This is a genomic window from Pantoea sp. 1B4 (assembly GCF_016925765.1).
Lineage (GTDB): Bacteria > Pseudomonadota > Gammaproteobacteria > Enterobacterales > Enterobacteriaceae > Pantoea > Pantoea agglomerans.
Genome location: NZ_JAEUWZ010000005.1, coordinates 459,651 through 517,321 on the forward strand (window position 1 = coordinate 459,651; position 57,671 = coordinate 517,321).

45 protein-coding genes, 11 pseudogenes and 1 riboswitch (2 of these 57 cut by a window edge) are annotated in these 57,671 nt (G+C 54.9%); of the genes and pseudogenes, 23 read left to right on the forward strand and 33 right to left on the reverse strand.

Annotated features, from left to right (window positions below; translation table 11 throughout):
• On the forward strand, positions 1-1,394 hold the 3' end of the coding sequence (gene fdhF / locus JNO11_RS23765) for a formate dehydrogenase subunit alpha (protein WP_325178035.1). Its footprint begins 1,579 nt before the window's first position; only the last 1,394 of its 2,973 coding nucleotides appear in the window; its start codon lies off the left edge, out of view; it ends in the stop codon at positions 1,392-1,394.
• Positions 1,394-1,879 carry a DUF1641 domain-containing protein gene (locus JNO11_RS23770; protein ID WP_050679362.1) on the forward strand — a complete coding sequence of 162 codons (486 nt, stop codon included), beginning with the start codon at positions 1,394-1,396 and terminating at the stop codon, positions 1,877-1,879. The genes fdhF and JNO11_RS23770 overlap by 1 nt, the downstream gene beginning before the upstream one ends.
• 35 nt (positions 1,880-1,914) lie before the next feature.
• On the opposite strand, the pseudogene JNO11_RS23775 reads toward JNO11_RS23770, so the two are convergent.
• A pseudogene (locus JNO11_RS23775) lies at positions 1,915-2,308 on the reverse strand (GFA family protein); the annotation flags it as partial.
• A gap of 156 nt (positions 2,309-2,464) precedes the next feature.
• Positions 2,465-3,236 (reverse strand): annotated as a pseudogene (locus JNO11_RS23780) (DeoR/GlpR family DNA-binding transcription regulator).
• Positions 3,237-3,356: 120 nt separating this feature from the next.
• On the opposite strand from JNO11_RS23780, the pseudogene JNO11_RS23785 reads away from it, so the two are divergent.
• Positions 3,357-4,509 (forward strand): annotated as a pseudogene (locus tag JNO11_RS23785) (MFS transporter).
• An 82-nt stretch (positions 4,510-4,591) separates the two neighbouring features.
• On the opposite strand, the gene JNO11_RS23790 reads toward JNO11_RS23785, so the two are convergent.
• From JNO11_RS23790 to JNO11_RS23805, 4 genes are all read right to left on the reverse strand, one after another.
• On the reverse strand, positions 4,592-5,233 hold the full coding sequence (locus JNO11_RS23790; RefSeq protein WP_010247152.1) for an NrsF family protein: 642 nt from the start codon (positions 5,231-5,233) through the stop codon (positions 4,592-4,594).
• On the reverse strand, positions 5,220-5,774 hold the full coding sequence (locus tag JNO11_RS23795) for a sigma-70 family RNA polymerase sigma factor (RefSeq protein ID WP_022624309.1): 555 nt from the start codon (positions 5,772-5,774) through the stop codon (positions 5,220-5,222). The genes JNO11_RS23790 and JNO11_RS23795 overlap by 14 nt, the downstream gene beginning before the upstream one ends.
• Before the next feature lie 71 nt (positions 5,775-5,845).
• Positions 5,846-7,087, reverse strand: coding sequence for a thioredoxin family protein (locus tag JNO11_RS23800; RefSeq protein ID WP_010247150.1), 1,242 nt, complete (start codon positions 7,085-7,087; stop codon positions 5,846-5,848).
• Positions 7,088-7,111: 24 nt separating this feature from the next.
• Positions 7,112-7,669, reverse strand: a complete 558-nt coding sequence (locus JNO11_RS23805) for a peroxiredoxin (protein ID WP_010670341.1) — start codon at positions 7,667-7,669, stop codon at positions 7,112-7,114.
• Between the two features lie 367 nt (positions 7,670-8,036).
• Between JNO11_RS23805 and JNO11_RS23810 the strand changes: the two genes are divergently transcribed.
• Both JNO11_RS23810 and JNO11_RS23815 read left to right on the forward strand, forming a co-directional pair.
• Complete coding sequence (locus JNO11_RS23810; protein ID WP_325178036.1) at positions 8,037-9,245, forward strand: aldose 1-epimerase family protein; 1,209 nt, start codon at positions 8,037-8,039, stop codon at positions 9,243-9,245.
• Between the two features lie 205 nt (positions 9,246-9,450).
• A complete protein-coding gene (locus JNO11_RS23815; RefSeq protein WP_325178037.1) occupies positions 9,451-10,383 on the forward strand; it encodes an alpha/beta fold hydrolase in 933 nt (310 codons plus the stop codon).
• Positions 10,384-10,493: 110 nt separating this feature from the next.
• Here JNO11_RS23815 and JNO11_RS23820 read toward each other — a convergent pair whose 3' ends face one another.
• The 4 genes and pseudogenes from JNO11_RS23820 to JNO11_RS23835 form a co-directional block, all read right to left on the reverse strand.
• A complete protein-coding gene (locus JNO11_RS23820; RefSeq protein ID WP_325178038.1) occupies positions 10,494-10,838 on the reverse strand; it encodes an AraC family transcriptional regulator in 345 nt (114 codons plus the stop codon).
• A gap of 34 nt (positions 10,839-10,872) precedes the next feature.
• Positions 10,873-11,481, reverse strand: a complete 609-nt coding sequence (locus JNO11_RS23825; RefSeq protein WP_325178039.1) for a hypothetical protein — start codon at positions 11,479-11,481, stop codon at positions 10,873-10,875.
• 538 nt (positions 11,482-12,019) lie between these two features.
• A complete protein-coding gene (locus JNO11_RS23830; protein ID WP_052271565.1) occupies positions 12,020-12,412 on the reverse strand; it encodes a cytoplasmic protein in 393 nt (130 codons plus the stop codon).
• A pseudogene (locus JNO11_RS23835) lies at positions 12,409-13,790 on the reverse strand (MFS transporter). The gene JNO11_RS23830 and the pseudogene JNO11_RS23835 overlap by 4 nt, the downstream one beginning before the upstream one ends.
• 126 nt (positions 13,791-13,916) lie before the next feature.
• On the opposite strand from JNO11_RS23835, the gene JNO11_RS23840 reads away from it, so the two are divergent.
• The 3 genes from JNO11_RS23840 to JNO11_RS23850 all read left to right on the forward strand — a co-directional run bounded on the left by JNO11_RS23840 (position 13,917) and on the right by JNO11_RS23850 (position 17,162).
• Positions 13,917-14,828, forward strand: coding sequence for a LysR family transcriptional regulator (locus JNO11_RS23840; RefSeq protein ID WP_311975264.1), 912 nt, complete (start codon positions 13,917-13,919; stop codon positions 14,826-14,828).
• 452 nt (positions 14,829-15,280) lie between these two features.
• Positions 15,281-16,051: an ABC transporter substrate-binding protein gene (locus JNO11_RS23845; protein WP_129063363.1), complete on the forward strand. Its 771-nt coding sequence runs from the start codon at positions 15,281-15,283 to the stop codon at positions 16,049-16,051.
• Positions 16,052-16,088: 37 nt separating this feature from the next.
• Complete coding sequence (locus JNO11_RS23850) at positions 16,089-17,162, forward strand: DUF2817 domain-containing protein (RefSeq protein ID WP_325178040.1); 1,074 nt, start codon at positions 16,089-16,091, stop codon at positions 17,160-17,162.
• Between the two features lie 2 nt (positions 17,163-17,164).
• Here the strand turns inward: JNO11_RS23850 and JNO11_RS23855 are convergent, their stop codons facing one another.
• Positions 17,165-17,938, reverse strand: coding sequence for a 2OG-Fe(II) oxygenase family protein (locus tag JNO11_RS23855; protein WP_154210098.1), 774 nt, complete (start codon positions 17,936-17,938; stop codon positions 17,165-17,167).
• Positions 17,939-18,037: 99 nt separating this feature from the next.
• Between JNO11_RS23855 and JNO11_RS23860 the strand changes: the two genes are divergently transcribed.
• Positions 18,038-18,946, forward strand: a complete 909-nt coding sequence (locus JNO11_RS23860; RefSeq protein ID WP_010670351.1) for a LysR substrate-binding domain-containing protein — start codon at positions 18,038-18,040, stop codon at positions 18,944-18,946.
• Positions 18,947-19,044: 98 nt separating this feature from the next.
• Here JNO11_RS23860 and uca read toward each other — a convergent pair whose 3' ends face one another.
• The 6 genes and pseudogenes from uca to JNO11_RS23890 all read right to left on the reverse strand — a co-directional run bounded on the left by uca (position 19,045) and on the right by JNO11_RS23890 (position 26,870).
• Positions 19,045-22,656, reverse strand: a complete 3,612-nt coding sequence (uca, locus tag JNO11_RS23865; protein ID WP_325178041.1) for an urea carboxylase — start codon at positions 22,654-22,656, stop codon at positions 19,045-19,047.
• Between the two features lie 164 nt (positions 22,657-22,820).
• Complete coding sequence (locus JNO11_RS23870) at positions 22,821-23,456, reverse strand: urea amidolyase associated protein UAAP2 (RefSeq protein WP_010670353.1); 636 nt, start codon at positions 23,454-23,456, stop codon at positions 22,821-22,823.
• 10 nt (positions 23,457-23,466) lie between these two features.
• Complete coding sequence (locus JNO11_RS23875; RefSeq protein ID WP_010670354.1) at positions 23,467-24,195, reverse strand: urea amidolyase associated protein UAAP1; 729 nt, start codon at positions 24,193-24,195, stop codon at positions 23,467-23,469.
• The gene (locus JNO11_RS23880) at positions 24,192-24,977 is read right to left on the reverse strand and encodes an ABC transporter ATP-binding protein (protein ID WP_129063356.1); all 786 of its coding nucleotides are present in this window, start codon (positions 24,975-24,977) and stop codon (positions 24,192-24,194) included. The genes JNO11_RS23875 and JNO11_RS23880 overlap by 4 nt, the downstream gene beginning before the upstream one ends.
• Complete coding sequence (locus JNO11_RS23885; RefSeq protein ID WP_223564399.1) at positions 24,974-25,789, reverse strand: ABC transporter permease; 816 nt, start codon at positions 25,787-25,789, stop codon at positions 24,974-24,976. The genes JNO11_RS23880 and JNO11_RS23885 overlap by 4 nt, the downstream gene beginning before the upstream one ends.
• A gap of 24 nt (positions 25,790-25,813) precedes the next feature.
• A pseudogene (locus JNO11_RS23890) lies at positions 25,814-26,870 on the reverse strand (putative urea ABC transporter substrate-binding protein).
• A gap of 60 nt (positions 26,871-26,930) precedes the next feature.
• A riboswitch (guanidine-I (ykkC/yxkD leader) is annotated at positions 26,931-27,029 on the reverse strand.
• Positions 27,030-27,317: 288 nt separating this feature from the next.
• On the opposite strand from JNO11_RS23890, the pseudogene JNO11_RS23895 reads away from it, so the two are divergent.
• Positions 27,318-28,368: pseudogene (locus JNO11_RS23895) on the forward strand (ABC transporter substrate-binding protein).
• Positions 28,368-29,129, forward strand: a complete 762-nt coding sequence (locus JNO11_RS23900; RefSeq protein WP_325178042.1) for a molybdate ABC transporter substrate-binding protein — start codon at positions 28,368-28,370, stop codon at positions 29,127-29,129. The pseudogene JNO11_RS23895 and the gene JNO11_RS23900 overlap by 1 nt, the downstream one beginning before the upstream one ends.
• Here JNO11_RS23900 and JNO11_RS23905 read toward each other — a convergent pair.
• Positions 29,126-29,708: pseudogene (locus tag JNO11_RS23905) on the reverse strand (DJ-1/PfpI family protein). The gene JNO11_RS23900 and the pseudogene JNO11_RS23905 sit on opposite strands and share 4 nt — an antisense overlap.
• A gap of 151 nt (positions 29,709-29,859) precedes the next feature.
• The gene (locus tag JNO11_RS23910; RefSeq protein WP_010670360.1) at positions 29,860-30,243 is read right to left on the reverse strand and encodes a cupin domain-containing protein; all 384 of its coding nucleotides are present in this window, start codon (positions 30,241-30,243) and stop codon (positions 29,860-29,862) included.
• A 284-nt stretch (positions 30,244-30,527) separates the two neighbouring features.
• On the opposite strand from JNO11_RS23910, the gene JNO11_RS23915 reads away from it, so the two are divergent.
• On the forward strand, positions 30,528-31,325 hold the full coding sequence (locus JNO11_RS23915; RefSeq protein WP_325178043.1) for a MetQ/NlpA family lipoprotein: 798 nt from the start codon (positions 30,528-30,530) through the stop codon (positions 31,323-31,325).
• 147 nt (positions 31,326-31,472) lie between these two features.
• Here JNO11_RS23915 and JNO11_RS23920 read toward each other — a convergent pair whose 3' ends face one another.
• Positions 31,473-32,180 (reverse strand): phage antirepressor KilAC domain-containing protein, encoded by a 708-nt coding sequence (locus JNO11_RS23920; RefSeq protein WP_010247108.1) that lies wholly within the window; start codon positions 32,178-32,180, stop codon positions 31,473-31,475.
• Positions 32,181-32,569: 389 nt separating this feature from the next.
• Between JNO11_RS23920 and JNO11_RS23925 the strand changes: the two genes are divergently transcribed.
• Together JNO11_RS23925 and JNO11_RS23930 are read left to right on the forward strand one after the other, a co-directional pair.
• The gene (locus tag JNO11_RS23925; protein ID WP_325178044.1) at positions 32,570-33,004 is read left to right on the forward strand and encodes a 6,7-dimethyl-8-ribityllumazine synthase; all 435 of its coding nucleotides are present in this window, start codon (positions 32,570-32,572) and stop codon (positions 33,002-33,004) included.
• Between the two features lie 55 nt (positions 33,005-33,059).
• On the forward strand, positions 33,060-33,533 hold the full coding sequence (locus JNO11_RS23930) for a nuclear transport factor 2 family protein (RefSeq protein ID WP_022624329.1): 474 nt from the start codon (positions 33,060-33,062) through the stop codon (positions 33,531-33,533).
• Positions 33,534-33,578: 45 nt separating this feature from the next.
• Here the strand turns inward: JNO11_RS23930 and JNO11_RS23935 are convergent.
• Positions 33,579-33,975 (reverse strand): annotated as a pseudogene (locus tag JNO11_RS23935) (hypothetical protein).
• Positions 33,976-34,338: 363 nt separating this feature from the next.
• Here JNO11_RS23935 and JNO11_RS23940 point away from each other — a divergent pair.
• The 3 genes and pseudogenes from JNO11_RS23940 to JNO11_RS23950 all read left to right on the forward strand — a co-directional run bounded on the left by JNO11_RS23940 (position 34,339) and on the right by JNO11_RS23950 (position 37,362).
• Positions 34,339-35,109, forward strand: coding sequence for a MerR family transcriptional regulator (locus JNO11_RS23940; RefSeq protein ID WP_022624330.1), 771 nt, complete (start codon positions 34,339-34,341; stop codon positions 35,107-35,109).
• Positions 35,110-35,231: 122 nt separating this feature from the next.
• Positions 35,232-35,621, forward strand: coding sequence for a DUF1090 domain-containing protein (locus JNO11_RS23945; RefSeq protein WP_010247098.1), 390 nt, complete (start codon positions 35,232-35,234; stop codon positions 35,619-35,621).
• A 465-nt stretch (positions 35,622-36,086) separates the two neighbouring features.
• A pseudogene (locus JNO11_RS23950) lies at positions 36,087-37,362 on the forward strand (Glu/Leu/Phe/Val dehydrogenase).
• Positions 37,363-37,404: 42 nt separating this feature from the next.
• Here JNO11_RS23950 and JNO11_RS23955 read toward each other — a convergent pair.
• Positions 37,405-38,574, reverse strand: coding sequence for an ROK family transcriptional regulator (locus JNO11_RS23955; RefSeq protein WP_010247093.1), 1,170 nt, complete (start codon positions 38,572-38,574; stop codon positions 37,405-37,407).
• Between the two features lie 297 nt (positions 38,575-38,871).
• On the opposite strand from JNO11_RS23955, the gene JNO11_RS23960 reads away from it, so the two are divergent.
• The 5 genes from JNO11_RS23960 to ugpC are packed head-to-tail and all read left to right on the forward strand — an operon-like array spanning position 38,872 to position 43,901.
• Positions 38,872-40,119, forward strand: a complete 1,248-nt coding sequence (locus JNO11_RS23960; protein ID WP_033780246.1) for an extracellular solute-binding protein — start codon at positions 38,872-38,874, stop codon at positions 40,117-40,119.
• Between the two features lie 9 nt (positions 40,120-40,128).
• The gene (locus JNO11_RS23965) at positions 40,129-41,037 is read left to right on the forward strand and encodes a sugar ABC transporter permease (protein WP_022624334.1); all 909 of its coding nucleotides are present in this window, start codon (positions 40,129-40,131) and stop codon (positions 41,035-41,037) included.
• Positions 41,027-41,866, forward strand: a complete 840-nt coding sequence (locus tag JNO11_RS23970; protein WP_033760458.1) for a carbohydrate ABC transporter permease — start codon at positions 41,027-41,029, stop codon at positions 41,864-41,866. The genes JNO11_RS23965 and JNO11_RS23970 overlap by 11 nt, the downstream gene beginning before the upstream one ends.
• Positions 41,867-41,868: 2 nt before the next feature.
• Positions 41,869-42,816 carry a carbohydrate kinase family protein gene (locus tag JNO11_RS23975; protein ID WP_064690787.1) on the forward strand — a complete coding sequence of 316 codons (948 nt, stop codon included), beginning with the start codon at positions 41,869-41,871 and terminating at the stop codon, positions 42,814-42,816.
• A gap of 2 nt (positions 42,817-42,818) precedes the next feature.
• Positions 42,819-43,901: a sn-glycerol-3-phosphate ABC transporter ATP-binding protein UgpC gene (gene ugpC, locus JNO11_RS23980; protein ID WP_031590703.1), complete on the forward strand. Its 1,083-nt coding sequence runs from the start codon at positions 42,819-42,821 to the stop codon at positions 43,899-43,901.
• Positions 43,902-44,382: 481 nt separating this feature from the next.
• On the opposite strand, the pseudogene JNO11_RS23985 reads toward ugpC, so the two are convergent.
• Positions 44,383-46,322 (reverse strand): annotated as a pseudogene (locus JNO11_RS23985) (methyl-accepting chemotaxis protein).
• Positions 46,323-46,845: 523 nt separating this feature from the next.
• On the opposite strand from JNO11_RS23985, the gene JNO11_RS23990 reads away from it, so the two are divergent.
• Positions 46,846-47,973: a Fic family protein gene (locus tag JNO11_RS23990; RefSeq protein ID WP_182500646.1), complete on the forward strand. Its 1,128-nt coding sequence runs from the start codon at positions 46,846-46,848 to the stop codon at positions 47,971-47,973.
• 68 nt (positions 47,974-48,041) lie between these two features.
• On the opposite strand, the gene ascB is transcribed toward JNO11_RS23990, so the two are convergent.
• The 10 genes and pseudogenes from ascB to JNO11_RS24040 form a co-directional block, all read right to left on the reverse strand.
• On the reverse strand, positions 48,042-49,436 hold the full coding sequence (ascB, locus tag JNO11_RS23995; RefSeq protein WP_325178045.1) for a 6-phospho-beta-glucosidase: 1,395 nt from the start codon (positions 49,434-49,436) through the stop codon (positions 48,042-48,044).
• 12 nt (positions 49,437-49,448) lie between these two features.
• Positions 49,449-51,311: a PTS beta-glucoside transporter subunit IIABC gene (bglF, locus tag JNO11_RS24000; RefSeq protein ID WP_325178046.1), complete on the reverse strand. Its 1,863-nt coding sequence runs from the start codon at positions 51,309-51,311 to the stop codon at positions 49,449-49,451.
• 137 nt (positions 51,312-51,448) lie between these two features.
• Positions 51,449-52,282 carry a transcriptional antiterminator BglG gene (gene bglG, locus JNO11_RS24005; protein WP_325178047.1) on the reverse strand — a complete coding sequence of 278 codons (834 nt, stop codon included), beginning with the start codon at positions 52,280-52,282 and terminating at the stop codon, positions 51,449-51,451.
• 617 nt (positions 52,283-52,899) lie between these two features.
• Entirely contained in the window at positions 52,900-53,244 is a 345-nt protein-coding gene (locus tag JNO11_RS24010; protein WP_033768961.1) for a YebG family protein, read from the reverse strand.
• Between the two features lie 158 nt (positions 53,245-53,402).
• Positions 53,403-54,198: pseudogene (locus tag JNO11_RS24015) on the reverse strand (SIR2 family protein).
• Entirely contained in the window at positions 54,195-54,755 is a 561-nt protein-coding gene (locus JNO11_RS24020) for a non-canonical purine NTP pyrophosphatase (protein ID WP_010247077.1), read from the reverse strand. The pseudogene JNO11_RS24015 and the gene JNO11_RS24020 overlap by 4 nt, the downstream one beginning before the upstream one ends.
• 156 nt (positions 54,756-54,911) lie before the next feature.
• Positions 54,912-55,811, reverse strand: a complete 900-nt coding sequence (locus JNO11_RS24025; RefSeq protein ID WP_325178048.1) for an ABC transporter substrate-binding protein — start codon at positions 55,809-55,811, stop codon at positions 54,912-54,914.
• Positions 55,808-56,602: an amino acid ABC transporter ATP-binding protein gene (locus JNO11_RS24030; protein ID WP_010247075.1), complete on the reverse strand. Its 795-nt coding sequence runs from the start codon at positions 56,600-56,602 to the stop codon at positions 55,808-55,810. Before JNO11_RS24030 ends, JNO11_RS24025 begins: the two co-directional genes overlap by 4 nt.
• Positions 56,586-57,512 (reverse strand): amino acid ABC transporter permease, encoded by a 927-nt coding sequence (locus JNO11_RS24035; RefSeq protein WP_010247074.1) that lies wholly within the window; start codon positions 57,510-57,512, stop codon positions 56,586-56,588. The genes JNO11_RS24030 and JNO11_RS24035 overlap by 17 nt, the downstream gene beginning before the upstream one ends.
• A gap of 9 nt (positions 57,513-57,521) precedes the next feature.
• Positions 57,522-57,671, reverse strand: the final stretch of a protein-coding gene (locus tag JNO11_RS24040; protein WP_010247073.1) for a GNAT family N-acetyltransferase. 369 nt of this gene lie beyond the right edge of the window; only the last 150 of its 519 coding nucleotides appear in the window; its start codon lies beyond the right edge, outside the window; its stop codon occupies positions 57,522-57,524.

Sequence of the window (57,671 nt, forward strand, 5' to 3'; positions counted from 1 at the left end):
GACTGAGTGAATCAGAACTGATTGAAGCAGCGGAAATGATCGGCCAGGCGGGCAGTGCCTGTGTGTTGTGGGCGATGGGAATTACCCAGCACAGCCACGGGGCAGACACCAGTACGGCACTGTCGAACCTGCTGCTGGTCACCGGCAACTATGGCCGGCCTGGCACCGGCGGTTATCCGATGCGCGGACACAACAACGTACAGGGCGCCAGCGACTTTGGCTGCCTCAGTAATCTCTATCCCGGCTATGAAAAAGTCACTGACCCAGCGGTGCGCGAAAAATGGGCGCGCGCCTGGGGCGTCTCGCCTGAAGCGCTTTCCGATCAGCCTGGTGCTGATAATTTCAAAATGGTGCAGCAGGCCGGTGAAGGCAAAATTCGTGCGATGTATATCACCGGTGAAGAGACGGCGTTTGCGGATGCCGATGCCACTTCGGTGCATGCCGCCTTCAGCAAGCTGGAATTTATGGTCGTACAGGACATTTTCATGTCACGCACTGCCGAATTTGCCGATGTGGTGCTGCCCGGTGCGCCCAGCGTGGAGAAAGAGGGCACCTTTGTGAACACCGAGCGGCGGATCCAGCACTTTTCACCCGCCATGAAACCGCTGGGTGATAGTCGTCCCGACTGGGAGATCTTTACCGATCTCGCCGCCCGTCTCGGTCATCCGTGGCATTACCCGAACCCAGGCGCGATTATGGCGGAAGCCGCAGGCATCGCAGAGATTTTCGCGGGTGTCAGCTATGAGCAGCTGGTCGGCTGGCAGTCCCAGCTCTGGCCCGTCAGCGCCGCAGGCGAAAGCACGCCGCGACTCTACACGGAACGGTTTAATTTCCCGGATGGCAAAGCGCGACTCTATCCGCTGAGCTGGCAGCCGCCCGCCGAGCAGGAGGATTCACAGTATAATCTGCTGCTGAATAATGGCCGGATGCTGGAGCATTTCCAGTCGATGAATCAGACCGGGCAGGGTGGCCGCATGATGTCGCTGTCGCCTAATGCCTTTGTTGAGATCTCACCGGAGCTGGCCGCCGAGCGCGCGCTGAACGAAGGAGAGTGGGTACGCATTACCTCGCGGCGCGGATCGCTGGATGTGCCTGTTGTGATCACTGAGCGTGTGGCAGGCAACGTTCTGTTTATGCCGATTCATCATGGCAAAGATGGCGTCAACGCACTGACCGGCGAACATCACGATCCCGACGTCAACACACCGGCTTATAAAGAGATTGCCGTAAACATGAAGCGCGTTGATCGCCGGTCGCAGCCCAATCCGGTGCCACTACACAACTTCCGTCACGGCAGTCGTACGCCGCTGGATCACCTGCCGATAGAGCAAAAATGGCAGCAGGCTGGCTATCGGGAACCGCCTGAACATGTCGAAAAACCGGAGAAATTCTAATGGCAGAACGGATGAAATATCAGGTCCCGCCGACACCTACCGAGCCGACCGCCCGGGAGGCGATGGATGAGCTAATCGAAAATCTTCACCAGCACGGTTTTCTGCGGCTGGCGAACGATCTGGTTAAATCAAACAGCGAGGTGGGGAAAATTCTGGTCTCAGGCCTTAATCAGCCGGGTACGCAGAACGCACTGCAGAATCTCTCGCTACTGATGATGACGCTGGGCAGCGTGCCGCCAGAACGGTTTAATCATCTGCTGTTGGCGGTTCGCGATGCCGCGATGGCCGTTAAACCGGCGCGCGATGAGGCCCGTCAGGAAAAAGCCGCGCCGGGCATCCGCGGCATTATCCGGTTACTCAATGATGAGGATCTGTGGCGCGGACTGCGCCCCATCTTCGCGGCGCTTGAAGTCTTCTCACAGCAGATCGACCGTGAAGAGCAGAAGCCGATTACCCGCTTCAGTGGCAAGCCCACACGGGAGTAGTTCAGCCTGCGATCGTTCAGGATTGCGTGGGGGGTGTAGATCAGATGACCGGCTACACCGCCCGCGCCGCCATCTTTTGGATGATTGATCCCATCGGAGACCGGGACATCGGTGAAATCAAACGGCGAAACCCCCCTCAAGGCAGGCCACATTCACTCCGAACTGATCGGGCTGTGAGCGGCTCTGATGAAAGGTGTAAATGCCGCAAACGGAACAGAAGTAGTGGCCCACCTCTTTGCTGTTGAATCGATATTCGGTGAGCTGCGCTTCGCCCCGGGTCAGCTCCACTTTTGTCGCAAATACCACCACCGCGCCGCGCATCCGGCAAAACGAGCAGTTGCAGCGACGCACCGTATTAAATCCATCCTTCAGCGTCACCCGGTACGCCACCGCGCCACAGTGGCATTGTGCTGTCATTTCATTTTGCATCGTGATCTCCTGTGTAGTGAAACCAACCAGCTTTCAGCCTACGCCAAAGCCTGAGATTTGGCAGCATCGGGTGCGGATTTGTCGACTCTTAGTACAGCCAGGGCAGGGTGCGTTGATCGGGTTCGTCTGCGACATGATTTATTTAATCACCCCGTATCAGACAGTAATAAGCGTCATCTCTTCCGCTTCAAACGCCTCAAGCAGTTCTTTATCAAGCTTCTCTTCCACGACGAGCGTTGAGATTTCACGGCATTTCGCCACGCTGAATCGCGCTACGGCAGGGATTTTATCCGCTGTCAGCCCGACAATGACCTGATTGCTTTGCGCCATGGCAACTTTCTTGAATTCGCAATCCGCATAGTTAAAACCGGTCAGACCGGCCTCCGGACTCATGGCACAGCCGCCAATAAACGCCTGATCAAACAGAATCCCCTGGATCTGGTTGATCGCGGTTTGCCCGACCGCGCCGCCGGTGCTCTTCTGTATCTGCCCGCCCAGCATAATCACCTCCGCAGCAGGATGGTTGATCAGTAGCGCAGCAATATCGGGTGCATTGGTGACGACGGTGATATTCAAATCTGGTGATAGCGCCTGTGCCAGCGCCAGATTGGTTGTACCGGCATCAATAAAGATGCAGCTATTGGCTTTCACCAGGCTGGCACAGCGCTGCGCGATCAGGGCTTTTGCTGCGTGATCGTGAGCTTTCCGGCTGACAAAGCTGCCCGCCTCCTGAAGCTGTAACACCGCACCGCCATAGACCTTTTTTACATAAACCCTCTTTACTGAGTTCATGGAGATCGCGGCGGATAGTGTGCTCTGACACGGCCAATTGCCTTGCAAGGTCAGCGCAGACCACCCGTCCTTTGTCCTGCAATATCTCACGAATCAGCGCTTGTCGCTGCTGCGGGAAAGCTGCATAATCGAGCATCTAAACCTCAAAATATTCACAATCGAGCTATAGTGAGCATAATCGTTCACTGCCGGGCAGGGAGTCAATAGCGATCTCTCGGTCCTGTCAGCTCTCCCCGACATCCCTGAAAGGAATGCAATGGCTAATAACGTCTCTTCCACGCTGGCAACACGCACCATCTTTTTTATAGCCGGATTTATAACCGCGACCTGGGCGGTGATTGTGCCCTTCGCCCGCGGCAATACCGGCGTTAATGAGGCGCAACTCGGCACCTTGCTGCTTTGTCTTGGCGTCGGCGCGCTGATTGCGATGCCGGTGACGGGCTGGCTGACCAGCCGCTTTGGCTGCCGCCGGGTGATTCTGGTCGCTGTCGCGCTGGTCATCATCAGTACGCCATGGCTGTCGGTGCTCAGCGACCCGCTGTTGCTGGCGCTGGCGTTGCTGGTTTTTGGCGTCGGCATCGGAGTAACCGACTGCGCCATGAACATCCAGGCGATTCTGGTGGAGAAGCAGGCGGAAAAGCCAGTCATGTCAGGCTTTCACGGCATGTACAGCGTGGGCGGCATTGCCGGGGCGGGCTTTATGACGCTGCTACTGGCGATGGGTTTTAGCGTGCTGACCGGCTGTTTGCTGGCAGTTGTGGCGGTGATTATCATGACGCTGGTCAGCGCACCGGGCTTACTGACCTACGCGAACCCCGCTGAAGGCCCGGTATTTGCTGTTCCGCGCGGCAGCGTACTGATTATCGGCATCATCTGCTTTGCCGTCTTCCTGACCGAAGGCACCGTGCTGGACTGGAGTGCTGTCTATCTGACCGATGTCCGGGCCATTCCGGCGTCACTGGGCGGACTGGGCTATACCTGCTTTGCCATTGCGATGACCGTGGCGCGTCTGACCGGGGATCGGATTATCTCATCGCTGGGACGTTTACCGGTTGTGCTGGGCGGCGCACTGATTGCCGCCGCTGGCATGGCGATGGTGACCTTTATCGCCTCCTGGCCGATGGCGTTGCTGGGCTACACCCTGGTCGGCGCAGGCTGCGCCAATATCGTGCCGGTAATGTTCTCCGCCGCCGGACGTCAGACGGTGATGCCGCAGGCGGTCGCCGTGCCTGCCATTACTACTCTGGGCTATCTGGGGGGTCCTGAGCGGGCCAGCCGTGATTGGCTACGTGGCGCATTACACACATCTCGCTTTCTCGTTTTCACTGATTATGGCGCTGATGCTGGTTGTCGGTGCGGTCTCTCTGACCCTGGATCTGGGCCGTAGCCGCGCGGGGGAGAATGCATAAAATTACCCAATCCGCGCTCCTGACAGAATTTCATTGAACGGGGCGCGGAGTCATCTTCAGGAGGAACGGAAGCGGCGTGCCATTACTCTCCCAGCCTGACCCAGCGGCGGCCTGCCAGCACCGTCAGCGCCACGATGGTGATGCCCGCAGCCAGATGCATAGAAAAATCGATGGCGTGCAGATGGGTATCGTGGCACAACGACAGCAGCATCGATGAGGTAAACGCACTGCCGCAGCCGCTCAGCGCCAGACTGCGCGCCGGATAGAGGGATCGGGTGCGCTGCAGGGCGAACACGGACATCAGCATCATCGGGACACTGGCCGACAGCATAAACAGATAGCAGTGCATCCCTTCACCCAACCGGTTCGCGCCCGATGGCGGTGCTGAAGATGACATATTGATCAGATTCAGCACCAGCCACATCATCGCCATCAGCAGCGGCCAGCGCAGACTGATGGGTTTTCTGCCTGCAATACTCAGCGTAAAGGCTGCCGCCAGCGTGCTGCCCGCGATGATGAGTGACAGCAGCAGGGCAACAAGCGCAAAAAACGCGCCAGGCTGCGACCAGTCAGTGAAACGGCTGTGAAATGCCCAGCTGGTCAGCGCGCCACAGGGCAGGGCAAGCGCAATCCAGCCCGCGACGCGCCAGGCGGTGGGCCAGACGCGCTGCACCGGCTGGGCAGACGCGCTGAGCTGATTAATTAACTGGTCATGATTTCTCATGATGACCCCGTCCATATTTACGAAGGTTGACCATTGCGCGATGCAACAGAGATTTAACCGCAGAGAGCGACTGATTAGTTTCAGCTGCTGCCTGCGCCAGGCTCTGCTCACGCAGATGCACGGATTCGACGATCTCCCGCTGGCGCTGCGGAAGGTTATCCAGATAACCGGAGAGGATATCCGTATCGGCTGAGGACTCTGCACTTGCAGCGGGTTGTCGTTGCAGCTCTTCCTCATCCTGTACTTCCTGGCGACGGCCGCGATGGCGCAGCGCATCAATGGCGCGGGCAGAGGCGATGGCAGCAACCCAGGGGAGTATCGGACGCTGCGGATCGTAGGTATGCCGCACCCGATGGATCGCCAGCAATGTCTCCTGAATGACATCCTCAACCAGTCCCTCATCACGGATTTTTTTGCATACCAATGCCCGGATGGCCGGAACCATCGCTTTCAGTAACTGGTTATAGGCAGCTCTGTCACCCGCCTGCGCCCGGGCCATTAATGCTGGCCACTGCTGTGCGCGTTGATCAGTTTCTGGCATCGATCATCAGCAGTTCAGCACGCTGTCGCCGCGCCTTGGCCACGCGCCAGGCAATCGTTTCATCAGTAATCTCAGGATTTATTTCCTTTTTCTGTTGCCTGATTTAGCGCTGAAATCACAATGCCAGGCGTCAGCACCTGTGGCAGCACCTCAGGTTTACCGCCGTCAGCCGGATAAACCACGTAGAGCGGTAATCCACCGCGCCCGAAATCGCTCAGCGCCTGTTCAACATCGGGATTGTATTTGGTGGAATCCGCGACCATATAAATGGTGTTGGTTCGCGCCATCGCCGCTTTTACCGCCTGCGTTGAAAGTGAAGTACGATCGTTAACCTGGCAGGTAATACACCATGATGCGGTAAAGTTCACCAGTATTGGCTTGCCCTGACCTTTGATGGCATCAACGTTCTGAGGCGACCACGCCACAGCGGCGGCAGCCTGTGAGGCGGTTGCCGTTTCAGCCGGAGCTTCGGCAAACCTGTTCAGGTTCAGTAACGGCACCACGACCAGCGCCAGGAAGAATGCGGTCGCCACATGCAGCACCCAATGACGCTGTCCCATCATACGGCGTTTCTGCGCCATGCCATACAGCCAGGCGGCGAAACTAAACAGTAAACAGCAGGCCAGAATGGCAGCCAGCGCCGCCGATCCCGCCTGGCGTTCAAGTACCCAGATCAGCCAGCCCACCGCGCCCAGCATGGGAAACGCCAGCCCCTGCTTTAACGTAATCATCCAGGCACCCGGCTTTGGCAAAATCCGCGCCAGCACCGGGAAGAATGAGATGAGAGTGAAGGGCGCAGCAAAGCCCAGCGCCAGTGAAATAAAGATCACCAGACTGATTAGCGGAGGCTGGGTAAGCGCATAGCCTACCGCGCTGGCCATAAAGGGCGCGCTGCAGGGAGTCGCGACAATGATGGCCAGCGCACCAGTCAGAGCTGAACCGACTAAACCACCGCGATCGCCTCCCACTTCGCCAACCCGCTGTACCGATAATCCTACTTCAAACAGACCGAGCAGGTTCAGTGCCGACCCAAGCATCACCAGAATCAGCGCGGCGATGACCAGCGGCGATTGCAGCTGGAATCCCCAGCCCACCGATGCACCGCCCGCCCTGGCCAGCAACAGAACCGCGGTCAGAGCGACCATCGTCACGACTACGCCCAGCAGAAAGGCCAGCCCTTCGGCTCTGGCGTGGGAAGGTGATTCGTGATGGCGGATCAGGCTCAGTGCTTTCAGCGAGATCACCGGAAACACGCAGGGCATGAGGTTCAGAATAATGCCGCCCAGGAAGGCGGCTGCAATCGCAGTCAGCATGATGTACCTGCTCTGAAGATGAAGTTATGCCGGATTGGCCTGACGGTATTTTTTAACGGCATCCATCGCTTTCTGGATGTGCGTATCAGGATTTTTATCGGTGAAGCTCAGCAGGATTTTGCCATCGGGCGCAATCACGTATGAGGTACGGTCTGAAAGCTTCTGACCTTTCATCTCCATGGTGCTCTTATACTCTGCAGCCACTTTGGCACCGGGATCGGCTGCGACGGTGAATTTGTCACGGCATTCAAGCTGCGAGAATTTCGCAATCTGATCGGTATTGCCCGCCGTCACGCCAATGACTGTCGCACCCTGCTTTTTAAATTCATCGGTCGCTTCAGCAAAATCGTGTGCTTCCAGCGTACAGCCTGCACTGAAAGCAGCAGGGAAGAAGTAGAGGACAACCGGGCCTTTCTGCAGCGCCTGTTGCAATGAGAAGGTGGTCGATTTACCGGCCAGCGCGGCTTCCAGTTTAAAGTCCGGCGCTTTTTCACCGACCTGTAACGCTGCAAAAGCAGATGTTGCCGGAACGCTCAGTGCCAGCAGCGTAGCGACGGCCAGGGTTTTCAGGGTGTTTTTCATTGGCTTTACTCTCTCCATTGACGAACAGACGGAGTTGTCTGACGTCCCTGATAACAGGTTCGTTTAAAAATGGAAAAAGTTGCGCAGTTGAGGAATTTTTTTTATGTTTTTTTTTATGGTGCTTCACCAGCCATCCTTTATCAGATCCTTCATTTTGAGCTGAATCGTATAAAGCTAATGTCAGCAAATTTCACCCGATTCGATGTAGTTATTCCTCTCTGGCCGTAATCACTGTGATTTGGCCCACAATAATAGGTCTAACTCACTGCCTTTTCCCAACAGGTGAGCATCATCACGTTTATCTTCAGTCCCATTAAGTAAATTTCCCTTACGGAATGAAAAAACGATTCAGCCAATGGGATGACTTATGAAGATTAAACTGGCGTTAACGGTACTGGCAGTGCTGGTTTCAGGCTCTGCAGCGGCGAAAACCTGGGTGCTGACGAGTGCTGAACAGGGCACTGAGCAAGGAAACTGGAAGATTTCCAGCAGTGAGCTGAAGTTTCAGGGCAAACCGTTCAGCATCGAGCAGAAAGTCCTGCATGGCGGCAAGCAGGAAGGCAGTAAAATTCTGACGATCCGCAGTGAGGATGGCCTGACGATTACGCTAAGCCCGACACGTGGCATGAACTTACTGCGTGTTGAAGGCTTTGGCACCCGCATGGGCTGGGATTCACCAGTTAAAGAGGTCGTCAATCCTGCCTACATCAATCTTGAGAGCCGCAACGGTCTGGGCTGGCTGGATGGTTTCAACGAGATGATGGTGCGTTGCGGCTACGAATGGACCGGCCATCCGATCACCGATGAAGGCCGAATCTATACGCTGCACGGTAAAGCAGGGAATACGCCGGTTTCTCAGCTGGAAGTTGAAGTGGCTGATGCGGCACCACACGAAATTCGTATTCGCGGCCTGATTAAAGAGAGCACCTTTAAGAAAGCTGATTTGCAGACCATGACCGAGCTGCGTTACGTGCCAGGCAGCAACAGTTTCAGCCTGCATGATGTGTTAACCAACCATGCCGACTATCCGCACGATTACCAGATCATCTATCACAGCAACTTCGGCAAACCTATTCTGGAAGAGGGCGCACGCTTCCTGGCGCCGATGTCCGGCATCAGCCCGTTCAATGACTACGCGAAAGCCGGGTTAAAAGAGTGGCAGAACTATAAAGGTCCGACCAAAGACTTCGATGAGATGGTGTTCAACATCAAGCCGCTTTCAGACAGCAATCATCAGACCGTCGCTGCGGTGATAAATAAAGCGGGCAACAGCGGCGCATCCATTCAGTTCGATACGCGTCAACTCCCGATGCTGACCTTATGGAAAAATACCGACACCCTGAAACAGGGCTACGTGACCGGTATCGAACCTGGTACCAGTTACGCCTATCCGGTCACCATTGAACGTGAACAAAAACGCGTGAAGCAGCTGCAACCGGGTGCCAGTACGGCATTTGATCTGACTTACACCTTGCTGCACAGCAGCGAGCAGGTTAATGACGTTGAGAAACGCATTAAGGGCATTCAGGGTGAAACGAAGATTGATGTAAGCGAGACGCCAATAGCGAAAGAGTAACTGGAATGAATGAAATCCCGATGACGTGAAGTCGCGTGTCGGGATTTTTTTTAGATTTGAGAACGGATTTTATGACTTACAGGCTGCCGCGCCATGGATATTGCTGGTCGTGAGCGGCACCATAAAACTGAAGCAGACGGATAAATAATCACTGATTTTGCAAATTTGAAGACCTGGATCGTGTAAGAGGACGCATTCGTACGTTGTGGCAGATTACAAATATGTCTTCATTTATCACAGCAAGGCATCAATGATGTTCAGAACAGTGTTAATAGCAGCATCGGTATTACTTTACTGCTGGCAGGTCCAGGCATCCCCGGGTTTTCGCCAGATGACAGTGTCAGACACCAAGGGAGATCCTCTGAAAGTAGCGGTGTGGTACCCGGCGATTCAGAATGGAGTAAGTGAAACTGTTGGAGAAAATGTCGCTTTTGTCGGCGTTGAGATTATCCGTAACGCCACACCCGTTTCGGGAACGCATCCACTTGTAGTGATTTCACATGGATTTAATGGAAGCTGGAAAAATCTTTCCTGGCTTGCTGCAGCGTTGGCCGCTCAGGGATACATTGTGGCTGCGCCTGATCACCCCGGTACGACAATCTTTAATCAGAATCCTGAAGACGCCAGAAAACTATGGCGTCGTCCTGGTGAAATATCCCGGGTAATTGATTTCGTCGGTCGATCTTCTGACTTATCTGGCACAGTAGATGATAAGCGCATTGCGGCTATTGGGCATTCTCTTGGAGGCTGGACAGTCATGTCGCTGGCTGGAGCGCGTTTTGATCCTTCGTTGTTCCTGAATGACTGTCAGCAGCATGTCCTTCGCGGTGACTGTAAGCTGACGACCAAACTTGGAATAGATGACGTTACTGCGCATAAACTTTTGTCATCTGACAATCTTGATACAAGAATCAAAGCCGTCGTGTCACTTGATGCTGGATTAGCGCCAGGTTTTACCCCTGCTAGCCTGAGCAAAATTAACATACCCGTACTTATTCTCGCGGCCAGTAATGACAAGCTGGGTCAGTTGCCTGCTTCTGAGGAATCTGAGTATCTTGCTGATAAAATGCGCGGATCATTGCGACAATTCAGTATCATCAAGGGGGGCGACTCATTTCAGTTTTATGCAGTTATGTAAACCAGGTGCAGAGAAACTTATTGACGATGAAACGCCGGGCGATGGCATTGTTTGTCAGGACGACAAGGGTGCTAGCCGATCAGAACTACATCAACTGATAACGACTAAAATCACACTTTTTCTGGATTCTGCATTGAGTTATCACGCGCCTGCTGACGAAATAGACTAGGGGAGAGGCCTGAAAGGCGCTGGAATTCACGATTGAAATTAGACTTAGTCATGAATCCGCACTCCAGCATGATATGAGTAACGGGCAAAGAAGTGTTAAGCAGTAGCTCTTTTGCCCGTTCAACCCTGAAACCATTGATCCACTGCGATACATTACACTGTTTAACCGAGTTAACGGCTGCAGAGAAATTACGGGCGGGTATGCCGGTTTTCCTTGCCAGTAGAGCAAGCGTCAAATCGGGATTCAGGTAGAGCTCTGTTTCATGGACCTGTTTTTCGAGCATCATATATAACTCAGTCATATCTGCCGCTGGAGCTTGATCATCGATCTTGTCTGTTTTTTTGCCCGATAACAGGTTCAAAGCGCTGGGATGAGTTTAAAAAGCCGAAAATAATCGTGCCGACAATGGGCAAGAGCGCAAGTTGAGTGATGAGGATGATCGAAGTGGCATGTTTTCCACCGCTGATACCAAAGTCAGTTGCAATGAGAACGTCTGTCAGCGCGGAGAGACACAGAAAGCCGCCTGCGAAAAAAGTCAAAGTAGGATGCTGAGCTATTGCGCCCAGAGTATTGAGCCTTATAGGTTTTCCACTAATCACTGCTTTTCTTAGCAGGGCGAATCCATAGCTGAAATAAAGCATACTGAGGATGAAGTCAGTAGCAGGTGCCCATACCAGCCTGATCACTAGCGATACTATTGCGGGTACAAGCAAAATCAGTAAGTCATGTTTACGTCTTTCTTCACTTAGCGGGACGAAACTGTGCCATGCAATGGCAGGTAAAAGCATTGCCAACACACTCTGCACATTTCTCAAAATCTCAGAGTCATACTCCCAGCGGATCGTATTAATCGAAATAAGAACGATGCAGGCAGAAAGAAAACGCAGCGTGCCGTTGTTACGTTGTTTTCCGGAATAGATTGTTGCCATCAGCAACAGCAGAGAAAGAAGTGTAATGACAGGAAAAGGCACTGAGAGCATGGGTGCAGAACCAGAGCAGCAAATTTCCTGAATGATTACACAATTGCCTGCGGGTTGTCTTGTTTGACAGGGGGCGTCAAATGCGGAGCTGGTGCTTCCATAAAGCGAGATTTCGCCACTATTTCAGCACTATCAAACTGATTAGCAGCAGACAGGATAAGAGGGGATGACTTCGTCAGTGTTAATTTAACATAAGATAGATTATGCGCACTTAAGGTAAGGAGGTAACATAGAGGCTAAAGCTCTAATCTAACCTTATCCGGGCGCTTCAGACAACCTGCTGAAGCCCCTTGTATGAGTATGACGGCCTCTGGTGCGGAATTTTCACGATCAATAAAGCCGTCGCCTCACCACCACTGTAGCTCTCACGGCGATCGGTTCAGCATAGACAGCGGCGAGCATCGCTGGTTTAAGAAACGCGGTTCAGCCTGCACGCTGTTGCTCTCAACCCGTCGCGCCCTGACACACTGCGAATCGTCAGCCTCTATCACTGCGGCAATGAAGTCTCGTGCAGATGTCGCCACAAAACCTTGCCAGCATCATTTATCTCGAACACAACCGTAGAAAACCGCAGCGTGGCATCCTGGCCCGGAAGCTGCTGCAACTCCTTATATACCACAGTGGCGTTTCCTTCACTCTCAGCAACCATCTGCATGTCGCAGATATCAATCGCTAAACCCGGACGTGCACCGCGCTGAGTGCGGAAAAAACCATTTAGTGTCGTGAAATCCAGTAAGGCACCGCCCGGTGTCACCATAGAATATGCAGGACTAAAACGCGCTAAAAGTTCCTCACATACCTCATCATGTGCTTCTTTGTTACCCAGCCAGTTGCGAATCAATTCGTGGGCGTCCAGTACTTCCTTAAAATAACGGTTCATTTTTGGTCCCCTTTAAGCATAGAAATAACCTTCTGATTTGAAATGCGTAAACAGCACAGAAGCGGAATCACAGCGCTGAATGCCGCTATAACAAAACAGAGGTGATAAGCGTGTTCTTCAGGCATGCCGCTATTCGCAATCAGGTTGAACAGCAGGCTGACCAGCGTAACGCCGAGACAAAAACTGAGCTGGCGATTGATATTCCAGAGTCCGCTGGCATCAGCAAGTTCGCTGTCGGTGATGTGAATAAAAGCAGAACTCTGAGCCGTGCTGCTGCACAGGCTGCCGCCAAATCCCATCAAGGCGAAAGCAAGTACAAAGACTAAGGTGTCCGATGTCTGGCCAGTCAGCGCCAGCAGGCCAATACCCAGCGCCTGAAACAGACAGCCGGTGATAAATAGCGGGCGTGGTCCCCAGAGGTTGAACTTCTTACCTGTCAGACTAATTGCCGCAAAGGAAGCCAGAGACCATGGCAGCATGAGCGCACCGACAATGCTGGCATGCATACTTAATTGATATTGCAGGTATAGCATAGTGATCATACTGACGCCGGTGAACACGCCTGGTATAAACTGATAGATCAGCATTGCTGTTTGTAAGAGCGGATCCTTTATCAGATGCAGGTTAATGAGTGGATGGCTTTTTCGAAGTGCGTCCCACACATAGCCCGCCAGAGTAAGGATGCCAGCAAGCAGCATCATCGCCCCCCTGATAAAGCCTGTCAGCATCGCCCAGGTAAGTCAGCCCGAGAAGGATCAGCGTGAGCGCGGTACAACCACTGACTAAACCCACCAGGTCCAGCGGGTCAGATGAGTTCGCCGGTTTGTCTGCTTTGAGCCAGCATCCCGCCAGCAGCAATGCCGCAACCGCGAGCGGCAGGCTCACAAGAAAAACCCAGCGCCAGCTAAGGCTCTCAACCACTATTCCACCAATAGCTGGCGACAAGGCGGGTGCCAGCAATGCAATTAACATCACGACTGACGATAACTTCGCACGTTCACTGCTCCTGTATAACGCATAGGTCATCGTCTGACCGATGGGTATCAACAGTCCGCCGCCGATGCCCTGTATCCATCGGAAGGCGATGAGCTGAGAAACTGTCGCTGATGCCCCCACACCACAGGTGCCCGCAATGAAAATAAGCAGTGAGAGCATGAACAGACGTTTTGCGCCCATGCGCCGTACCAGCCAGCTACTGAGCGGTATGACCAACGTCAGGCCTAAGATGTAGCCATTACTGATCCATGCCAGCTGGCTAACGGGGGGCATCAAAATGTCTGCCAATCTCTGGATAAGCAACATTGGCGATAAACATGTTGACCAGATCAATAAAAAATCCCAGCAAATAGACACTGGCTACGCGCACACGATAGCTCATTTTTTTCCCAGACAGATCAACGTAAGGCGCGCAGTATAGGTGCTTAAATTATCGGGATAAATTCACTTTCTGTTGTTACACTGTCAAAGATATTTTGACAATGAGATGTCGTTAACGGAGTTCAGGATGATCAATATGCAACGGCTGGGGATCTTTGTCGCGGTAGTCGAGGCAGGCAGTTTCACAGGTGCAGCTCAGACACTCGGGTTAACTAAAGCCGTTGTGAGTTTCAATATTAAACATCTCGAAGAGGAGCTGGGTGTCTCGTTACTCATCAGGAGCACCAGACGCGTTTCAGCCACGGATACGGGTGAAAGATTTTATCATCGTTGCCTTCAGCTTCTACAGGATGCGGAAAGCGTATTAGAGGATGTGAGAAGTGATCACGCTGGATTAAGCGGGACACTCCGGATTACAACCACTCTGGAATATGGCGCTCGTGTTATCGTCCCTGCCCTTGCTGACTTTGCAGCCCAACACCCGCAGTTACGCATACATCACGTCTCTTCATCAAAAAATGACGACCTGATTGCCGGCCGCTTCGATGTGGCGATACGACTTGGGCATCTTGCCGATTCCAGTCATCACGCCCGCCTTATCGATCAGTTTGATATCCTGGCGGTCGCTGCACCTTGTTATCTCAACAGCCTGAATGAAGCGTCTATCCGGGATCTTTCACATCTCGCGTCAGCAAAATGGATTGCGCATAGCCGTTTATCGACGCCACTCAGCTGGCAGGTGACCACGCCCGAAGGTGAGTCTGTGCTGATGAGCGCATTTCAGCCTGCCATGATCACGGCTGACAGTGCCTCTTCTTTGCTCGCTTTTGCTTTAGCCGGTGCTGGCGTGGCGATTCTGCCCGCCTGGCTGGTACAGGATGAGATTGAAAAAGGTGGATTAGTACGGCTACTGCCCGATCATCAATTCCCCCGTCAGGGAATTTACGCGCTCTACCCTAATACTCGTCATGTGCCAGAAAAAGTACGCGCGTTTATAGATTTCCTGCATGAACGTTTGGCGCACTCCAGCAGAAAATAGGCGTATCCATCACATTATTCTGATGGGCTAAGCGTTAATTTATCTCAACTGATTTAAATCCCATAAACTTTATTTTATGCAGGGCGGGAAGGTAAATATTTACTGTCTGGCTAATGACAATTCAGTTTAACGCAGGCGCATTACTTAATTCCCTGTCATGATAAATCACTGCTGCGCGATAATCTAAAAACTGGCGCTGGGGCTTGTCTTGTTATCCCATCCCCAGCGCCTGCGGCTTCAGGCCCGGACCTGCGCCACACCCTGGTATGGCTCAGTCATTTGATGCACAGTATTAAGTAAAAATTAACGCCGTATAAATAATTCGCACAGTACCTTAATAACATAAGATTTTAATCTGGATGATTGCGGTTTATTCGCTGGCAGGAAAACAGGTCGCATGTTATTAAATTTGAATGTCGCGCTTAAATTCATTTGCATCCGGGAATTAAAACATGAAAAAGAGCTTATCCCTTGCATTACTGTTTTCGCTCACAACAGTTAGTCACGCGGCACTGGCGCAGCAGACCCTGCGCTTTGGCGTTGACCCTACGTTCCCGCCGTTTGAATTCAAGGCGGCTGATGGATCATTGCAGGGCTTTGATGTTGATCTGGGCAATGCCATCTGCGCTCAGGCAAAGGTGAAGTGCCAGTGGGTGCAAATGGGTTTTGATAGCAGCATCCCTGCCCTTCAGGCAAAGAAATTTGATGCCATCCTGTCAGCGATGTCGATGACCGATAAGCGTCGTCAGCAGGTGGCTTTCAGCGATATGTTGTACAACACGCCCAGTGCTTTACTGGCACCGGCTGCCAGCACGCTGACGACCGATGTTGCCTCATTGCGCGGTAAGACGATCGGTGTGGCACAGGGCACCATCCAGGAAACCTATGCCAAAACCAAATGGGAGCCGGAGGGCGTTAAAGTCATCTCCTATCCTAACCAGATGGAAGTTTATCCGGATCTGGTCGCCGGGCGTCTTGATGGCAGCCTGGCCAATGCGGTCTCTGCTGAACAGGGATTCCTGACCTCAGCCGAAGGCAAGCCGTACGCCATCAAAGGGACCCTGGTGGATAAAGTGATTTTTGGTGATGGCGTGGGTATCGCGCTACGCAAAGGAGATGAGGCAAACCTGAAGATGATTAATGCGGCACTGGCGGAGATGCATAAAAACGGGACTTATGACCAGCTCACCAAAAAATATTTTAAATTCAATGTTTATCCCTGATCCGCACAACGTGAAGAATCGCAGGAGTTTGAAGACTATGGCGTTGCCCGAATACCACGTTCAGCGCGCGCGGTTTATGGCAGCGGCGCAGAGCAAAGGTGCTGAAACGACCTCTTATCCGCATCCTCTGCCTGGTCCTCTGGGAGAAGCTCTGTATACAGACGTGGCACGGATAGGACCGGCCAGCGCATCACGTCTGATGCTGGTCGTTTCCGGCACTCACGGCGTTGAAGGCTATTATGGTTCCGATTGCCAGATAGCCTGGCTCGAGACCCTGGATGAAAAAGCGTTGCCCGCTGATACCGCGCTGTTGCTGATTCATCTGCTCAATCCATGGGGCGCGGCGCATTTACGGCGCGTGAACGAAGACAATATTGATCTGAACCGTAACTTTATCGATTTCAGTCAGCCACCTCCTGCTAACCCGGATTATGCACAGTGGCACGGTATTTATCATGGCGACCGTGCAAGCGCCGATCGGCAACTGGCCGACGCACTCGAGGGCGCAGGCTGGCAGGCGGTTAAACGTGTCACAGAAGCCGGACAGTATAGTTTTGCTGACGGCTTTTTTTTCGGCGGTAAGAAGCCCTGCTGGTCACACCTTACGATGGCGGCGATCGTTGACCAGCATCTCTCTGTGGCGAAAACCATCATCAGCTTTGACCTTCATACCGGGGCTGGCGCATGGGGGCATCCGATGCTGCTCTCTATTGCGGAGCAGCGTTATCCGGCGCATGACTGGGGCAAAGTCATTTACGGTGAGTGGCTGACCTTATTGTTTACTGGTGCCGGACGTGACAGTGTAACTGGAATCACAGCAACGGCAACCGGCTATCTGTCGCACTATCTGCTGACGTCACTGGCTGACACCCGGATTTTGCCTCTGGTGGTGGAATGCGGGACTTACGAGGGTCAGGATATGCATCAGCGGGTGCGTGAAGATCACTGGCTGCACCTCTATGGCGACCCTGCCAGTGCGGGCGGCCAGGTGATAAAGCAACAACTGGTCGAGGGGTTCTGGCCAGAAGATGCGGACTGGCGTGCATTGGTGGCTTTCCGCACGCAGCAAATCTTTCTGCGCGGCTGGCGTGCCCTTGCAGACACGCCATGATGTCATAGTCTGCCGTAAAAGGTCATACGCGCGGTTTCTGACAACGCAATATCCGGCTGCGTATTGTAAGCCAGCACGGCCAGCATCCGGGTGACCTCGCCTTCAGTTGGGGTCACACGGTGCAGGGAATTACGGCCACGAAAAAGTACCAGATCCCCGGCATCTATCTCCAGCGCGTCAACGGTCTGGCGTTCTTCCAGCACTGCGTCGACACCGGCAAAGTTCATCTCACCGGCATCGGCATCCCGCAGATCTTTCACATACTGAAACACGCCGCCCGCCAGCGGTTTCTGTACCAGTAAGGTGATGGCAAATGAGGAGTTGTCGAAGTGCCAGCCCAGCTCCTGGCCGTGTGATGCATAGTGCAGGTTGATCGAGGAAAGCGGGTCAGCATAGGGATAGAGCGCTTTTTCACCCAGTACATCGCACAGGAAATGTTTGAACAACTCATCATTATAAAGCTGACGCAGCGGCGAGTCGGCAGCGATAACATCATCAGTGATGCAGCCTTTGGTGCTGATCACATCTCTGTTACGCGGATGCTCAGCACTGAAAGCGTCATCAGGTTTCATCAGATAGACATTGTGCATACTGCGGGTGTGATAAGCCTGGTGACGTTGTGCATTGCCCTCTTCGATGATCGCCTCTAAAGCGTATGGTTTTAAAAACTGACGCAGTACCAGCGCGCCGGACTGGTTTAACTGCTCACGACAACGTTGACGCCAGCCATGATCGGCCAGTGGATGAAGATCGAGACGGACAAGGGAACCAGACATAGCAACAATTCTCATGATGAGCAGGTGTGATGTTACTCTACCGGTCGCCTGCAACGCTGCGTAACGATAAAAACTTAATGCCCTGATAAGGAAGTGTTAATGCCTGCCCAATTGCCAAGGTTGCCAAAGATCAGCGTCATACAGTCATTTAAAGTGGCTGCCGAACTGGGCAGCCTGGCAAAAGCGGCCGCTCAACTGGCCTTAACCCCGGCGGCAGTCAGTCAGCAGATTCGCCAGCTGGAGGAGCAACTCGGCAGTGCCCTGTTTTTACGTACGCAGAGCGGCGTGATGCTGACCGAAACCGGAAAAGAGTATCTGCGCTATGTCACCGAGGCCTTTGATATTCTGCATCTCGGTCAGCAAAACATCCGCCATGCGGCCAGCGCGCCAAAACTCACGGTTTACACATTGCCGGCGCTGGCGTCCAAATGGCTGTTGCCCCAGCTGGCGAGCTGGCGCGACCATTGCCCGAATATCGATCTCTCGTTACACGGTACGCATTCTCAGGTCGATTTCACCGCGATGCCCGCCGATTTTGTGATCTGCTTTGGTGAGGATCGTTACCCGCAGTCAGATAAGCTGAAGTTGTTTCATGATGACGTGCTGCCGGTGGCCAGTCCTGCTCTGTTACATCGCTTTACGCCGGAAACGATCTTAAGCCAGGCGCCGCTGATCCACCTCGACTGGGGTAATGAAGGCCGTTTTCTGCCGGACTGGCGAAGCTGGTTTCAGGCTAAAGGCATGGACGAACCTCTGCCGCAGCCCGCGTTCAGCTTTAATCTGACCTCGCTGGCGATTGATGCGGCTGTCGCGGGAGCTGGTGTGCTGCTGGGGCAGCGACGCCTTATCGCGGCGGAACTGGCACGGGGCGATCTGGTGGTAGTGGATGATCTTTGCCTGCCGCTGAGCAAACCCTATTACCTTGTCTGGCCGCAACGCACCCTGAGCCAGCCAGGCAGTGAGGCGATGATCAGCTGGTTAAGCCAACTGGGCGCGAGCTGCGAATAGCCCTTCGCCGTGATCGGACTCGCCTGCGTCCGCCAGTCTGGAACCATCAGCGGGCACAGGGTCAGATTATCACTGCGCCACCAGGCGATCAGGTGTCATCATCCCTCCGCATTATCCTCAACAATCACCGCCACGCGTTGCCCTGCACGTACAGCGCTGCCTGGCTGCACGCTGACCTGCTGAACAATGCCGTCGCACGGCGCCAGAAGCGGGATCTCCATCTTCATCGACTCCAGCACCACCAGTGTATCCCCTTCCTTCACCCGGCTGCCCGCCGTCGCCTGCACCTGCCATAAATTGCCGGAAACCGGGCTTTCAACCCCCTGATCGCCTGGCTGCAGCGGCGCGTCGCCGCCTTCATCGGCCACACTTTCCTGACTGTCAAAATGGGCCTGTCCGCTGGCGATCCAGCGGTCACGTTCCGCATGGAACGCGGCTTGCTGGTGATGGCGAAACAGACCGATGCTCTGCGCTTCACGGGCGAGGAAATCCTGATATTCCGCCAGCCGCAGCGTGCTGTGCTCAATGCGCAGCGGATAGCGACCGAGGGGAAAATCGCGGCGAATCTGCAACAGCTCACTGGCTGAAACCGGATAAAAACGGATCTGATCGAAAAAGCGCAGCAGCCAGGGTTTACCGCCAAAATCAGCGACTTCATGATACCGGTTCCACATCTGCAGCGTGCGGCCGACAAACTGATAGCCGCCTGGCCCCTCCATGCCATACACACACAGATAGGCACCGCCGATGCCAACCGAGTTTTCCGCCGTCCAGGTGCGGGCCGGATTATATTTTGTCGTCACCAGCCGATGACGGGGATCCAGCGGCGTGGCGACCGGCGCGCCGAGGTAGACATCGCCCAGCCCCATCACCAGATAGCTGGCTTCAAAGACCGTGTTCCAGACAGCCTGCTCATCCGGCAGATCGTTTATACGGCGGATAAATTCAAGATTACTCGGGCACCACGGCGCATCCTGCCGCACGGTGGTCATATATTTTTCGATGGCCTTCTGACAGGCCGGATCGTCCCAGGAGAGCGGCAGATGCACCACGCGTGTGGGAACCTGAAGGTCATCACTCATGCAGACCCTCTCCCACTCAACGCGCACCCACATCAGCAGCACGTCGGGCGTCAGCGTCTCCGGCTGAAAGTGGATTTGCAGCGAGCGGATCCCCGGCGTGATATCAATAATGCCGTTGCGGGATTGCGCTTCCAGCGCCTGCATCAACGCATGAATGCGAAAACGTAACACCAGATCCAGTTCCGGCTCGCCAGCCTCCAGCAGCAGATGCGTATCACCAGAGAGGCGCGCCACCAGGCGTTTATCCGCTGCGCCGCAGATCATCACGATGGGCGAAATCAGCGGCGCAGGCTGCCAGTCTGTTTCCTGTGGCTGGAGCGTGGTCAGCTCGGTGCGTCGGCCCTCTGCCAGTCGGCGGGCGGTAGGAATATCCACCGCGACAAACTGCACTTTGTCACCGGCTTTGAGCTGTCCCAGTTGCCAGAGGTCCGCCTCGATTACCGTCACCGGGCAGACGAACCCGCCAAGGCTCGGGCCATCCGGCCCCAGAATCACCGGCATATCACCGGTAAAATCGACCGCGCCGATCGCGTACGGGTTGTCATGGATGTTTGAGGGGTGCAGCCCTGCTTCACCGCCGCTGTCGCGGGTCCAGATTGGCTTTGGCCCGATCAGGCGAACGCCGGTGCGGCTGGAGTTAAAATGCACTTCCCATTCTGTGGCAAAAAACGTCTCGATATACTCCGGCGCAAAAAACTCAGGCGCACCGTGCGGACCATAAATGACGCGCAGCGTGCGCACCGTGGCAAGCTCTGTGTGCAGTCCGACGGGCAGTTCCGATCCGGTTGCGCTCGCAGAACGCGGAGCGAGATGCAGCACATCACCGCTACGCAGTGCCCGTCCGGCATGTCCGCCAAACTGACCAAGGGTGAAGGTGCTTTTGCTGCCTAAATAGTCCGGCACCTGAATACCGCCGCTCAGACAGAGATAACTTCTGACGCCCGCGCCACTTATCGCGCCCAGCTTCAGCGTTGCCCCGGCCGGAATGGTAAAAACAGAATTCATTGACTGCCCGACGCCATCCAGTGTGACAGTGAGCGGCGCGCCAGAGATCACCGCCTGAATCTCAGTGTTAAATTTCAGGGTGGGTCCATTCAGGGTGATTTCCAGCGCGGCGTCACCCTCCTCATTGCCCAGCAGACGGTTGCCCAGACGCAGTGCGCGATCATCCATCGGCCCCGACGGCGGCACGCCCACCGCCCAGTATCCCAGACGTCCGGGATAATCCTGAACGCTGGTCTGGGTTCCGGCACTCACCACTTCAACCGTTGCCGCCTGATAGGCGAGCTGCTCCAGGCAGCGGGTCCAGGGTTCGCCAGCCGTGAAGGGCGAGAAGGCCAGAATCTGCAACAGATAGAGGCGATTGGTTTCTACGCCATAGAAACGTGTCTCCGCCAGCGCCTGTGCCAGGGTGGCGATGGCTTCCTCGCGAGTGGGGCGCCAGGTGATAACTTTTGCCAGCATCGGGTCGAAGAATGGCGGGACTTCGCACCCCGCTTCCACCCAGCGGTCAATACGCAGGGTTTTACCGTCGGCTGCCGGAAAGAGGACCTGGGTTAACAGCCCTGGCGAAGGCTGGAACTGACGCCCCGGATCTTCCGCATAAATTCGCGCCTGCACGGCATGGCCCTGAGGATTCAGCGCGGCGGCTAACGCATGAAGCGGAGGAAGATCGCCTGCTGCCAGCTCAATCATCCACTGCACCAGGTCAACGCCCCACACCTGCTCCGTGACGCCATGTTCAACCTGCAGCCGGGTATTCACTTCAAGAAAATAGAACTGCTGCGCCCCGCTGTCATAGACAAACTCAACCGTTCCGGCGCTGCGATAGTTCACCGCTTTTCCCAGCGCGATAGCCGCCGCGCATAAAGCCTCCGCCATACCTGCTGGCAGATTCGGCGCTGGCGTCTCTTCGATCACTTTCTGGTTACGCCGCTGTACCGAGCAGTCGCGTACGCCCAGCGCGATTACCTCGCCCTTGCCGTCACCGAAAATCTGCACTTCAAGATGACGGGCGCGTTCGATATATTTTTCGAGAAATACCCCGGCATCGCTGAAGTTGTTCTGGCCGAGGCGCTGGACCGTTTCAAACGCCTCTGACAGCGCATTCGCATCACGACAGACGCGCATACCGATGCCACCACCGCCCGCGGTGCTTTTGAGCATTACCGGATAGCCGACCCTCTCTGCGGCGCGGCGGGCTTCACTGATATCTGCCAGCAGTTCACTGCCTTCCAGCAACGGCACCCCTTCGGCTTCCGCCAGCGCGCGGGCCGTGTGTTTCAGGCCAAAAGTCCGCAACTGCTGCGGTGTGGGGCCGACAAAAATCAGACCGGCAGCCTCGCACGCCTCAGCAAAGGCGGCGTTTTCCGAAAGGAAACCGTAGCCAGGATGAATCGCTTTCGCCCCGCTCTGCTGCGCGGCGGCGATGATCTTTTCCGTCACCAGATAGGTTTGTGCAGCCGGGCCTTCGCCAAGGCTTAGCGCCACATCCGCCTCGCGGATATGTAAACTGCTCAGATCGGCTTCGGAGTAAACGGCGACCCCTTTCACCTGCATGGCACGCAGCGTGCGCAGGATGCGACAGGCGATAGCACCGCGATTAGCAATCAGTAAGGTATCAAACATAAGCGAACTCTCAGGGATGCGGGTCGTCCCGCAAAATTCGATATTCCCTGGGGCCGTCCCCGGGGCTGACCGGCACGTAACAGGCGTACACCGGTGGTGTGTTGAGAGGTCTGACGCAAAAGGCTGAGAAACTCAGTCCCGCTTGTCGCCATGGCAACGCTGACTCAGTTCCACACCAGCACTTCGGCGGGCGTCGGGTTCCAGCCGTTACAGGGGTTATTCAGCTGCGGGCAGTTGGAGATCAGCACCATCACATTGCATTCGGCTACCAGCTCAACGTATTTGCCGGGTGCCGATAGCCCATCTTCAAAGGTCAGACCGCCTTCTGGCGTGACCGGAACGTTCATGAAAAAATTGATGTTGGCACCGATATCACGTTTGTGAAGGCGGCCATCGTGCAGGCAGGCGCAGAGAAAGTTATCCCGACAGCTGTGCATGTAGCGCTTATCCTGGGCATAGCGCACGGTGTTGCTCTCCTGCGAGCAGGCTCCGCCCAGGGTATCGTGACGGCCGCAGGTGTCGGCAACGATAGTCAGCAGCGGATTGCCGAGATTCGAATAGAGCACGCTGCCGGTGGTCAGATAGACGTTTCCCTGACGACGCAGCGTGCGCTGAGGATCGTAGCGTTCCCGCGGGTTATCGCTGTTATAGAACAGGGTATCAATTGCCTGATTCCCTTCGAGGTCGAGCAGGCGCAGCGTCTGCCCTTTTTTCACTTCGAACAGCCACGGCTCGCCTGCCGGTATCACGTGGCGATAGACGGCATCTTCAGGACGACGATCAGAGTTAATAAGGGTCATCGCAGCCTCCTTACAGGGCAAAAAGTTGGGTGTTATGAAGCGCGCGCTGGTTTTCACCACGCGTGACCATCGCTTCGCTGACGGCCTGCATATCGTCGGCCTGATACCAGCTCAGCTGAACCGGTCGCGGGAGATAGTCAGCGGCGGGATCCTGCGGATGTGGCAGCGCGGTCAGCACCATCAGCACGTCCATGGGTGCGTACAGTTCAGTGAAATCGCCGGCGCGGCTGTTGCCCGCGCTAAACCGGAAGCGGCCCTTCTCATCAACCGTGACCTTGCTGAAAAAGTTGACGACCATCAGCAGATCTTCCAGACCCAGATCCCATTTGCCCATCTCAACCAGCAGATTATCTGTGCCGTTGCGGTAGAAGCCGTTGCGCAGCTCCTGATAGCGTCCGGCTCCATACTTATCGTGCGTTTCCGCCGCGTTGAGTACGCCGCCAAACGGGTCGTGCCAGCCGCAGCTATCCGCCACAATCGCGGCCAGTACGCGTCCCATGTCGGAGTAGAAACAGTGCCCGGTAGTCAGGTGAGCCGTATGCTGGCCTTTCAGGGTATCCGGAAGATTCAGGCGTTCACTTTTCTCGTGGGGATTGAGCATCATCATGCTGACGTTAGCGCCACCCTCGATGTCGGTCAGGCGCAGGATTTGCCCTTTGCGCAAAATCAGCGAGGTGTGCCCTCCGCCAGGCAGCTGCTCTTCGCGCAGGCTCGGAGCTGAATGAAAAAGAGCGGTCATTGAGCGGTCTCCTTGAGGGGATAAATGTTGTTTTTGTTGCGGGTTGCCAGCTGCGACAGCCGCGTTTCATTAAGCGGGATGTCGTAAGTGATACGCGCGCCCCAGGCATTGGGGGCCTGAGGATCGATGCGCACTTTGTCGAAAACCAGCAGCCGGGTGCCAAGATTGAAGCCTTCGGCAAGGTCGTGAGTGACCATAAACACCGTCATGCGGGTTTCGCTCCAGAGCTGGAGCAGCAGCGCATGCATATCTTTGCGGATGCCGGGGTCCAGCGCGCCGAAGGGCTCATCCAGCAGCAGTACGCGCGGCTGCATCACAAAAGCCTGCGCAATGGCCAGCCGCTGCTGCATCCCGCCCGAAAGCTGCGCCGGATATTTATCGAGCGAATGGCCCAGCCCGACTTTCTCCAGCATCTGTTTTGCCTGCTCACGGGCATGGCGTTTTCGGGTGCCAAACAGCCGGCCAGTAAACGGTGAAGCCGGAAGTTCGAGGCCAATGGCGACGTTATCCAGCACGTTGAGATGAGGAAAAACCGAATAACGCTGAAACACCACGCCACGGCTGCGATCGGGTTCCGCGCGCAGCTGTTCGCCATCCAGCGTGATCGATCCCCGTGTCGGCTTTTCCTGACCCAGCAGCAGGCGTAAAAACGTCGACTTACCACAGCCGGACGCCCCCACCAGCGAGCAGAATTCACCTTCTTTGACCTGCAGATTGATGCGTTCCAGCACCACGTGGTCGCCATACTCCTGCCAGATATTTTTGATATCGATAAAACTCATTCCCGGCCTCCTTCCGCCCAGGGGAAAAAGGCTTTGTGCAATTGACGCAGCGCGAGATCCATCAGCCACGCCAGCAGCGTTATCCAGATGACATAGGGAATGATCACATCCATCGCCATATAGCGACGAACCAGGAAAATGCGATAGCCCAGTCCGGCGGTTGCGGAAATGGCTTCGGCGGAGATCAGAAAGAGCCATGCGGATCCCAGCAACAGGCGCAGCGAGGTGATCAGCCGCGACAAGAGCTGCGGCAGCACAACCCGCAGCACCACCGTCCAGCTGTTCGCCCCCAGAGTTTGTGCTTTGATAAACAGCTCTGCGGGGATTTCCCGCGCCCGATGTTCAAGGTCGCGCGCCAGCATCGGCGTAATCCCGATAACAATCAGCATCACTTTTGACAGCTCATCCAGCCCGAAGACGATAAACAGCATCGGCAGGAGCGCCAGCGGTGGGATCATCGACACCACGGTCATAAAGGGTGACAGCGCCGCGCGACTCATCGGGAAGACGCCCGCAGCAACACCGATGCAGAGACCAATCAGTGAAGAGATCGCCAGGCCAGTCAGCAGACGGCTTAAGCTAATCCACGTATCCGCCCACAGCAGATATTCGCCGCTGCGCTTGTCCGGCGTGAAGGCCATCCGATCAATGGCGGCGATCATCTGTGACAGGCCGGGCAGCAGTTTGTCGTGTGGGTTGGCTTCAAGACGCACCGCCGAACTGATAAACCAGACGGCGATCAGCAGCACAAAAGGTAATAGCATCAGCGTCAGGCGCATTCCCTGCCGGGGATAGCGGTTGATGTGGCGCATGGCAAATACTCCTGAGATCGGTGATTACAGCTTGCCCGCAGCGGCCATCTTCAGATAGCTGTCGTCAAAGCGCAGTTTGATGTTCGCTGTATCACCGACGGTGATGTTGCCAGGGAAGCTCATACCGATGAAGTCAGCGCTTTGTGCACCCTCGCCCAGTAATCCCTTATCAAAGGAGAACGCGGCGACGCGCTGCATGGTTTTCGCCAGATCGGGGGGAAGAAACAAATGTCTGGGTTTCGGCTGGGGTCCAGAACAGGTGGGTGGTTTTCAGCTGCGCCTTGTATCCGGCGAGGTCAGCACCGGAATCGGCAGCCATCGCGCTCAGCGCCTGCGCATCTCCGGCCTGCATTTTCGCCATCATCTCAAACCAGGCCCCGGTCAGTGCCTTACCCAGCGCGGGGTTATCTTTCAGGGTCTCGGTGTTCACCACCATCATGTCAATCAGTTCGCCCGGCACGGCCGAAGAGCTGAACACCTCTGTGGTTTGCGGGGTTTTCTTGATCACTGAAAGCTGTGGATTCCAGGCAACCGCCGCCTGCACGCCGCTGGTACCAAAGGCGGAGACGATATCGGCATCGGAGGTGTTCACGACCTTAACGTCTTTTTCATGTAAACCGGCCTTCTCCAGACCGCGAACCAGCAGGTAGTGCGAAACCGACAGCGCAGGAAGATAGACAGACATCCCTTTCAGGTCGCTGAGTTTTTTATTTGCGCCTTTCAGCACCACTCCGTCATTGCCGTCGGAGAAGCTGCCGGTGATCAGCGCTGTGGAATCAATGCCGCCCGCCGCAGGTATGGTCAGCGCATCCATGTTGGTCATGGTGCAGCCGTCGAACTGACCCGCGGTGTACTGGTTGATCGACTCGATATAGTCATTGAGCTGGGTGATATGAATTTTGATGCCGTATTTGCTGGCCCATTTATCGATGATTTTCTCGTTGCTGATGGTGCCCCATGGCATCCAGCCCGCATAGATGGTCCAGCAGATATTGAACTCTTTTTTGACCGCGGCGAAAGATGGCGCGCTGACCAGCAGCGTCAGCGACAGAATAAGCGTCAGGAGGGGTGATTTTTTCATGGTTGACCTCTGGTTGGCACAAAAAAACGGGAGCAGCGCAAGACACCATTTGGTGCCGCTGTCTCCCGGGCTTTTGTCCCGCCGTGTAACCTCGCAGAGGTCGCCAGCTCTCGGACCAGACATTCACCTGCGTGAACCGGAACCCTAGCCAGCTATTTGCTATCAATTGTGTCGAACGCTGCTTACTGTTCAGACTTCAGCAAATGGCGTGCCAGAAATTAACTTACGTAAAATCAGAGAAATAGAGAGAGCATAATCCAGAAGGCACCGGGATGGTGAGTCAGTAACGGGCGTTGCACATTATCAGTGCCGGACAGGCAAGAGATATCAGAACCCTCAGTCAGTCTCTTTTCGTACTCACATCTATGCCGGAATGCAGACCCGGACCGTGACGCCCATCACTTATCGCTATATAATCCAATGCATAACGTATTTTGAGGATAGTTAATGAAGCGCTTCTGGCAGGCATGCACACTCGGTTTACTGATACTCCTTCCGCTCTTTTCCCAGGCATCGCGCCAGATAACCGATCAGACAGGCCGTCAGGTCACGATTCCTGACCGTGTTGATCGTATTGTGGTGCTTCAGCATCAGACGCTTAACCTGCTGGTGCAGATGAACGCGACCGATAAAATCGTCGGTGTGATGGCGAACTGGAAGCAGCAACTTGGCGACAGCTATGCCCGCCTGGCTCCTGAGCTGAATCAGAAAGCGACACTGGGGGGATCTGACGCATGTTGATCCCGAAAAACTGCTGGCGCTGCATCCGCAGGTGGTGTTTGTAACCAACTATGCACCGCAGGAGATGATCGACAGCATTACCGCGCTGGGCATTCCGGTGGTGGCTATCTCACTGCGTCATGACGAGCCGGGTGAAAAGGCAAAAATGAACCCCTCTATCCGCGATGAGGAAATGGCCTATGACAAAGGACTGCGTGAAGGGATTACGCTTATCGGCGAGATCGTCAATAAACCGGCAGAAGCAAAAGCCCTGATTACGGCCACCGATCAGGGCCACAAAATCGTCAGCGATCGCCTGAAGGATGTTCCGGCGGAGAAACGCATTCGCGCCTATATGGCGAACCCGGGACTGACCACCTACGGATCAGGGAAATATACCGGCCTGATGATGCTGCATGCGGGCGCGGTCAACGTCGCCGCAGCGACCGTAAAGGGATTCAAAACCGTGTCGATGGAGCAGATAATCGCCTGGGATCCGCAGGTGATTTTTGTGCAGGCTCGCTATCCCTCCGTCGTGAATGAAATCAACAGTTCACCGCAGTGGCAGGCTATAGACGCAGTAAAAAATCATCGCGTCTGGCTGATGCCGGACTACGCCAAAGCATGGGGTTATCCAATGCCGGAAGCGATGGGGATTGGCGAATTGTGGATGGCGAAAAAACTCTATCCACAGAAATTTCAGGATGTGGACATGAATAAGCTGGCCAATAAGTGGTATCAGCGCTTCTATCGCACCGCTTATCAGGGAACAGAGTGATGCGCGTACTGGCGGCGGGCAGCCTGAAAGCGGTCTGGCCCGCGCTGATGGCGTACTTTCCTGAGCCAGTTGAAACCCGGTTTGGCCCCGCCGGTCTGCTTCGCGAACGGATTGAAGCCGGTGAGCCCTGCGATCTCTTTGCTTCAGCCAGTGAGGAGCATCCGCAAAAATTGCTGAACGCTGGGCGAGCGCTGGCAGTCATACCGTTCACGACTAATAAACTCTGCATCACGGTTCGCAGCGATCGGCTACAGGCGGGAGACGACTGGTATCAGTTACTGACCCGCGACACACTGCGGATCGCAACCTCTACACCCACAGCCGATCCCTCTGGCGACTACGCGCAGGCCCTTTTCACCCGGATGGGCAAAGCCGGTGAAGCGGTGCGCCAGCGCGCAAAGGCACTGGTGGGTGGGCGCGACTCTGGACCGATTCCCGCAGGCAGGCTGGCGGCAGAATGGATTATCCTGGAGGATCAGGCGGATCTGTTTATCGGTTATGCCAGCCATCGGGCTGCCCTGAGCCAGATTGCCGGGCTGACAGTCGTTGATATCCCTGCGGCTTTCAATTCTGTTGCGCGATACGCCTGTGCAGTCATTACGCCAGAGGCGCGTCGGCTGGCGGATTTTTTAGAAGCGGAGCAGGCAAAAAAAGGTACTGCGGGAAGCGGGGTTTGGCGGGGAGTAAATGCCTTTTCTGTCGCGGATGACTTTGCGCCCTGTCAGCATGTCGCTTTAAGGGCGCGAAACACCGCTCATTAAAGCTTAGCGAAATCCACCTTAAGCTTGTGACTGATATGTTCAGCCTGCTCGGTAGCACTATCAGCCTCGCCAGTCAGGATAAAAGCGATCGCGAAGGCGAAATCAAACGCCGCGCCCAGATCCTGTCCACTCAGCAAATTGCCATCTTTCACTACCGAGGCATTAACGTAAACGCCATCGGTAACACCTTCTGACGAGGTGCCGGAACTGACATAGCGACGCCCCCCTTAGAAGACCCTGTGGCGCCAGCACTCTGGCCGCTGCGGAGCAGATTGGGCAGACCAGGCGGCCCGCCTCATCATGGCGGCGAATAAAATCTATCACTGCCGCATTTGCCGCCAGATTTTTGCTGCCGTCAGGACCACCTGGCACAATCACCGCATCAAATAATCGCTCCCGATTCGCCTCCAGCAGCTCATCGGCGACAACCTTCACATGATGATAACTGTTCACTTCGCGATAGGGCTGACAGGCCAGGGTTGTAACCTGAACGCCCAGGCGTGAGAGGATGTCGAGAGTGATAATAGCCTCAGCTTCTTCAAAGCCTGGGGCAAGCAGCAGAGCAACATTCTTATCCATGAAAATTCCTTTTTAATTGGTGTGGATGAAGCAGAGAGCGTTTAATCCTGGTCTGTGCAGGCGCACCCTTTACTGATCCGAATCAAGTCTGAGCAGGGTTTTTAAACGGCAGCGGGCGACACTACCGTGATGCGTCATGAAGTAAGTGCGTTTAAAACTCTTCCGGCTCGCCCGGTAGTGGCTCGGTCAGTTCCTGCCCCTTTACACCGGCATAGGTAATCACCAGTTCGGCTGGCTCATCCAGTGTGTAACCGCGATGCGCGCTGTTGACCGTCTCATTGAGGGCTTCACCCGCATGGAAGGTGCGCTGTTCGCCGCTCTCTTTATCCTCAACAATCAGGGTGCCGGAAAGAATAAACGCCGCATTCGGCATTGGATGGGTATGCCAGGGCAATGACGTATGGGCAGGTAGCGAGAGCCGCATAACGGTCAGCTCAGGTTCGCCGGTGGGATAGGCCTCGAGAACGTCACCGTTCCAGGCCTGGCTGCTGCGCATCACTTCAACCGCGTTAATTTCGTTATCTTGCTTCGACATGGTTAATCCCTGTTGATAATCAATAGAATGCCAGTAGTGACCGATAAGTAAGCTTAGAAGAAAACTGTGTTGATGCCCGCCTGCGTTTTAATAAGCCTGTTAACAGGAATTTTCCGCCAGCGAACAGAGGAATGAAAACCGGCCATTAGCGGACTGGCTGAATTACTGATTAATTAATGTTCAATATTTGCGTTGTGGTTATAAGATATATTCCTCAGTCAGTACGCAACCTGTGAGTTCTGTATTATCTTTGAAGCCATCAACCACCTGAGGGATTTCTGATAATGAAAGGTCTGTTTACGGCATTACTCGCCAGTTCTGTTCTACTATTATCCGCCTGCTCAAAAGATGACGATAACAAAGTTAAAGTTGCGATTAATACCGGGCCTGATGAAGCAATCTGGCAGGTGGTAAAGCAGGTGGCGAAAGATAAATACAAGCTCGATGTCGAAGTGCTTAACTTCAATGACTATGTGCTGCCAAATGAAGCGCTGAATAACAAAGAAGTTGATGCTAACGCCTTCCAGAGCCTGCCTTATCTGGAATCACAGTCTAAAGAGCGCGGCTATAAGTTTGCGGTAGTGGGTAAAACGTTCGTCTTCCCGATTGCTGCCTATTCGCGCAAAATCAAGAACATCAGTGAGCTGCAGAATGGTGCCACTATTACCATCTCTAACGAAGCCACCACGCTGGGACGCAGCCTGCTGCTGCTGCAGGCGCAGGGTCTGATTAAACTTAAACCGGATGTGGGGTATTTACCGACCTCACTGGATATCATCGAAAATCCAAAAAATCTGAAGCTGGTTGAAGTGGACACCCCACAGCTGACCCGCACCTTAGACGATCCCAACGTGACCCTGTCGATCATTAATACTAATTTCTCGGCTCAGGCTGGATTATCAGCGCACCGCGATGGCTTATTTATGGAAAGTGCCTCATCGCCTTACGTCAATGCGCTGGTTTCACGAGAAGATAATAAAGACAGCGATAAAATTCAGAAGCTGAAGTCAGCGCTGCAGTCACCGGAGGTGGCGGCCAAAGCCGAAGAAGTTTACAAGGGTGATGCGATTAAAGGCTGGTGAGTTGCCCGATAATCGATCATTAACGATCAAAAAAAGGCCGCACTTTGTTGCGGCCTTTTTTTATATCTGCACTTTTCTGCACATCTACTACCTGCACATCTGCCAGCACTTATACATCCGCGCCAGCCCGCAAGATCACAGGAACGGTTACGCAGCTGCGCCTTTTGGCTGAGCAGAGAGGTGCCCTGCCCACAGACTGGCGACCCATTTCACCCCTTTAGACGTAAAACGTGCCTGAGAGAAAGCGTGCTGATTTTCGCCCGTGCCGGTATGCAGCGTAAAGTAGCCGGCCTGCATATGGTAGTGCTGCGGCGTCAGGGTGCCTTTTGCGCGATACATGATGTTGCGCTCCAGCAGAAACTGGCGAAACTCCGGTTCTTTCACTTTCAGCATTTTGCAGAGCTGCCGAAAGCCCAGCGAGTCATCAACCTCAACGAAGTTATCAAAGAACGCCGCCTTGGGTGCCGAGAGAGCCAGCTGCTGCTCCGCCGCCTGACGCTGTTCAAACTGCTCAGCCCAGGCGCGAGCGGCTTCAGCCGGATTGGTAAAGTCAGGCAGATGGGTCGTCTTCTCGCGGTCCTGCCAGCGATCCAGCACTTCTGCAGTGAAGCCTGGCGACAGGCGTGCCACGGCCAGCAGCGAGTCACGCTTGCACAGACGGTACTCCTGACGCACTTCCCCTTCCCGCTCATACTCATTCACGCTGAGCGGCTGGGAGAGACGCTGAGCCGTCTCCAGACTTTTGATTAACCGCTTCACTTCTCCGTGTGTAATACCGGTCATCTGAGCCAGTTCACGACTGCTCATTGTGACCGATTGTTCCAGAGATTTGAGGCTTTCAGTTGAAATCATCATGGGTTCACCCCTCGCTAACGCTACCAATACCCGGCGGGCAGTCGATTAATTATACAAACAACTGTTCAAATATCCAGTATTTTATTTAAGCAATAACGTAACTGGAAGCTGTTACGCAAACAACAGGGTGTGAGGCGGTTTGGCGGGCTGAAGAGTGCGTGCTGAATGCCTTGCAGGAGGCGTTGCGGACTTTTGCGGCAGCATAAGCGGGTAATCCATCGCTCAGTTATTTACATATAATCACAATGATGGACACAGACTCTTTACATTACAGTATAGTGAAGGCTGTCAGCAGGTTACTGGCCTGCCGGGCTCACTATTTTGATTCGGGGTGCAGGGGCGAAATCTGGCCCGTTACCACTGAATGTCACCTTTTACTGGAGTAAGTCATGCAGCCGTTGAAAGTCGCCTTTATTAAAGCTAACTGGCACAGCGAAATCGTTTCTCAGGTTCTGACAGGATTCGAACAGGAACTGGAAAGCCGCGGTACCTCATATGAGATTAAGACATGGGATGTTCCGGGCGCTTTTGAAATGCCGCTGCTGGCGCAACGCCTGGCGCAGACCGGCAACTACGATGCGATTGTCTGTGCAGCACTGGTGGTGGATGGCGGCATCTATCGCCATGATTTCGTCGCGCAGGCTGTAGTAAGTGGTCTGATGCAGGCGCAGCTGGCAACCAATGTGCCGGTCTTCTCGGTGTCACTCACGCCGCATAATTTCCAGCCATCGGCCGAGTTTATCGACTTCTATACTCAGCATTTCTTGAAAAAAGGTCAGGAAGCGGCGCGTGCCGTCTGCCAGATTCACGCCCTGGAACTCTGATACGACTGTAACGAATGCTGACAATGCGTTTGCCTGCGCTGTTAAGGAGAGAAAGTTGGAAAATACACGTCCGCCTCTACCGCCATTTACCCTGGCTGCACAGGCGATTGAAAAAGTCCGGCTGGCTGAGGATGGCTGGAATAGCCGGGATGCGGAGCGAGTCGCTCTGGCCTATTCAGCGGACAGTAAATGGCGCAATCGCGATACCTTTCTGACCGGCCGGGCAGAAATCATCGCCTTCCTTCAGCAAAAATGGCAGCGGGAGCAGCAGTATCGGCTGATTAAAGAGTTGTGGAGTTTTGACCAGAACCGGATTGCGGTGCGGTTCGCCTATGAATGGCATGACGAGCAACGGCAGTGGTATCGCTCATATGGCAACGAGAACTGGGCCTTTGATGAGCAGGGTTTAATGCAGCAGCGTTATGCCAGCATCAACGATCTGAAAATCAGTGAAGAACAGCGGCTGTTTCACTGGCCGCAGGGCCGACGCCCTGACGACCATGCTTCACTGAGCGAACTGGGATTATAGTGCCAGCCCTTCCAGCGGAGAGCGCAGCTCTCCGCCGTCATCCACTCAGCCCTGCTCGTCCTTGTTCTCAACAAAGGTCGCTTTGTTGCGTGTGACCGTATAAGCCACTTTTTTTAACATCTTCCGGTGACGTGGTCACTTCTACCGGTGCAATGGTCACCCGACCCATACCAAACAGAGTGGGTACATAGCCACCGACCTGGTGTTTTCCGGCCGGAACATGCAGCAGCATGCTTTCGCCGTTAGGCAATCTGCCGGCGTCTTTACCATCTACAGTCAGGAATACACTGGAGCCATCATCTGCGCGGGTCTTGATGTGTGAGACATCAATCTGCGTCGGGCCAGCAGCAAATTCATCTGGCGCATCGCTGGCGGCATGTTTTGCACAGCCAGTCAGTACAGCAGCAACCGTTACAACGGCGAGACTAAAACGATAACGCATTGGGCACTCTTTCTCCTGATCATCAGAACCCGCTATTTTAGCAATTTAGCGGGAGGATGTAAGGGGGGATAAGAGTCGGCATGCTCTTAAAATAGGCTTAAAAGTACCGATTTCCCGGTATATTTGCGTAAAGAATATTTACTGAATAAATACACAGTATTTTTATTGCCTGATCGCAGCGCTTTTAACCTGCTGATCAGCATAAATTTAATCGGAGAATAACAACGAATAAGCGTAGCGTCACAGGCACATAGCGCCGATTTGCCTTAACTCTGCCTCTATTAATTGACTGTTATAAGGTTCATAGTGGTGGTTCATCCCCGGTTAATCCCGGCGGCCTTCCCCCTCTACAGAGGGCACGATATGCATTCTTATACCACCGATACTGTTTGCGCCATAACCGGCACCCATCCCGCTAACCTGAAGAGCTGGATGAAGCAGGGATTACTGACGCCGCAGCAGTATCAGGAACGCTGGAGTGATCATCACCTCAGTGAAATCCAGACCCTGGTTGGCTTAACAGCGACTGGCGCGACGCTCGACGAAATCTGGCAAGGTCAGCAGGCTGCTTCGACGGTCACCACCTATGGCTGGGCGGCGCGCAAAGGCGACCTGCTCTGGCAACTGGAATTTGGCACACCGCTGTCGCTTTCACGCCAGATGCACACGATGTCCAGCCATTATAGCGGTGATGATTTCGTCATTAATCTGCTGCGGCCGCTGAGCGCCTGGCTTTACGCCGATCTCCGTCGGGGAGCGTCACGTCGCCTCAACCGTTTTGAGCAAACCGTGCAGCAACAGGCGGATAAAGTCATGCGCGCCTCAGCGCGCAACGAATCTTCTATTCCTCTGTTTCTGGAAGCGGTGAGCGTACTTGATAAAACCGAAATCTGGCTTGAAGCCATTCGTCTTACTGCGATGGGCTTTAATGTCGAGGTTGACTCGCGTGCAACCGGGCTGCCAGCCGTTAAAACCGACCTTCATCAGCATCATGTGATGTGGTGTGGTGCCGGCATCAGCCAGCAGATGCAGGACTATTTTGAACAGCAGAGTCTGGATGGCCATCCGGTAATGCTCAGTGGACCTGATTGTAACCTGCAATTTGCCCAATCCAACGCCTCCAGCGCTGCCTGACAGCAGGCAGCGCCTTCTTTACCCCTGTTTTTCCGCGCCAGTAAATAATTTTTTTCGTTAAGAATCTCTTAAGGTGGTTCCGTATACTGGTGCCACAACCCTGACTCATTGACGAGACTAAGATGAAAAAGACCTTACTGACCTTCAGCCTTCTCCTGTTACCACTCACTTTTACTGCTGCTCACGCGGCCTCTGGCCTGACCGGTTGTGCAGCCAAAAAGCAGGAGATTGAGACCCAGCTCTCTTTTGCCCGCCAGCACAATAATACCCATCAGGTTGCCGGCCTTGAAAAAGCGCTTAGCGAAGTAAATCAGAACTGTACCGAAAGCAGTCTGCTAAAGCAGCGTCAGGAAAAAGTGGCAGAGAAAAAGTTGAAGGTACAGGAACGCGAACAGGAACTGGCTAAAGCGAAAGCAGAAGGCCGCAGCGCCAGCAAGATCCAGAAGCGCGAAGATAAACTGGCTGACGCTCGCCAGGAACTGAAAGAAGCCGAGCAGGCTCTGCATCAGTAAAACTCATTCTGGCCAGCCACTGCGCTGGCCCGTTATTCTCCCTTCCCCAGCCCTGACCCTCTCTCCTTTCTAAATACCTGATTAGCCTGCGCTATTAACGTCCAATCCATTACTTTATGTAATCCTTTGATTACTTATTCTCATGCACTTAATTGGTGCAGTAAAGTCAACATGGTTACGATCAATTATTTAACTTTTTGAACGCCCTCAAAGATTTGAAAGATAGCGATATTTCCTGTCCTATGCAGAAATTACGCACTCCACGCGCATCTTTATTCGTCTGTAAGGGGCCAGCAATACTAATCTATTCACTTACCCTGCCCCAAAACAGGGCATTACTGCGTTGTGTCATGGCTGATGCCACATCTTATTTGTTTCAGTAGTGTTAGATTATGTCGGCGCAATGCAATGCGCTCTCCATCCACGGCTCCACACAATAAATAACTTCATTAAGAAAGGTTTTTTATGGATAAGTTATCTTATGCGTCTGAAAGCAGCACATCTGCCTGGTCCACCTATTTACAGCAAATCGACCGGGTTGCGCCCTATCTGGGCGATCTTTCACGTTGGATAGATACTTTGCGTCATCCAAAACGTGCGTTGATTGTTGATATTCCTCTCCAGATGGATGATGGCTCAATTCGCCATTTCGAAGGCTATCGCGTTCAGCACAACCTTTCGCGCGGCCCAGGAAAAGGCGGTATTCGCTACCATCCGGATGTCGACCTTAATGAAGTGATGGCGCTCTCCGCATGGATGACCATCAAATGTGCGGCGGTTAACCTGCCTTATGGCGGCGCTAAAGGCGGCATCCGCGTTGATCCGTTCAAACTGTCCGACGGTGAACTTGAGCGACTGACCCGCCGTTACACCAGCGAGATCGGCATCATCATCGGGCCGCAAAAAAGATATTCCTGCGCCAGACGTCGGGACCAACAGCAAAGTGATGGCGTGGATGATGGATACCTACTCCATGAACCACGGTACAACGATTACCGGCGTTGTCACGGGCAAACCGATTCATCTGGGCGGTTCACTGGGGCGTGAAAAAGCCACCGGTCGCGGCGTGTTTATTACGGGACGCGAAGTGGCACGCCGTGCAGGTATTGAAATTGAAGGCGCACGCGTTGCGGTCCAGGGCTTCGGTAACGTCGGCAGCGAAGCGGCACGCCTGTTTGATGAGGCGGGTGCTCGTGTGGTAGTGATTCAGGATCACACCGCGACGCTGTTTAATGCCGATGGCATCAACATGGCTGCCCTGACCGAATGGCAGATCGCCAATAAGCAGATTGCCGGTTTCCCTGGTGCGCAGAGCATTGATAAAGAGGCGTTCTGGACCACAGGGATGGATATTCTGATCCCGGCGGCACTGGAAGGTCAGATTACCCGTGAGCGTGCTGAAGTCCTGAGTTGCAAAATCGTGCTGGAAGGCGCAAACGGCCCGACCTATCCGGATGCCGATGACATGCTGGCCACCCGCGGCATTATCGTGGTGCCGGACGTGGTCTGTAATGCCGGTGGCGTGACCGTCAGCTACTTCGAGTGGGTTCAGGACATGGCCAGCTTCTTCTGGAGCGAAGATGAGATCAATCGTCGCTCAGACAAAATCATGACGGAAGCGATGGTACACGTCTGGGAAAAGTCGAAGGAGAAAGATTGCTCGCTGCGTACCGCGGCCTATATCGTGGCCTGTGAGCGTATTCTGATGGCGCGTAAAGATCGCGGTATCTACCCGGGTTAATGCCTGTGGCGCTGTTGCCTGCAGCAGCGCCCTTTTCCCTGACTACTTCATCAGCACCTGAAACTTCGGATTAAATTCATCGAAAATCGGTAAAGCGGCGGCGCCGAGAGCGGCTGTATCGCTGCCGGTCATGCCAATTTTTAGTCGCATATCGTTAAGATAGCGTCCGCGCACCGACTGATAAAGCGGCGGCAATCGCTGCACCATCTGCTCCAGCAACGGCGCAGGCATCATCCCGCCAATAATTACCGCCTCAGCATCAAACACCGACTCCAGAATATTGATCGCCTGACGTAACGGCGTCGTCACATTCTCAATCCATGCGGTAAAACGCGCGGGTTCAATCTGTAACAGATCTTCGGGCAGCGCCCGCATTGGATCGAGACCGCAGAATTCATAAGCGGCCTGCAGCGAGACGTAACGCTCCAGACAGCCCTGATTTCCGCAGTAGCAGTCGCGACCGCCCGGCTCGACCACAATGTGTCCGATTTCGCCCGCATTATGGGCGTGGCCGGTATAGATATGACCATCGGTGAAGATCCCCGCGCCCAGGCCGGTGCCGATATAGAGATAGATAAAGGAGTTCAGGTGGCGCGCTGTGCCGTGAAAGCGTTCGCCTATGGCGGCGACCGTAGCATCATTTTCCAGCGTCACCGGCAGACCGCTAATGGTGGCGAGTTCAGCCTCGATATCGACCTGCTCCCAGCCGTTCAGCGTGGTCGGCCCCACTGATGAAATGCCCTCCACACCAAAAGGCCCTGGCATCACCACGCCAATCCCCAGCACTTTCTGCCACTGAGTACCCAGGAAGGCGCGCATCTCCTCCAGCACGCTGGCAATGCACGCCAGGGTGGCAGCAGGCTGGGGCTTTTGCACCAGAACGAGGCGGCGGAAACGCACTTCGCCGCTGAGATCGACCAGAACCAGCAGCAGCGTCTGGTGATCAAGATGGATGCCGATCGACCAGGCACTGGTGGGATTGAGCGTAACCGGAATTGAGGGCTGACCACGCCCGCTGCGGCGCGGCTGGCGGCTGGTCAGCAGTTCGGCCTGCTCCAGTTCCGCCACGATATTCGAGACGGTCTGCGGCGTCAGCGCCGTCATGCGGGCCAGTTCGGCACGGGTCAGTTCACCGTGCAGACGAATAGCTTCAATCACCACACGCCGGTTGTGCGCCCGCGCATGTTCAAGGTTGGTACCCGAGGTTTTCATGTTGTTTTCCATTTCAGCGGGACCCGACAGTATTGGTCTCCGAATGCATTCGGGCAAACAATATCTTTGATGCTGCACGCAATTCTCGCGCATCAGGATAGGCAATTTTGCCATAAAAGCGCAGTCTGAGTTTCAGCGTTGTTACGGCTTTGTTGCTATGCCCTCCGGCACTGTGGCACGCCGTTTGCTTAGATTCAGACAGGTCAGTTCACCCACTGACCAAAATTACGCCCCCGATTAAATCAATCAAATTGATTTAATTAACCGACAGCCTGTTGCTGCACAGTGGAGAAGACCATGTCACAGCGTTACACACCCCAACTAAAAGCCGGTTTTGCCGCCTTACTGATGTTAAGCGCAGGCAGCGCGGCGGCGGCCAGCCAGATCAATGCCCTGTTTATGACCCAGGCGGCTTACAGCGAAAATGATATCCGCGCGATGACGCAAAATTTTCAGAAGCAGCACCCGGATGTCACCGTCAATCTGGAGTTTGTTCCTTATGAGGCGCTGCACGACAAGATTGTGGCAGCGCGTGGCGCGGGCGGCAATGGCTATGATGTGGTGCTGTTCGATGCCATCTGGCCAGCGGAATTCGCCCGTTTCGATCTGCTGCAGGATGTCAGCGCACGCATTACGCCAGAGGATAAAGAGAAGGTCTTCCCGGGCGCGATGAACACCGTGGTTTACAAAGGCAAAACGCTGGGTATGCCGTGGATTCTCGACACCAAATACCTTTACTACAACAAAGCGATGCTGGCTAAAGCGGGCATCACCACGCCGCCACAGACCTGGCAGCAGGTGCTGGATGACGCGAAGATCATCAAGGATAAAAAGATTGTCACCTGGCCGCTGGTCTGGAGCTGGTCCCAGGCTGAGGCACTGGTGTGTGACTACACCACACTTGTTTCAGGCTTTGGTGGTCAGTTCTATCAGAACGGCAAGCTTAACTTCTCCAGCCCGGCTTCACTCAAGGCGCTTAACCTGATGAAAAGCTCGCTTGATGAGGGCCTGAGTAACCCGGCGTCGCGTGAATATCTGGAAGAGGATGTACGTAAATCGTTTTCTAATGGCGATGCGGCTTTCGCGCTGAACTGGACCTACATGTACAACATGGCGAACGATCCGAAGCAGAGCAAAGTGGCGGGCGACGTTGGGATCATGCCTGCGCCCGGCGATGCGCCAGGAAAAGTGGGGGCGGTAAACGGCTCAATGGGGCTGGGGATCACTAAGGGCAGCACCCATGCCAACGAGGCCTGGCAGTACATTCAGTACATGACCTCACAGCCGGTACAAAACCAGTATGCGAAGCTCAGCCTGCCGATCTGGAAATCCTCTTATCAGGATGAAGCAGTGAAAAAGGATCAGGAAAGCCTGATTGCCGCGGCGGACAAATCGCTAAACGTGATGCTGTCACGTCCGGAGACCGCTGACTATTCCCGTCTGTCGAACCAGCTGCAACAGCAGTTACAGCAGGTGTTGCTGGGTAAAGCCCCGGCGCAGGACGCGATGGCGACGGTTGATAAAAGCGCCGCCCGGCTGCGTTAAGGAGTTATGATGCTGAGTTTGCGTCAACGCGAACAGCGTCAGGCATGGGTGCTGCTGGCACCCATGTTGCTGGTGATGCTGCTGTTAACCGCCTGGCCTCTGCTGCGTACCATCTGGCTCAGCTTTACCGATGCTGCGCTGATTGGCAGTGGTGAAACGCCTGCCTGGATTGGGCTGGAAAACTATCTCTATGCGCTTAGCGATCCCGACTTTCGGGCGTCGATCTGGCGCACACTCTATTTCACCCTTGTGTCTGTCACCGTTGAAGGGATTATCGGCGTGCTGGTGGCGCTGCTGCTGAATCAGAAATTCATCGGGCGCAACGTTTTGCGGGTGCTGGTGATTCTGCCGTGGGCGCTGCCGACCATCGTCAACGCCATGATGTGGCGGCTCAACTTCAACCCTGATTACGGCAGTATCAATGCCCTGCTCAGCCAGCTCGGTATCATTGACGGTTATCGCAGCTGGCTGGGATCGCCGGAGGCGGCGCTCAATGCGGTGATGTTTGCGGATATCTGGAAAAACTATCCGCTGGTCACCCTGCTGGTGCTGGCGGCGCTGCAGTCGATCCCCGAGGATCTGTTTGAAGCGGCACGACTGGACGGTGCCTCCGCCTGGCGGCGTTTCCGGGCGATTACCTTCCCGGCGATTGTTGCACCGCTCGGCGTCGCGCTGGTGTTACGCACCATCGATGCCTTTAAAATCTTCGACATCATCTACGTGATGACGCGCGGCGGCCCGGTGGACAGCACCAAAACCCTGAGCTTTTTCGTTTATCAGGAGTCGTTCAGCTATCTGCGTGCCGGCAGCGGTGCCGCCTACGCGATACTGATGACCCTGATGTGCGCCCTTCTGATCACGCTCTATCTGCTGATGTTATGGCATCAGCGCCGCCGGAGTACCGCTTATGAAAACTAAACTGCGACGGGTCCTGCGTTACGGGGCTGCGCTGCTGGTCGCCGTCAGCATCCTGGCCCCGATGGGCTGGCTGTTTCTGATGAGCGTCAGTTCTGCCAGCGATCTCTCCCGCGTGCCGCTGGAGTGGCTGCCGCGTCAGTGGGATTTCAGCCGCTATCAGGGGCTGGTTTCGCTGGCACCGAATCAGCCCGGCAACGTTTTTCTGCACGCGCTGGGCAACAGTTTGCTGGTGGCGACGGTGGCCACAGCGATCTCGCTGCTGCTGGCGATACCCGCGGCGTTCAGCTTCTCACGCTACAGTGGTCGTGATGCCTGGCTTTCCGGCGCTCTGGCAATCTATATGGTGCCGCCCGTGGCGTTTGTGCTGCCGCTCTACTTTCTGCTGCAACAACTGGGGCTGCTCAACACCCGTCCCGGCCTGGTGATGGTCTACTGTTCGCTGATCCTGCCGTTTCTGACCTGGATGCTGAAGAACCAGTTCGACTCACTGCCACGTGATATCGAACAGGCAGCACGGCTTGATGGCCTGCGCTTCTGGCAGGTTCTGCTGCGCATTACGCTGCCGCTGGCAAAGCCGGTGCTGGGCGCTGCCGCGCTGTTCGGCTGGCTGCTCGCCTGGGATGAGTTTTTCTACGCGCTGCTGTTCACCAGCAATATTTCGGCACAGACCCTGCCGGTCGCGATTGCCGGTTTTACCGCCGGACGCGCGACCGATGACGGGCTTATCGCGGCAATCGGCATTCTGGCTTCGGTGCCGCCACTGTTTATTGCCATCTGGTTGCAGAAGACGCTGGTCAGCGGTCTCACCAGCGGCGGAAGTAAGGGATAATTATGGTCACTACCCTCACGCCCACCCTCTATGTGGTGGGCAATATAAATGTTGATTTAATCATGAGTACGCTCAGCGACTGGCCGCAGCGCGGCACGGAAGTGATGCTGCAGCACAGCGAGTTACGTCCCGGCGGGTCCGCAGGTAACTGTGCGCTGGCGCTGGAGGCGATGCAGGTGCCGCATCGGGCCATTGCCAATCAGGGCGACGATGGCTTCAGTCACTGGCTCGCCAGTCACTTTCCTCATAGCGCTGCATACTGGCCGCGCTATGCCTGTGAAACCTCGCTGACGGTAGGCGTGACCCATCCCGATAACGAACGCTCGTTTCTCAGCAATCACGGCCATATTACCGTGCTGACCGCGGACGATGTGCTGGCCCAGTTGCCGTCGCAGGCGACGTCGGGCGACATCGTACTGCTGTGCGGCACCTTTCTCTGTCTGGAACTCTATGATCACTACCCGGCGCTGCTGGCCGCGCTGCAACAGCGTGGCTTCTGTGTCGCCGTGGATACCGGCTGGCCGCCTGCGGGCTGGAGCGATGCGCTTCGCTTACAGATTGGCAACTGGTTAGCGGACTGTGACTGGCTGCTGCTGAATGAGGTGGAAGCGCTGGGCTTATCGGGCGCAGAACTGCTGGATGAAAGCGGTAAACAGCTGGCAGCCCGGCTCAGTGGTCGCGGCGGCTGTGTGATTAAGTGTGGCGCAGAGGGCGCACGTCTCTGGTCTGCCGCCTCTGTGCAGTATGCTGCTGCCCAGCCGGTAACGGTGGTAGATACCATTGGAGCCGGTGACAGTTTTAATGCCGGTTTTCTTACTGCACTGCTCTATCACCAGCCATCGCACACGGCGCTGCGCTGGGGCATTGAAGTGGCATCACAGGCGATAAGCAGCTCTCCGCGCCGCTATCCCAGCTGGCAACAACTCCAACTATCAAATGAGGTGCGCTGACCATGGCCAGTGTTGAACTTGTACAGGTAGCGAAGCGCTACGGTAAACAGAGCGTGCTGCACCCGCTGGATTTAACCATCCCTGATGGCAGCTTTACTGTGCTGGTTGGCCCCTCCGGCTGCGGCAAATCAACCCTGCTGCGGCTGCTTGCCGGTCTGGATACCGTCTCTGACGGGGCGATCATGCTGGATAAAAAACAGATTAACGATCTCGATCCTGCTGACCGGGATATCGCCATGGTGTTTCAGAGCTATGCGCTCTATCCGCATCTCACCGTCGCGGAGAATCTGGCGTTTCACATGCAGGTGAAAAAGGTGAAGCGCGAGGAGCAAAAAAGCAAAATCGCCCGCATTGCCGGCATTCTCGGCATCGATCAGCTGCTGCAGCGTTATCCAAGAGCGTTGTCGGGTGGACAGCGGCAGCGCGTGGCGATGGGCCGCGCCATGGTGCGCAATCCGCAGGTGTTTCTGTTTGATGAGCCGCTTTCTAATCTTGATGCGCAGTTACGCATGGAGTTGCGGGCCGAGATTAAGTCGCTGCATCAGCGTTTCAAAACCACCATGGTCTATGTTACCCACGATCAGGTCGAGGCGATGACGCTGGCGGATCAGATTGTGGTGATGAAAGAAGGGGTCATTGTGCAACAGGGTGCACCGCTGGCGATTTATGACCGCCCGGTTAACACCTTCGTGGCGCGGTTTATCGGGTCACCGCCGATGAATCTGCTGGATGCCCGTTTCCAGACACGCGATGGCCTGCCTGGCGTCTGCTGTGGCGAGCAGTGGCTGCCGTTGCCGCGTCGCTGGCACAGTGCGGCACAGCAGCAGGCCGATCAGCCGGTCACGCTTGGCGTACGACCCCACGATCTGATTTTTGATGCCAGCGGGCAACCCGCGGCGGTCAATATTGTTGAGATCACCGGCGAATCGACCCTGTTACATCTGAACTGGCAGGGTTTCCCGCTGCATATGCAACTGACCGGCCGCAGCGATGCCGTGCCTGGCGGCACGCTGCCGGTGACCGTTAATCCGGATAAAATGCACTTGTTTGATGCCAGCAGCGGTGTGCGGCTGACGGAGCAGTGATAAAAATAAACCCGCCAGCGGTAATGTCAGTCAGTTAAGCGACAGGTGATAACGCAGTCTGGTGCCGGGCAGGGGCTGGCCTGCTCTGAAACTTCAGTGTGTATTGTTAAAAAAAGGGCACGAGAGTGAAGGCCTGAGCGCCTCTGCTGCTGAAAGGGCTATCCGCAGCGCTGAGGCGTGACGGTGGGCCAGAAGTCCACGCCGGGAAGCGTGGACAGGTCGGGGCCGGCCAGGGAGGGCCGATCCCCGAACGGTTCGTCGGCACGACGTCAAAGCCGAAGGTACCGCGTGAGCGGCGCGAGGACGGCCCGGCAGCAGCAGAGGTGCGCTGGCCCGCACTGCGGCTCGCTCGCCCGGAAAAAAGGCTGTCACGTTTAACCGTGACAGCCTTTACAAATCTAATCTTAACTGATCAGCATTACGCCAGCGGCGAGTTTTTTATTTTGTGAAGCAGAGTCTGGATCAGGAAACATACGCCTGCTTACGCCAGATGAAACTGCTCTACCGTCTGTGACAGCACTGCGCCTGATCCTCCAGCGAACTGGCCGCAGCCGACATCTGCTGCACCAGCGCGGCATTCTGCTGGGTGACGCCATCCATTTCATTGACGGCAATCGTTACCTGGCTGATGCCACGCGCCTGTTCGCTTGATGCTGTAACAATCTCACCGATAATCCCCTGCACCGAATTCACCGCCTGCATCATCTCCTGCATGGTTTTACCGGCATCGTTTACCAGCCGGACGCCGCTCTCGACCCGCACGCTCGACTCTTCAATCAGTGCGCCGATCTCTTTCACCGCGTTCGCGCTGCGCTGGGCCAGATTACGCACTTCAGAAGCCACCACCGCAAAACCGCGTCCCTGCTCACCGGCACGTGCAGCCTCCACCGCCGCGTTCAGCGCCAGAATATTGGTCTGGAAGGCAATGCTGTTGATCATGGTTGTAATGTCGCCGATCTTTTTCGAACTGTCATCGATCTGCGCCATGGTCTGCACCACTTCACCCACCAGCGAGGCACCACGACTGGCGATGTGGGTAGCGTTTTCAGTCAGGCTGGTCGCCTGCTGCGCGTTATCGGCATTCAGGCGAATCGTGGCGCTGATCTGCTCCATGCTGGCTGCGGTCTGCTCCAGCGCGGCGGCCTGTTGTTCGGTGCGTGACGCCAGATTGAGGTTTCCGCTGGCAATTTCACCCGCCCCCTGGCGTACTGATTCACTGGAATCTTTAATCTGCCCGACAATCTGCCGGAGCTGGCTTTGCATGGTATCCAGGGCGAAAAAGAGGCTGCTGCGATCGCCGTTTTTCACCACAATCGCGTTATCCAGCTTGCCATCGGCGACGGCCAGCGCAATATGCGCCGCTTCAGCCGGCTCGCCACCAATCGGACGCAACACTTTACGGCTGAACAGCATGCCCAGCACCGTCCCGACCAGCAGAACGCTCACGACCATCAGGATCACCGCCCACATCAGCTGCCGGTTTGAGGCGGCCATCACCTGACTGACCGGTGCAACCACGCCCAGATACCAGGGTTTGTCGCTGTTACCTATCATCACCGGCTGCCAGGTGACTAAAGCGTCTTCACCCAGCACGGCATCAAATCGCTGGACGACTTTTGACGTAAAACCCTCTTTTTCGCCTTTCCAGGGCTTCCCGGCTTCATCTTTCACCGGCGAAGAGACCACATTCCCGCCGTTAGAAAGCAGCAGCGCATAACCGCTTCCCTGCCAGGGTTTGATCTGATTCACTTTCTGTTGCAGTGATGCCAGTGAAATGTCAGAGGTAACGATCGCCTTTAAGGTGCCCTGATCGATAATCGCGGCGGCGACGGAGGTGAGCAACGTCGGTACGCCGTTATAGGCATAGCTATAGGGTTCTGTGAGCGTATCTTTTTGTGTTTTTTGCGGGATCAGATAGTAATCACCCTGACCCGGTGTCAGATAGGAGAGCAGCGGATGCATCGAGTAATTACCTGACGCGTCACGATCGACAAAAAAGGCATAACGGCCCTGCGGTGCCTGACCCGGCTGTGAAGCGAACTCGGTATCACGGCCATCAAACGCATTCTGTTCAAATATCACTGACATCGACAGATAGTCAGGGTTAGCACGCAGCGCATACTCCATCACCTTATCGGCCGCTTTGCGATCGGTAATACCAACGTGGGGCAAGGCAATCAGACTTTGTCCAAGGTGACTCGCGACATCACGGGCATGGCTCAATTCCTGCTGCACCTGTAAGGCACGGCTCTGCGCAATCTGCTGCAGATACTGTTCGGCCAGGTCTTTCTGTTCTTTACCTGACTGCCAGCTGAGAACCCCAATAGTCACGGTAAATCCCAGCACTATCGTTAAACCACCCATGATTAGCATCTGCGCACGGGTACTCATTCTTTTCTTATGTGTTAACTGACTGACCATAGTGCTTCCCCTGAAATTTACCTGGCTCAATACCTCCTTGTAGTTATGGTGCTCCTGAGATCATCTATCGGCGGCGTTTTTTTGAACTTTAATGGCCATTTCCCCGCCGTGATGGGGGTCTCACAGCGCGTGATTACGGGAAGTTGATCGCAAAGGGATTATGGCGCTGCGAATGAACGGCCTTTTTTTGATCTGCAACAATACTGGTGCCCGCCATTACTGTCAGTTTATGTCAACAGTTGCTGTAGCCCCCCTTATCGCAGTGGAGATAGAACAATGATCGGTAAATCAGGATTAGCTGTTGGGATGGTTGTCTGGCTGGCGTATGTCGCCTGGATCGTTCACTACTATTCAGACACCTTTATGCAGTTCTCCCGCTAAGCAAACAGGACCTTCGGGTCCTTTTTTTTGCCCTTAATTCCACGTGATTAGCCTGTGAGCCAAATATTCGCTATTATCGACTCATTCTGTGAGCCGAATAACCTCCTTTATTCGGCTCATCCACCCTTAGCGTGAGCCGATTATGAGCGTTACCTGGATCTGGCAACAGCCGGACTGGCCCCATTTTCAGTGGCAGGACGCCGTGCTGTTACCGCGCCTGCGCCATCTGCAGCAGCAGCGCGGATTGCTGCTGGGCCGTGCCAGCCTGCATTCAGACAGTGAAACCCAGACGCTGGATACCCTGCTCAGCAATATCCTCTCCTCTTCCGCGATTGAAGAGGAGCGGGTCAACGTGCAATCGGTCCGCTCATCGCTGGCGCGGCGGTTAGGCGTGACGGAAGAGCAGCCCTATCCGGTCTCCGATCGTTCAGAAGGCCTGGCTGCCATGATGCTCGATGCCATCAACAACCGCAGCCAGCCGCTGACGCCTGAGCGTCTCTGTCAGTGGCATCGCTGGCTTTTCCCGGCCGATGAGTGGACGGTGCAGCGCCTGAGCGTCGGCACACTGCGCGGCAGTGAGCCGATGCAGGTCATCTCAGGTCGCATCGATCGTCCCACGGTGCATTTTGAAGCGCCGCCGCGACAGGGACTGGAGCCGCAGCTGGCGCAGTTTATTGAGTGGTTCAACAGCAGTCAGCATGATGTGATGCTGGACCCGTTGCTGCGCGCCGCCATCTGCCACCTCTGGTTTGTCACCCTGCACCCTTTTGATGATGGTAATGGTCGTATCACGCGTGCGTTAACCGATCTGGCGCTGGCGCAGGCCGACAGTCAGAGCATCCGGCTGTATGCCATGTCACCCGCCATTCTGACTCAGCGTGCCGGTTATTACCGCATCCTTGAGCAGACGCAGAAAGGCGGCCTGGATATCACTCACTGGCTGGTGTGGTTTCTTGATATCCTGGATGAGAGTCTGCAACAGGCGATGAACGTCATCGATCGCACTCAGATGAAAGCGCGTTTCTGGCTGCGGCATCAGGGAATGGGATTGAGTCCGGAACAGGTGAAAGTGCTGAACCGGCTGCTGGATGGCGGCGAGCAGGGTTTCGAACTGGGGATCAGCGCCAGCCAGTATCAGAAGGTCGCCAAAGTGAGTAAAGCCACCGCGACCCGTCATCTGGCCGATCTGGTTGAAAAAGGCTGCCTTTACCGGCTCGAAGGCGGAGGCAGGAGTACCCGCTATCAGGTTAACTCCCGCGAGACGCCCTGAGCCAGGCTGTTTTAACTGCTAACCGGGAGTACATCGCGATCGTTGTGATCTACTCCTGAGTGCGGGAATTACTCTTTAAGTGAAGCCCCGTTGGTCGCAATGACCTCTTTATACCAGTAAAAGCTTTTCTTCCGGCTGCGGGCCAGCGAACCTTCCCCGGTATCATCGCGGTCAACATAAATAAAACCGTAACGCTTAGACAATTCGGCTTTTGATGCGCTGACAAGATCGATTGGCCCCCAGCTGGTATAACCCATGACCTCCACGCCATCGTCAATGGCCTCACGCACCTGAACCAGATGATCGTTGAGGTAGCTGATGCGATAATCATCCTGCACGACGCCCGTTGCATCCGGTATGTCTTTGGCGCCCAGTCCGTTCTCAACAATAAAAAGCGGCTTCTGATAACGATCCCACAGCAGATTCAGTAAGGTCCGCAAGCCCACCGGGTCAATCTGCCAGCCCCATTCAGAACTCTGCAGGTGAGGATTTGGCACCATACTCAGAATGTTACCCCGCATCTGCTGATTCAGTGCTTCATCGGCGGTCACGCAGCCGGACATGTAATAGCTGAACGAGATAAAATCGACGGTCGACTGGAGTATCTGACGATCGGTATCCGTGATATCCAGCTGAATATTATTCTCACGAAAGAACCGCAACATATAGCCCGGATAAACACCACGGCACTGAACATCGCCAAAAAATTGCCATTTCCAGTTCTCCTGCAGCGCTTCCAGCACATCATCAGGCCTACAACTGAGTGGATAGACCAGCCCGCCCAGCAGCATATTGCCAATGCTGGCGTCCGGGTTAATCTCGCGACAGGCTTTCACCGCCAGCGCACTGGCGACCAGTTGATGATGAATCGCCTGATACACCTCAGCTTTGCTGCTGGTTTCCGGCAGACCCACACCGGTCATCGGCGCGTGAAGCGACATGTTAATTTCGTTAAAGGTCAGCCAGAGTCTGACTTTATTCTGGTAGCGGGCAAACACCGTACGGGCATAATGCTCAAAGAAGCCAATCACCTGGCGGTTACCCCAGCCACCATACTGCTTCACCAGGTGCCAGGGCATCTCATAATGTGACAATGTAACAATTGGGGTGATGTGGTGTGCGGCCAGCTCGTCGAATAGCCGGTCATAAAAGGCCAGACCGGCCTCGTTGGGTTGTTGCTCATCACCGTTCGGGAAGATGCGCGTCCATGCGATTGAAACCCGCAGACAGCTGAACCCCATCTCTGCAAACAGCCTGATATCGTCCGGGTAGCGGTGGTAAAAGTCGATCGCGATGTCTTTGAGGCTTTGGCTGCCCTCAACGCGCTCCGATACCGGGCCAAAAATTCCCTGTGGCTGAACGTCAGAGGTTGAGAGGCCTTTGCCCTCTTCCCGCCATGCGCCTTCAACCTGATTAGCGGCAACAGCACCGCCCCATAAAAATGAATCCGGGAAAGTTTTCATCCTGTTCTCCTTTTATTGACGAGTGACGCTGAGTAAAGGCGTACCTGCAGTGACCGCGGTCCCTGCCACAGTCATCACCTCAGGATACTCATCGCTGTTAGTGATAATGATCGGTGTTGCCAGGTCATATCCGGCATCGAGAATGGCCTGACGATCGAACTCCAGCAGCAGATCGCCGGCGCTGAATGTGTCGCCCACTTTTACATGTGCCGTGAAAGGTTTGCCGTCGAGCCTGACGGTATCGATACCCACATGGATCAACAGCTCAATCCCGCTGTGACTCAGCAGCCCTATGGCGTGTCGGGTCTGAAACAGGGAGGCCACCTCACCCGCAAAAGGCGCAATCACTTTGTTGTCGGAAGGGATGATGGCCACACCCTGTCCCAGCAGGCCACTGGCGAAGGTTGGATCGGGAATCTGACCAAGCCCCAGAACGGTGCCCGTCATCGGTGACAGAATGTCATCTTCGCCAGGGGTAATCGGGAGCGCTGCGTCTGGCGCCGTGTTTCGGGGCATGCCCGCTACCAGCGTCATGCCGCAACCCAGTATCAGCGCGAGTAGCGTCCCGGCAATACCGCCCCATAACGTGGAATCCACACCGCCAGGTGGGATCATCTGTGCGATGGTAAAGATGTTGGCAAAACCAAATAAATAAACGTGGGTGCTGCTGAGGCCGACAATGGAACCGCCAATAGCGCCCGCCACGCAGCCAAAGATAAAGGGACGGCGCAGCGGCAGATTAACGCCATAGACAGCCGGTTCAGTGATACCAAAGATCCCTGCGGTCACGGATGAACCCGCCAGCATCTTCTGTCGTGCATCCCGACTGCGCAGAAACACCCCCAGCACCGCGCCAACCTGGCCCATGACAGCAGGCAACAGCATGGGCAGCATTGAGTCATGCCCCAGTACGGCAAGATTGTTGATCATCAGTGGCACCAGTCCCCAGTGCAAACCAAAAATCACACAGACCTGCCACAACGCGCCCAGGGCGGCACCAGCCAGCCAGGGTGCCAGCGCATAAATCCACTGGTAACCGTTTGCCAGTATCTGACTTAAGCCCGTGGCCAGTGGGCCAATCACCAGGAAGGTCAGCGGCACGGTGACGCTCAGACAGATCAGTGGCGCAAAGAAGTTTTTCATGGAGGCGGGAAGTCGCCGGCTGCTCTGTTTTTCCAGCCAGCAACTAACCCATGCAGCGAGAATAATCGGGATAACCGACGCACTGTAATTAAACCAGGTTACAGGGATGCCGAGAAACGCGTCCGTCATTTCACCGGACTGCTGGCTGGCATTAAAAGCTGCAATCATCGTCGGGTGGGTCAGCGCCCCGCCAATCACCATGGTAATAAATGGATTGCCGCCAAATTTCTTCCCGGCGGTGTAGCCCAGCACCAGAGGAAAGAAGAAAAACAGGGCATCACTGGCTGCAAACCAGATTTTATACGTTCCACTTTCAACAGAAAGCCAGCCACAGACCACGGCCAGCGCCAGTAAACCTTTTAGGATCCCTGAGGCGGCGAGAATGCCGATAAACGGGGTAAAAATGCCTGACACAATGTCGATCAGATGGTTGAAAACATTACCCCCGGTCTTTTCCCCTTCTGTTGCTGCAGAAAGCTCATCAGCCAGCCCCGCTTCACTACGCACAGCCTGCCAGACATCATGAACGTGGTTGCCAATCACCACCTGAAACTGCCCGCCGCTTTCAACGACCATAATAACGCCCGGATTTTTCTTTAGCCCTTCAGCGTCGGCTTTATGGTTGTCTTTCAGTTTGAAGCGTAACCGGGTGGCACAATGAACCAGAGTTACGATGTTCTCCCGGCCACCAATATGGCTGAGGATATCCTGCGCCAGCGTGTGATATTCCATCTCGATTTCCTTACAACCGATGCCTGCGGACATCAGTTAACTGAGCCAAAAATGAAAAAAACCTGAGAACGTCCTCCTTTCAGAGGCCGCGCTCAGGTTTTGCCTGCGTAAAGCAGTAACAATCCGGTTTATGGAGCTTATTGCCCCTCTTTTCTCACCCGTTCGATGTTAATGGCGAGAAACATGATCTCTTCTGCGGTCAGATCACGCTGATAGCTTTGTTGCAGATGCTGCGCGATTTTCACCGCACATTTCCAGGCTTTGGGATAGTTATCTTTTACTGCTGTATGCAGCGATACATCGTCATCGTCCACCACGGTACGCGTCAGCATCCGCTGAGCAAAAAACTTCAGATGAGTGACAAAACGCTGGTAACTCAGCGACGATTCGATGTACTCCAGCTGCAGTTGATACTTCACCAGTTGCAGAATCTCCTGCATAACCCGGGTGACATGCATCACTTCCGGCATTTCATTATTGAGCTGCGCCGTCACCAGATGTAGCGCGATAAATCCGGCTTCATCCTCCGCCAGTTCGACATTCAGACGACGGGAAATGATAGCCCTGGCCTCCTGACCCAGTTCGAACTCTTTGGGGTAGAGGCGTTTGATATCCCACAGCAACACATTTTTAATTGCCAGACCTTTTTTCTGCCTTTCAATGGCAAAGTAGCAGTGGTCGGTCAACGTGATATACAGGCTCTCCTGCAATGTCCCCAGACGTTGTGTTGCCAGATCAATAATGCGGTCGCAGGTGGTCATCACTTCTGCAGGGATCTGGTGTAACAACTCCTCCAGACGACGTACCAGCAGATCACTTTGCAGCGCAAATACCTTCTCAATGTGCGCAGCGTTGAGACTGTCACCGATGCGCTTCTGGAAAGCCAGTCCACGCCCCATCACGACCTGTTCGCGTCCCTGCTCATCCTGAACCATCACCACGTTGTTATTAAGAATTTTGGCGATTTTCATCGGAACCCCAGAAACAAAAAAAACCTGACATCCGACAGAGGCCAGAAGTCAGGTTTTGCCTGCCTAAGCAGTAACAATCCAGTTCGGGAACTCTATCAGTTTTCGTCGTGACCTCAATCTGTCAGGGCAAAAAGCGTGACAGCGATCGAAATCCTCTTATTAACTTAAAAAGTGACTACCGTGTTGAGTTCAGTCACCCAGGCATCCTGCGTGTGGCGATACCCGCCGGACGAGACCAGTATTAAAGCCGGGGGTGCGGTTCCGGGCAGCAAAAGGGGTATGACGCTCAGTGGAATGAAAACTCACGTTATGGGAGGAAGATAGTCATGCGAGGAAGGTCGTCTGAAAAATCGACTAATGGACTGCAGTGTTCATTAACTGCCATTTAGCGATTAAAAACACACCGCTTTGAACGCTTTTGTCACTGATCACAATGTTTTGATTTATCCGACGAAAAGCCCTTAACGTGTGAAATCGTTCTGTTGAGCGTCAGAGCCCGTTATGCAGGGTAAAAGAGTGGAAGGAAGATTATCTGTAAAAAAAGTTAGCAGGAGAACAGCTCAAACCGCTATTCAGAAACAGCTACGCCGGAAGGTTCGCTTCCGGCGCTGTTGAGATTAAGCGGCTTTAACGGCGCGTACTTTCTTTGCAGCAGGCTCTTCCTGCGACTCATCCGCGCTATCGTCTGAGACAGCTTCTGGCTGAGAGACGGGTGCTGCTGCCGCTTCCGGCAGTTTGCTGGTGCGCAGAATATGCTGAACGGCATCTTTCTGCTCTGCAATCAGCAGACCCAGCGTTTCTGCCTGAGATTCATCCAGTGCAGGTTGATGCTGTAACAGCCAGTCGGTGAAGGCTTCGGCCATATCGAGCATTTTGTCGTAGGCATCGGCCTCTTTCTTATTGGCAAACGTCATCTTCTCTTCACCCTTTCTGACTACTACAAATTTTGTTTCAACAGCCATGTTTTCGCCCTCAGGTACTGTGTATACATACAGTATATCATGCCGATCCTGCTTTGCCAGCAGAGAATAGAGTTTATCGGTTGTGCACGGGCTAACCTTAACCTGGCACAGGCTTTTTTCATTTTTCCTGACACATTCTCCGCCGCGAGGGTCGGCGGCTACACCAGCAGCTCTTCAAGAAACATCGCCAATGCCTTACGGGGATCGTCCTCTTCCGAGACGATCACCTCAATCCCCCCACTGCCCCAGCACCTCTTTGGCCACCGGGTTGTTCCGGTTAGTGAACAGGTAGGATTTTGGCCGGGCGGTTGCCAGCCCGGTGCGGCCCCACATCTTGGTCAGACGGTAAAACAGCAGGCGAATATTGAAATCACTGATGCTGTAGCCGACAAACAGTACTGAGTTGCCCATCACATCGTGAGTCAGTTTAATGTCGAGCGGCGAATCAAAATAGAGGCGTTCAAAATAGCTGCTCTCATCGAGCACGATTGAGGTGTCATCATCAAAATCACCGTGCAGCTTGATGATGTGACGCTTATCTTCGGTGAGAGAGACCAGGTCCGCGGCGTTGGCCACTTTGTAATAGGGTACGCCGTGCGCTTCATGCGCCGCTTCCAGCCAGCGATCGTAATTGGTGGTGTAGATACGCGAAAAGTTACCCTGGGTAATCATGGTATGAATTTCAGAAGAGCGGACATCAATATCGGGGCGATGCCATTCGCGATCCATCCAGCTGCGCAGCGGGCCAAGCGAACCTTTTTTCTGTTTGTAATACTCCGCCAGCGACAGGTGCGTGCCATAGGTATTGAAGATTTTTGGATCGTAACCCAGCTCATTAGCAAGATGCGCAATCAGTTCATGCCACTCGGGCAGGCCAAAATTGCGCGAAATACCGGCACCGGCAAACAGAATCAGTTTGCCGGAATCATAGGCGCGTTTGAGTTCAGGTTTCATGCCATGCCCCGCGAGGTTTTTAAAAAGGTGGCGAAGCGATCCAGCGCGATGCGCCGCATCGAGATCTCATTCTTGAGTTCGCCCATTTCAGCAAACGTCTGCTCATAGCCTTCGGGAATAAAGACGCAGTCCCACTGAAAGCCGCGCGTTCCGGCAGGTTTCGCGGCGATAGTGCCGCGCAGTTCACCCGAAAACTGGTACATTTTGCGGCCATCGCAGTAGCCCAGCACCGTTTTGGCCGTCACGGCCTGGCTGTCGAGCCCCTGCACCAGCGCGGTAAAGCGCTCAGCGTCCAGGCGGTTCCAGAAGATGCGGGTCAGACCGGCGGGAAGGCCATTGAGGCCATCCAGATAGAGGCCGGTATGCTCTACAAATAGCGGTCGCCCAATCAGCGAAAAGGCTTTGGTCAGTTTGTCGCGTACCAGGTCGAGTTCGTTTTCAGTCTGAATTTCTTCGATGCGACGGGCGATGGGCAGAACTTCGACCCCGACAGGTTCGAGTATTTTGCGCACCTCCGCCAGCTTTTGCTCATTGGCAGAAAGGAATCTGATTTTCATGGGGCTTCCAGGTCAATTACTCCGCCACGCAGTGAGGATTTTACGGAAACAGGCGGGCAGGATAAATCACTAACGCTGGAGAGTGTAGTTCAATTCTTTGCTCATCAGGTTGAAGTGCGCAGAACCGGCCGCAGCAGGCGAGCCGGTTCTGCAGACTCAGTAAACAATGCCGGGTGGATTCACCGTGGACTGAGTGATGGCCTCATCCTGTTCGCCCCAGCGTGCCAGCACCTGCTGATACTGCCCGCCTGCGATGGTGCCATCCAGCGCAGCCTGCAGCGCGGGTGCCAGGCCATTGCCCTTTTTGGTGGTCACGGCGACCCAGGCGCGAAACGGTCCGCTGCCAACCAGCTTTGTCTGTCCGCGTGACGCCACTTTCCAGGCCGCCATCGAGTGAGGGCCAAACATCGCATCTGCCCGTCCCGACAGTAGCGTCAGCGTCGCGGAGGCATCATCAGTCAGGTAAATCGGCGTTACCGCAGGCAAACCTTTAGCCCGGTTCTGCTCATCCCAGCTCAGTAAAATACGCTCCTGATTGGTGCCCGAGGCGACGATAATCCGCTTACCGGCAATATCCGCCGGACTATTAATCTTGCTGATATGACTGTCGCTTTTCACCGCAAAAGCGTGGTTGTCGGCGCGATACGTCGCAAAATCGAACTTCTTCTTGCGCTCTTCGGTCACGGCAATATTGAACATCGCAACATCATAGCGTCCGGCGCTGATGCCCAGCGGCCAGTCCTCCCAGGAAGCCGGAACCAGCCTGAGTTTCAGCCCCAGGCTATCAGCAAGGAGTCGGGCGATATCGGGATCGCTGCCGATCCGCGTGACGTTATCAGACGCCAGCAGCGACAGCGGCGGCGAGTTGGTCGCCGAGGTAGCGACCGTCAGGGTGCCCGGTTCGATAAAACGGTAATTGTCCGGAAGTTGAGCAATAGCCTGCGGATTGGCCGGGGCATGAATCGGCGTCTCGTTTTGCAGGACATCGAGCTTCTCAGCCGCAGAACAGGCCAGCGCCGGAAGCAGCGTCAGAACCGTTAACGTTAATGCCCTCATAACACGCGCGCCAGAAAACGGCGGGTGCGCTCATGACGCGGATTATTGAGCACCTGGGTGGTGCTGCCCTGTTCCACAATCCGGCCATCCACCATAAAGACCACGTTATCCGCCACTTCCCGGGCAAAGCCGATCTCATGCGTCACAATCACCAGCGTAGTGCCGGAACGCGCCAGCTTTTTAATTACATCCAGCACTTCGCCCACCAGTTCAGGATCCAGCGCCGAGGTCGGCTCATCGAACAACATGACCCGTGGATTGAGCATCAGCGCACGCGCAATCGCGATGCGCTGTTGCTGCCCGCCCGACAGGTGACGCGGCCACGCATCGGCTTTATGCCGCAGGCCCACAATATCCAGCAGTTCGCCTGCACGCTGTATCGCTTCCGGTTTCGTTAACTGACGATGGGCAATCGGCGCTTCAATCAGGTTATCCAGCACGCTGAGGTGTGGGAACAGGTTGAAGTTCTGGAACACGTAGCCGACGTTGATGCGCTGGCGCAGAATCGCCTTCTCTTTCAGTTCATACAGCTTATTGCCGCGCTGCTGATAGCCGATGTAGTCGCCATCAATCTGAATAAATCCTTCGTCGACCCGTTCCAGATGATTGATGGTGCGCAGCAGCGTGGATTTACCGGAGCCGGACGGCCCGAGGATCACCGTGACGGACCCCGGTGCCAGTGACAGCGATACATCATCCAGCGCTTTATGTTTACCAAATCGTTTACTGACGCCGGTGATGCTGATGGCACCGGTAGTGTGTGAGGTGCGGTAATCAATGGCTTCGGACATGGCTGATCTCCTCGGTCGGATGAAGTGGCGTGACGCGGTTGCGCCATTGTCGCCAGCGCGACGGTTGCGGTTCACGGGTGACGCTGCGGGCCATCCAGCGTTCGGCGTTGTACTGAATCACGGACAACACGGTGGTGATAATCAGATACCAGGCGGCACCAACCATCAGCAGTGGGATTACTTCCTGATTGCGGTTGTAGATCATCTGGATGGTGTAGAAAAGCTCCGGCATCGCCAGCACATAAACCACGGATGTGCCTTTCGCCAGACTGATGATCTCGTTGAACGCGGTGGGAATAATGGCGCGCAGCGCCTGCGGCAGAATGATGCGGAAGGTACGGCGTGTGGCAGAGAGACCCAGCGCGGACGCGGCCTCTACCTGACCGTGATCGACGCCGAGGATCCCGCCGCGAATAATTTCCGCGCTGTAGGCCGCCTGCACCAGCGTCAGACCGATAACGGCTGCCTGAAACTGCCCCAGCACGTTAATCGTCTGATACGCCCCCCAGGAGAGGCCGGTAAACGGAATGCCGACAGACAGGGTGTCGTAGAGATAGGAGAAGTTATAAAGAATGATCAGTACCACAATCAGCGGCAGTGATCTGAACAGCCAGATATAACCCCACGCCAGTGTACTCAGCAGCCACGATGAGGAGAGACGTGCCAGCGCCAGCAGACCGCCCAGAAACAGACTGAATATCGTACCCAGCAGCGTCAGCAGCAGCGTCTGACCCAGACCGTGCAGGATCACCGGGTCAAAGAACCAGCGGGCAAACACGCTCCATTCCCAGCGCGGATTAAAGGCCACTGACTGCACCACGCCTGCCAGAATAAACAGCGCAACGATAGCCCCTGCGGTGCGTGCCGGGTAGCGTGCCGGCACCACCTGCAGATGTTGATGTTTACTCATGGTCACCTCTTAACTTGCCGCGGCGACGTTATAGACGCCGATCACTTTGATAAAACGCAGTCGTCCGTCGTGCGGCGGCTGGCCATAACGCTCCAGATCCCCGCTGAGATCGAACTGTGGCTGATAACCGTGACCGGTATAGAGCCGCACCGCCTCCGG

Coding starts and splice junctions, on each gene's coding strand:
- JNO11_RS23790 (WP_010247152.1), bottom strand. CDS start 5,233: ATGAGAAATCATGACCAGTTAATTAATCAGCTCAGCGCGTCTGCCCAG.
- JNO11_RS23830 (WP_052271565.1), bottom strand. CDS start 12,412: ATGAACCGTTATTTTAAGGAAGTACTGGACGCCCACGAATTGATTCGC.
- JNO11_RS23825 (WP_325178039.1), bottom strand. CDS start 11,481: ATGGCAACAATCTATTCCGGAAAACAACGTAACAACGGCACGCTGCGT.
- JNO11_RS23900 (WP_325178042.1), top strand. CDS start 28,368: ATGCGCGTACTGGCGGCGGGCAGCCTGAAAGCGGTCTGGCCCGCGCTG.
- JNO11_RS23795 (WP_022624309.1), bottom strand. CDS start 5,774: ATGCCAGAAACTGATCAACGCGCACAGCAGTGGCCAGCATTAATGGCC.
- JNO11_RS23875 (WP_010670354.1), bottom strand. CDS start 24,195: ATGACCGCTCTTTTTCATTCAGCTCCGAGCCTGCGCGAAGAGCAGCTG.
- JNO11_RS23840 (WP_311975264.1), top strand. CDS start 13,917: ATGATCAATATGCAACGGCTGGGGATCTTTGTCGCGGTAGTCGAGGCA.
- JNO11_RS23800 (WP_010247150.1), bottom strand. CDS start 7,087: ATGCTGACTGCGATTGCAGCCGCCTTCCTGGGCGGCATTATTCTGAAC.
- JNO11_RS23805 (WP_010670341.1), bottom strand. CDS start 7,669: ATGAAAAACACCCTGAAAACCCTGGCCGTCGCTACGCTGCTGGCACTG.
- JNO11_RS24035 (WP_010247074.1), bottom strand. CDS start 57,512: ATGAGTAAACATCAACATCTGCAGGTGGTGCCGGCACGCTACCCGGCA.
- JNO11_RS23860 (WP_010670351.1), top strand. CDS start 18,038: ATGCCTGCCCAATTGCCAAGGTTGCCAAAGATCAGCGTCATACAGTCA.
- JNO11_RS23975 (WP_064690787.1), top strand. CDS start 41,869: ATGGTCACTACCCTCACGCCCACCCTCTATGTGGTGGGCAATATAAAT.
- JNO11_RS23940 (WP_022624330.1), top strand. CDS start 34,339: ATGCATTCTTATACCACCGATACTGTTTGCGCCATAACCGGCACCCAT.
- JNO11_RS23965 (WP_022624334.1), top strand. CDS start 40,129: ATGCTGAGTTTGCGTCAACGCGAACAGCGTCAGGCATGGGTGCTGCTG.
- JNO11_RS23925 (WP_325178044.1), top strand. CDS start 32,570: ATGCAGCCGTTGAAAGTCGCCTTTATTAAAGCTAACTGGCACAGCGAA.
- uca (WP_325178041.1), bottom strand. CDS start 22,656: ATGTTTGATACCTTACTGATTGCTAATCGCGGTGCTATCGCCTGTCGC.
- JNO11_RS24010 (WP_033768961.1), bottom strand. CDS start 53,244: ATGGCTGTTGAAACAAAATTTGTAGTAGTCAGAAAGGGTGAAGAGAAG.
- JNO11_RS23820 (WP_325178038.1), bottom strand. CDS start 10,838: ATGATGCTCGAAAAACAGGTCCATGAAACAGAGCTCTACCTGAATCCC.
- JNO11_RS23920 (WP_010247108.1), bottom strand. CDS start 32,180: ATGATGATTTCAACTGAAAGCCTCAAATCTCTGGAACAATCGGTCACA.
- JNO11_RS23915 (WP_325178043.1), top strand. CDS start 30,528: ATGAAAGGTCTGTTTACGGCATTACTCGCCAGTTCTGTTCTACTATTA.
- JNO11_RS24025 (WP_325178048.1), bottom strand. CDS start 55,811: ATGAGGGCATTAACGTTAACGGTTCTGACGCTGCTTCCGGCGCTGGCC.
- bglG (WP_325178047.1), bottom strand. CDS start 52,282: ATGAAAATCGCCAAAATTCTTAATAACAACGTGGTGATGGTTCAGGAT.
- JNO11_RS23810 (WP_325178036.1), top strand. CDS start 8,037: ATGAAGATTAAACTGGCGTTAACGGTACTGGCAGTGCTGGTTTCAGGC.
- JNO11_RS23910 (WP_010670360.1), bottom strand. CDS start 30,243: ATGTCGAAGCAAGATAACGAAATTAACGCGGTTGAAGTGATGCGCAGC.
- JNO11_RS23855 (WP_154210098.1), bottom strand. CDS start 17,938: ATGTCTGGTTCCCTTGTCCGTCTCGATCTTCATCCACTGGCCGATCAT.
- JNO11_RS23845 (WP_129063363.1), top strand. CDS start 15,281: ATGAAAAAGAGCTTATCCCTTGCATTACTGTTTTCGCTCACAACAGTT.
- JNO11_RS23770 (WP_050679362.1), top strand. CDS start 1,394: ATGGCAGAACGGATGAAATATCAGGTCCCGCCGACACCTACCGAGCCG.
- ugpC (WP_031590703.1), top strand. CDS start 42,819: ATGGCCAGTGTTGAACTTGTACAGGTAGCGAAGCGCTACGGTAAACAG.
- JNO11_RS23880 (WP_129063356.1), bottom strand. CDS start 24,977: ATGAGTTTTATCGATATCAAAAATATCTGGCAGGAGTATGGCGACCAC.
- JNO11_RS23970 (WP_033760458.1), top strand. CDS start 41,027: ATGAAAACTAAACTGCGACGGGTCCTGCGTTACGGGGCTGCGCTGCTG.
- bglF (WP_325178046.1), bottom strand. CDS start 51,311: ATGGAATATCACACGCTGGCGCAGGATATCCTCAGCCATATTGGTGGC.
- JNO11_RS24030 (WP_010247075.1), bottom strand. CDS start 56,602: ATGTCCGAAGCCATTGATTACCGCACCTCACACACTACCGGTGCCATC.
- JNO11_RS23885 (WP_223564399.1), bottom strand. CDS start 25,789: ATGCGCCACATCAACCGCTATCCCCGGCAGGGAATGCGCCTGACGCTG.
- JNO11_RS23850 (WP_325178040.1), top strand. CDS start 16,089: ATGGCGTTGCCCGAATACCACGTTCAGCGCGCGCGGTTTATGGCAGCG.
- JNO11_RS23945 (WP_010247098.1), top strand. CDS start 35,232: ATGAAAAAGACCTTACTGACCTTCAGCCTTCTCCTGTTACCACTCACT.
- ascB (WP_325178045.1), bottom strand. CDS start 49,436: ATGAAAACTTTCCCGGATTCATTTTTATGGGGCGGTGCTGTTGCCGCT.
- JNO11_RS24020 (WP_010247077.1), bottom strand. CDS start 54,755: ATGAAAATCAGATTCCTTTCTGCCAATGAGCAAAAGCTGGCGGAGGTG.
- JNO11_RS23870 (WP_010670353.1), bottom strand. CDS start 23,456: ATGACCCTTATTAACTCTGATCGTCGTCCTGAAGATGCCGTCTATCGC.
- JNO11_RS23990 (WP_182500646.1), top strand. CDS start 46,846: ATGAGCGTTACCTGGATCTGGCAACAGCCGGACTGGCCCCATTTTCAG.
- JNO11_RS23955 (WP_010247093.1), bottom strand. CDS start 38,574: ATGAAAACCTCGGGTACCAACCTTGAACATGCGCGGGCGCACAACCGG.
- JNO11_RS23960 (WP_033780246.1), top strand. CDS start 38,872: ATGTCACAGCGTTACACACCCCAACTAAAAGCCGGTTTTGCCGCCTTA.